The 55,625-nt window shown below is 74.1% G+C and carries 50 protein-coding genes and 1 pseudogene (1 of these 51 running past the window's edge); 26 read left to right on the forward strand and 25 right to left on the reverse strand.

Annotated features, from left to right (window positions below):
- Window positions 1–122: 122 nt before the first annotated feature.
- Window positions 123–278 (reverse strand): hydrophobic protein, encoded by a 156-nt coding sequence (locus ACZ7G1_RS01395; RefSeq protein ID WP_470877547.1) that lies wholly within the window; start codon window positions 276–278, stop codon window positions 123–125.
- A 183-nt stretch (window positions 279–461) separates the two neighbouring features.
- Here ACZ7G1_RS01395 and ACZ7G1_RS01400 point away from each other — a divergent pair, with 183 nt between their 5' ends.
- Complete coding sequence (locus ACZ7G1_RS01400; RefSeq protein WP_470877548.1) at window positions 462–1,088, forward strand: DJ-1/PfpI/YhbO family deglycase/protease; 627 nt, start codon at window positions 462–464, stop codon at window positions 1,086–1,088.
- A gap of 18 nt (window positions 1,089–1,106) precedes the next feature.
- Window positions 1,107–1,283: a CsbD family protein gene (locus ACZ7G1_RS01405; protein WP_470877549.1), complete on the forward strand. Its 177-nt coding sequence runs from the start codon at window positions 1,107–1,109 to the stop codon at window positions 1,281–1,283.
- 106 nt (window positions 1,284–1,389) lie between these two features.
- Here the strand turns inward: ACZ7G1_RS01405 and ACZ7G1_RS01410 are convergent, their stop codons facing one another.
- The 5 genes from ACZ7G1_RS01410 to ACZ7G1_RS01430 form a co-directional block, all read right to left on the reverse strand.
- On the reverse strand, window positions 1,390–2,097 hold the full coding sequence (locus ACZ7G1_RS01410; RefSeq protein ID WP_470877550.1) for a nucleotidyltransferase family protein: 708 nt from the start codon (window positions 2,095–2,097) through the stop codon (window positions 1,390–1,392).
- Window positions 2,098–2,518: 421 nt separating this feature from the next.
- A complete protein-coding gene (locus ACZ7G1_RS01415) occupies window positions 2,519–3,556 on the reverse strand; it encodes an iron-containing redox enzyme family protein (protein WP_470877551.1) in 1,038 nt (345 codons plus the stop codon).
- Window positions 3,553–3,927, reverse strand: coding sequence for a CDGSH iron-sulfur domain-containing protein (locus ACZ7G1_RS01420; RefSeq protein ID WP_470877552.1), 375 nt, complete (start codon window positions 3,925–3,927; stop codon window positions 3,553–3,555). The genes ACZ7G1_RS01415 and ACZ7G1_RS01420 overlap by 4 nt, the downstream gene beginning before the upstream one ends.
- A gap of 67 nt (window positions 3,928–3,994) precedes the next feature.
- Window positions 3,995–4,732: a HemK2/MTQ2 family protein methyltransferase gene (locus ACZ7G1_RS01425; protein ID WP_470877553.1), complete on the reverse strand. Its 738-nt coding sequence runs from the start codon at window positions 4,730–4,732 to the stop codon at window positions 3,995–3,997.
- A gap of 4 nt (window positions 4,733–4,736) precedes the next feature.
- The gene (locus tag ACZ7G1_RS01430) at window positions 4,737–5,855 is read right to left on the reverse strand and encodes a carboxylate-amine ligase (protein ID WP_470877554.1); all 1,119 of its coding nucleotides are present in this window, start codon (window positions 5,853–5,855) and stop codon (window positions 4,737–4,739) included.
- 141 nt (window positions 5,856–5,996) lie between these two features.
- Here ACZ7G1_RS01430 and ACZ7G1_RS01435 point away from each other — a divergent pair, with 141 nt between their 5' ends.
- From ACZ7G1_RS01435 to ACZ7G1_RS01450, 4 genes and pseudogenes are all read left to right on the forward strand, one after another.
- Window positions 5,997–6,182, forward strand: a complete 186-nt coding sequence (locus tag ACZ7G1_RS01435) for a hypothetical protein (protein ID WP_470877555.1) — start codon at window positions 5,997–5,999, stop codon at window positions 6,180–6,182.
- Window positions 6,183–6,323: 141 nt separating this feature from the next.
- A pseudogene (locus tag ACZ7G1_RS01440) lies at window positions 6,324–6,782 on the forward strand (SRPBCC family protein); the annotation flags it as partial.
- A 280-nt stretch (window positions 6,783–7,062) separates the two neighbouring features.
- Window positions 7,063–8,028 carry an LLM class F420-dependent oxidoreductase gene (locus ACZ7G1_RS01445; protein ID WP_470877556.1) on the forward strand — a complete coding sequence of 322 codons (966 nt, stop codon included), beginning with the start codon at window positions 7,063–7,065 and terminating at the stop codon, window positions 8,026–8,028.
- Between the two features lie 11 nt (window positions 8,029–8,039).
- Entirely contained in the window at window positions 8,040–8,726 is a 687-nt protein-coding gene (locus tag ACZ7G1_RS01450; protein ID WP_470877557.1) for an HAD family hydrolase, read from the forward strand.
- Window positions 8,727–8,742: 16 nt separating this feature from the next.
- Here ACZ7G1_RS01450 and ACZ7G1_RS01455 read toward each other — a convergent pair whose 3' ends face one another.
- Window positions 8,743–9,753 (reverse strand): DNA topoisomerase IB, encoded by a 1,011-nt coding sequence (locus tag ACZ7G1_RS01455; RefSeq protein WP_470877558.1) that lies wholly within the window; start codon window positions 9,751–9,753, stop codon window positions 8,743–8,745.
- A gap of 101 nt (window positions 9,754–9,854) precedes the next feature.
- Between ACZ7G1_RS01455 and ACZ7G1_RS01460 the strand changes: the two genes are divergently transcribed.
- The 3 genes from ACZ7G1_RS01460 to ACZ7G1_RS01470 are packed head-to-tail and all read left to right on the forward strand — an operon-like array spanning window position 9,855 to window position 12,354.
- Complete coding sequence (locus ACZ7G1_RS01460) at window positions 9,855–11,309, forward strand: FAD-dependent oxidoreductase (protein ID WP_470877559.1); 1,455 nt, start codon at window positions 9,855–9,857, stop codon at window positions 11,307–11,309.
- Window positions 11,306–11,557: a BON domain-containing protein gene (locus tag ACZ7G1_RS01465; protein WP_470877560.1), complete on the forward strand. Its 252-nt coding sequence runs from the start codon at window positions 11,306–11,308 to the stop codon at window positions 11,555–11,557. The genes ACZ7G1_RS01460 and ACZ7G1_RS01465 overlap by 4 nt, the downstream gene beginning before the upstream one ends.
- Window positions 11,554–12,354: a metallophosphoesterase family protein gene (locus ACZ7G1_RS01470; protein ID WP_470877561.1), complete on the forward strand. Its 801-nt coding sequence runs from the start codon at window positions 11,554–11,556 to the stop codon at window positions 12,352–12,354. The genes ACZ7G1_RS01465 and ACZ7G1_RS01470 overlap by 4 nt, the downstream gene beginning before the upstream one ends.
- A gap of 22 nt (window positions 12,355–12,376) precedes the next feature.
- On the opposite strand, the gene ACZ7G1_RS01475 is transcribed toward ACZ7G1_RS01470, so the two are convergent.
- The 3 genes from ACZ7G1_RS01475 to ACZ7G1_RS01485 form a co-directional block, all read right to left on the reverse strand.
- A complete protein-coding gene (locus tag ACZ7G1_RS01475) occupies window positions 12,377–12,829 on the reverse strand; it encodes an iron chaperone (protein WP_470877562.1) in 453 nt (150 codons plus the stop codon).
- A 156-nt stretch (window positions 12,830–12,985) separates the two neighbouring features.
- Complete coding sequence (locus ACZ7G1_RS01480) at window positions 12,986–13,918, reverse strand: adenosine kinase (RefSeq protein ID WP_470877563.1); 933 nt, start codon at window positions 13,916–13,918, stop codon at window positions 12,986–12,988.
- 103 nt (window positions 13,919–14,021) lie between these two features.
- A complete protein-coding gene (locus ACZ7G1_RS01485; RefSeq protein WP_470877564.1) occupies window positions 14,022–14,981 on the reverse strand; it encodes a GlxA family transcriptional regulator in 960 nt (319 codons plus the stop codon).
- An 89-nt stretch (window positions 14,982–15,070) separates the two neighbouring features.
- Here ACZ7G1_RS01485 and ACZ7G1_RS01490 point away from each other — a divergent pair, with 89 nt between their 5' ends.
- The 4 genes from ACZ7G1_RS01490 to ACZ7G1_RS01505 all read left to right on the forward strand — a co-directional run bounded on the left by ACZ7G1_RS01490 (window position 15,071) and on the right by ACZ7G1_RS01505 (window position 19,212).
- A complete protein-coding gene (locus ACZ7G1_RS01490; RefSeq protein WP_470877709.1) occupies window positions 15,071–16,021 on the forward strand; it encodes an NADP-dependent oxidoreductase in 951 nt (316 codons plus the stop codon).
- Between the two features lie 89 nt (window positions 16,022–16,110).
- Complete coding sequence (locus ACZ7G1_RS01495; RefSeq protein WP_470877565.1) at window positions 16,111–17,652, forward strand: FAD-dependent oxidoreductase; 1,542 nt, start codon at window positions 16,111–16,113, stop codon at window positions 17,650–17,652.
- 82 nt (window positions 17,653–17,734) lie between these two features.
- Complete coding sequence (locus ACZ7G1_RS01500; protein WP_470877566.1) at window positions 17,735–18,478, forward strand: TetR/AcrR family transcriptional regulator; 744 nt, start codon at window positions 17,735–17,737, stop codon at window positions 18,476–18,478.
- A 53-nt stretch (window positions 18,479–18,531) separates the two neighbouring features.
- Window positions 18,532–19,212, forward strand: coding sequence for a hypothetical protein (locus ACZ7G1_RS01505; RefSeq protein WP_470877567.1), 681 nt, complete (start codon window positions 18,532–18,534; stop codon window positions 19,210–19,212).
- A gap of 23 nt (window positions 19,213–19,235) precedes the next feature.
- On the opposite strand, the gene ACZ7G1_RS01510 is transcribed toward ACZ7G1_RS01505, so the two are convergent.
- The 4 genes from ACZ7G1_RS01510 to ACZ7G1_RS01525 form a co-directional block, all read right to left on the reverse strand.
- Window positions 19,236–20,672: a DEAD/DEAH box helicase gene (locus ACZ7G1_RS01510; RefSeq protein ID WP_470877568.1), complete on the reverse strand. Its 1,437-nt coding sequence runs from the start codon at window positions 20,670–20,672 to the stop codon at window positions 19,236–19,238.
- A 218-nt stretch (window positions 20,673–20,890) separates the two neighbouring features.
- Entirely contained in the window at window positions 20,891–21,094 is a 204-nt protein-coding gene (locus ACZ7G1_RS01515) for a cold-shock protein (RefSeq protein WP_015031667.1), read from the reverse strand.
- A gap of 227 nt (window positions 21,095–21,321) precedes the next feature.
- A complete protein-coding gene (locus ACZ7G1_RS01520) occupies window positions 21,322–22,107 on the reverse strand; it encodes a DUF817 domain-containing protein (protein ID WP_470877569.1) in 786 nt (261 codons plus the stop codon).
- Window positions 22,108–22,222: 115 nt separating this feature from the next.
- The gene (locus ACZ7G1_RS01525; protein ID WP_470877570.1) at window positions 22,223–23,668 is read right to left on the reverse strand and encodes a glyceraldehyde-3-phosphate dehydrogenase; all 1,446 of its coding nucleotides are present in this window, start codon (window positions 23,666–23,668) and stop codon (window positions 22,223–22,225) included.
- A gap of 135 nt (window positions 23,669–23,803) precedes the next feature.
- On the opposite strand from ACZ7G1_RS01525, the gene ACZ7G1_RS01530 reads away from it, so the two are divergent.
- Together ACZ7G1_RS01530 and ACZ7G1_RS01535 are read left to right on the forward strand one after the other, a co-directional pair.
- A complete protein-coding gene (locus tag ACZ7G1_RS01530; protein ID WP_470877571.1) occupies window positions 23,804–26,734 on the forward strand; it encodes an AfsR/SARP family transcriptional regulator in 2,931 nt (976 codons plus the stop codon).
- A 98-nt stretch (window positions 26,735–26,832) separates the two neighbouring features.
- On the forward strand, window positions 26,833–27,603 hold the full coding sequence (locus ACZ7G1_RS01535) for a hypothetical protein (RefSeq protein ID WP_470877572.1): 771 nt from the start codon (window positions 26,833–26,835) through the stop codon (window positions 27,601–27,603).
- A 21-nt stretch (window positions 27,604–27,624) separates the two neighbouring features.
- Here the strand turns inward: ACZ7G1_RS01535 and ACZ7G1_RS01540 are convergent, their stop codons facing one another.
- The 4 genes from ACZ7G1_RS01540 to ACZ7G1_RS01555 all read right to left on the reverse strand — a co-directional run bounded on the left by ACZ7G1_RS01540 (window position 27,625) and on the right by ACZ7G1_RS01555 (window position 31,925).
- Window positions 27,625–28,095, reverse strand: a complete 471-nt coding sequence (locus tag ACZ7G1_RS01540) for a helix-turn-helix domain-containing protein (protein ID WP_470877573.1) — start codon at window positions 28,093–28,095, stop codon at window positions 27,625–27,627.
- A gap of 118 nt (window positions 28,096–28,213) precedes the next feature.
- Window positions 28,214–28,867, reverse strand: a complete 654-nt coding sequence (locus tag ACZ7G1_RS01545; protein ID WP_470877574.1) for a GNAT family N-acetyltransferase — start codon at window positions 28,865–28,867, stop codon at window positions 28,214–28,216.
- Between the two features lie 102 nt (window positions 28,868–28,969).
- A complete protein-coding gene (locus tag ACZ7G1_RS01550) occupies window positions 28,970–30,001 on the reverse strand; it encodes a serine hydrolase domain-containing protein (RefSeq protein WP_470877575.1) in 1,032 nt (343 codons plus the stop codon).
- 172 nt (window positions 30,002–30,173) lie between these two features.
- A complete protein-coding gene (locus ACZ7G1_RS01555) occupies window positions 30,174–31,925 on the reverse strand; it encodes a VanW family protein (RefSeq protein ID WP_470877576.1) in 1,752 nt (583 codons plus the stop codon).
- Window positions 31,926–32,104: 179 nt separating this feature from the next.
- On the opposite strand from ACZ7G1_RS01555, the gene ACZ7G1_RS01560 reads away from it, so the two are divergent.
- The 5 genes from ACZ7G1_RS01560 (at window position 32,105) to ACZ7G1_RS01580 (ending at window position 39,924) form a co-directional block, all read left to right on the forward strand.
- Complete coding sequence (locus tag ACZ7G1_RS01560; protein ID WP_470877577.1) at window positions 32,105–32,896, forward strand: IclR family transcriptional regulator; 792 nt, start codon at window positions 32,105–32,107, stop codon at window positions 32,894–32,896.
- Window positions 32,897–33,054: 158 nt separating this feature from the next.
- Window positions 33,055–33,384, forward strand: coding sequence for a putative quinol monooxygenase (locus ACZ7G1_RS01565; protein ID WP_470877578.1), 330 nt, complete (start codon window positions 33,055–33,057; stop codon window positions 33,382–33,384).
- 95 nt (window positions 33,385–33,479) lie between these two features.
- A complete protein-coding gene (locus ACZ7G1_RS01570) occupies window positions 33,480–34,514 on the forward strand; it encodes a LacI family DNA-binding transcriptional regulator (protein ID WP_470877579.1) in 1,035 nt (344 codons plus the stop codon).
- A gap of 149 nt (window positions 34,515–34,663) precedes the next feature.
- Window positions 34,664–39,160 (forward strand): aminotransferase class I/II-fold pyridoxal phosphate-dependent enzyme, encoded by a 4,497-nt coding sequence (locus tag ACZ7G1_RS01575; RefSeq protein WP_470877580.1) that lies wholly within the window; start codon window positions 34,664–34,666, stop codon window positions 39,158–39,160.
- Window positions 39,160–39,924 (forward strand): methyltransferase domain-containing protein, encoded by a 765-nt coding sequence (locus tag ACZ7G1_RS01580; RefSeq protein WP_470877581.1) that lies wholly within the window; start codon window positions 39,160–39,162, stop codon window positions 39,922–39,924. Before ACZ7G1_RS01575 ends, ACZ7G1_RS01580 begins: the two co-directional genes overlap by 1 nt.
- 18 nt (window positions 39,925–39,942) lie before the next feature.
- Here the strand turns inward: ACZ7G1_RS01580 and ACZ7G1_RS01585 are convergent, their stop codons facing one another.
- From ACZ7G1_RS01585 to ACZ7G1_RS01600, 4 genes are all read right to left on the reverse strand, one after another.
- Window positions 39,943–41,037, reverse strand: coding sequence for a glycosyltransferase family 4 protein (locus ACZ7G1_RS01585; RefSeq protein WP_470877582.1), 1,095 nt, complete (start codon window positions 41,035–41,037; stop codon window positions 39,943–39,945).
- A 63-nt stretch (window positions 41,038–41,100) separates the two neighbouring features.
- Window positions 41,101–42,054: a PIG-L deacetylase family protein gene (locus ACZ7G1_RS01590; RefSeq protein WP_470877583.1), complete on the reverse strand. Its 954-nt coding sequence runs from the start codon at window positions 42,052–42,054 to the stop codon at window positions 41,101–41,103.
- Window positions 42,036–43,910 (reverse strand): glycosyltransferase family 4 protein, encoded by a 1,875-nt coding sequence (locus ACZ7G1_RS01595; RefSeq protein WP_470877584.1) that lies wholly within the window; start codon window positions 43,908–43,910, stop codon window positions 42,036–42,038. Before ACZ7G1_RS01595 ends, ACZ7G1_RS01590 begins: the two co-directional genes overlap by 19 nt.
- A gap of 517 nt (window positions 43,911–44,427) precedes the next feature.
- Window positions 44,428–45,207 carry a glycosyltransferase family 2 protein gene (locus ACZ7G1_RS01600; protein WP_470877585.1) on the reverse strand — a complete coding sequence of 260 codons (780 nt, stop codon included), beginning with the start codon at window positions 45,205–45,207 and terminating at the stop codon, window positions 44,428–44,430.
- Between the two features lie 195 nt (window positions 45,208–45,402).
- Between ACZ7G1_RS01600 and ACZ7G1_RS01605 the strand changes: the two genes are divergently transcribed.
- The 6 genes from ACZ7G1_RS01605 (at window position 45,403) to ACZ7G1_RS01630 (ending at window position 53,048) form a co-directional block, all read left to right on the forward strand.
- Window positions 45,403–47,244 carry a glycoside hydrolase family 15 protein gene (locus tag ACZ7G1_RS01605; protein ID WP_470877586.1) on the forward strand — a complete coding sequence of 614 codons (1,842 nt, stop codon included), beginning with the start codon at window positions 45,403–45,405 and terminating at the stop codon, window positions 47,242–47,244.
- A 42-nt stretch (window positions 47,245–47,286) separates the two neighbouring features.
- Complete coding sequence (locus ACZ7G1_RS01610) at window positions 47,287–47,577, forward strand: hypothetical protein (protein WP_470877587.1); 291 nt, start codon at window positions 47,287–47,289, stop codon at window positions 47,575–47,577.
- Between the two features lie 83 nt (window positions 47,578–47,660).
- Window positions 47,661–48,734, forward strand: a complete 1,074-nt coding sequence (locus ACZ7G1_RS01615; RefSeq protein ID WP_470877588.1) for a phosphatase PAP2 family protein — start codon at window positions 47,661–47,663, stop codon at window positions 48,732–48,734.
- Window positions 48,735–48,777: 43 nt separating this feature from the next.
- The gene (locus ACZ7G1_RS01620) at window positions 48,778–51,003 is read left to right on the forward strand and encodes an NADP-dependent isocitrate dehydrogenase (RefSeq protein ID WP_470877589.1); all 2,226 of its coding nucleotides are present in this window, start codon (window positions 48,778–48,780) and stop codon (window positions 51,001–51,003) included.
- A 142-nt stretch (window positions 51,004–51,145) separates the two neighbouring features.
- A complete protein-coding gene (locus ACZ7G1_RS01625) occupies window positions 51,146–51,439 on the forward strand; it encodes a hypothetical protein (RefSeq protein ID WP_470877590.1) in 294 nt (97 codons plus the stop codon).
- A gap of 97 nt (window positions 51,440–51,536) precedes the next feature.
- The gene (locus tag ACZ7G1_RS01630) at window positions 51,537–53,048 is read left to right on the forward strand and encodes a sigma-70 family RNA polymerase sigma factor (RefSeq protein WP_470877591.1); all 1,512 of its coding nucleotides are present in this window, start codon (window positions 51,537–51,539) and stop codon (window positions 53,046–53,048) included.
- A gap of 28 nt (window positions 53,049–53,076) precedes the next feature.
- On the opposite strand, the gene ACZ7G1_RS01635 is transcribed toward ACZ7G1_RS01630, so the two are convergent.
- The 3 genes from ACZ7G1_RS01635 to ACZ7G1_RS01645 all read right to left on the reverse strand — a co-directional run.
- The gene (locus ACZ7G1_RS01635; protein ID WP_470877592.1) at window positions 53,077–53,742 is read right to left on the reverse strand and encodes a CAP domain-containing protein; all 666 of its coding nucleotides are present in this window, start codon (window positions 53,740–53,742) and stop codon (window positions 53,077–53,079) included.
- Window positions 53,743–53,880: 138 nt separating this feature from the next.
- Entirely contained in the window at window positions 53,881–54,753 is an 873-nt protein-coding gene (locus tag ACZ7G1_RS01640) for a universal stress protein (protein WP_470877593.1), read from the reverse strand.
- 156 nt (window positions 54,754–54,909) lie between these two features.
- Window positions 54,910–55,625, reverse strand: partial view of an acyl-CoA dehydrogenase family protein gene (locus ACZ7G1_RS01645; protein WP_470877594.1) — the 3' portion only. Its footprint extends 607 nt past the window's final position; the window shows 716 of its 1,323 coding nt (coding positions 608–1,323); the start codon falls outside the window, past its right edge — the gene reads right to left on this strand; its stop codon occupies window positions 54,910–54,912.

Raw genomic sequence — 55,625 nt, forward strand, 5'->3', positions numbered from 1 at the left:
CAGAGACACCCCCCCCCCCCCCCCCCCCTCCTCTCCCCCCCCCCCCCCCCCCCCCCCCCCCCCCCCCCCCACCCCCCCCCCCCCCCCACGGCCCCGCTGTTCGGAGCTACGGCTCCCGATGCTCACCAGCGGTACCAGCGCCCGTTGCCACTGCGCATGAAGAAGCCGAGCAGCCACAGCACGAGCACCGCGAGTGCGACGTACCAGAGCACCTCGACGGCGAATCCCGCGCCGAACAGCACCAGGATCAGAAGGAGTACGAGAAGAAGGGCAACCATGGCGGCACCTCCGATACGGTCCGAGGCCTGCCGGTCGTCCTCGGCACGAGGGCACTCGGTACGTCCGCACGTGCCCCCTCTTCCCGGGATCATGCGCGCCCGCCGCCCGGGACGTTTGAGCCACGCGCACGGGGTGAGGCGCAGAAGTGGCGGGGGCCCCGACCCCGGAGAGAGGAAGACCTCGTGACGCCCGAAGGAAAGCCCCACGGCACGCCGCACGGCAAGCCCCAGGCCACGGCCGACGGCAGGCTCGCCGGACAGCACGTCCTGGTCCTCACGACGAACTACGGAACCGAGCAGGACGAGCTGCTCAAACCCGTCGCCGCCCTGCGCGGCGCGGGCGCCCGGGTCACGATCGCCGCGCGCGAGGACGAGGACGTCCAGACCGTCGTATCGGACCGCCGCCAGGGTGACATCGTCCGGCCGGACACCACCCTGGCGAGCGCGGACGCCGACGACTTCGACGCCGTCGTCGTGCCCGGCGGCACCGTGAACGCCGACAGGCTGCGCACCGACGCGAACGCCCGTCGGCTCCTCACGGCCTTCGCCGCGGCAGGCAAACCGGTCGCCGCCATCTGTCACGGCCCCTGGATCCTGGTGGACACCGGCCTCGCCCGCGACCGCGACCTCACCTCGTACCCCTCCCTCAGCCCCGACCTCGAGAACGCCGGCGGCACCTGGACGGACCGCGAGGTCGTCGTCGACACCACCGGAGGCCACCCCCTGATCACCTCCCGCAAGCCGGCCGACCTCGACGCCTTCGCGTCCGCGATCGTCCGCACCCTCGACGGGGGCGGGAACCACACCTGACGAGAAAGGAACCCACCGATGCGCAAGAGCGGCATGGACAAGGGCAAGGGCAAGATCAAGGAAACCGCGGGCAAGGCCACGGGCGACAAGAGCCTGGAGGCCGAAGGCAAGGCCGACCAGATGAAGGGAAAGGTCCGCGAGGTCGCCGAGAAGGCGCGCGAACGCGCCGAGAAGGCCCGCGACGACAGGAAGTGACCGGCTTCCGAGACGAAGCCGCATCCCGGGCCCCCGGCGGAACACCGCCGGGGGCCCGCGCGGATGCTCGACGTGATGGTCCCCGGGGCGGGCGGCGCCGGCGCGGTCACACCGCGTCGGCGCCGGCCCGCGGGAGTACGTCCATCAGTTCGAGCAGATAGAGGAAGGCGGCGGCCATCGGGGCGCCGTCGGCCTCCTCGCGGACCCGTGTCCAGTCGACGCGCTCGCGCAGGCCGCGCGCCACCGGCAGCAGCGCGCCGAAGTCGCAGTGGTGCTCGGAGAGCGCGAGGAGACGGCTCACCATGAGGTCGGTCGGGGCGAGCACCGGCATGTGGACGGAGTCGACCGGCAGGGTCGTGGCGCGCGCGAGGAGTTCGGCCGTCACGGGCCTTCCCGCGAGCGCGAAGATCAGGTCGATCTCCTCGCCGCCCGCCCGGGCCTTGACGAGCCAGTCCTCCGGCGGTTCGACGATGCGTATCCCGCGATCCCGCAGCGACCGCGTGACGACCTCGGCGTCCTCCCGGCGCACGGCGAAGTCCGTGTCGTGCTGCAGCCTGACCGGGATGCCGTGCGCGTACGCGGCGACGCTGCCGACCAGGGCGAACGGGCAGCCGGACGCCTTGAGCACGGCGCCGACCTCCTTCGTCGTCTCCAGGATCGCCTGTGTGTGGTCGGGAGGCAGCGCGCGCCCGTCGCCGGCAGCCTTCCGAGGCTCCGCCGCATCCCGGCGGCCGCCGGACGCCTGGGCCGGCCGCGGGGAGCTCGTCGCTCCGTCCGCCGCATGGCGCGGGGCCGGTCCCTCCGCGAGGTTCATGGCCTGCTCCTGTCGTCGTCGCCGGTCACGACGCCCCTTCCGGAAGGGGCGGACTTGCGTCTACCCCGCACGCCCCGCCCCATTCCGCGCCCGCCCCGACCCGCGCCGCCGGGGTTGCCGAGCAGCCGACGGGGCAGTCGCCGCGCACCCCCCTCGGCACCGGAGAAGGCACCGGGGACGGCACCGGCGGAAAGGGAACCGATGACAGACCACACCGGCGCGGGCACCGGCCTGGACCTCGGTGCCTTCGTGGAAGGCCTCTTCGTGATCCACACCCGCGCCCGTGCCAACGCCAGGGAGCGACGGAACCTGTCCGGCCGCTCCGTCGTCGTCACCGGCAGGGGCGCCGGAGTCGCCCGGGCCGTGGCCCTCCTCCTGTACCCGCTCGCGGCGCGGGCGCGAGCGGGGCTGAGGGCGGGGCTCAGCGGCCGGGCGGTGGCAGGGCGGGGCGGCCGTCGGAGGGGGTGCGCAGGGCGGTTTCGCCTCGGGACCATGCGTCCGTGACGTGGGCGCCCAGGCGGTCCTCGACCAGGGCGGTCGCGGCGATGCCGAAGGCGACGTCGGGGGCGAGTTCGGGCTCGTCGTCCAGGAGACCGCCCACCACCTCGTGGCGCACGAGCTGTTCGTGGACGGCGTCGGCCTCCACGTGTTCGTCGTAGTAACGGGCGGCGGCCGGGCCCGCGCCGCTTCTGCGCACCGCCTCGGAGAGGCGGGAGGCGGCGGGGGGCGAGGTGGTCTCCAGGAGGGCGAAGTGGCCGACGAGGGCGCCGCGCAGGCGGCGGTGGAGGCCGAGGAGGGACATCAGGTTCGAGGCCGCCAACGTCTCGGCTCCAGCCGCGTCGACGTACCGTCCGTAGGCCGGGTCGAGTCCGAGGTCGGTCATGAGGTCGGCGTAGAGCCGGGAGTGCATCCGTTCCGCCCGCCCGCACCCGTACTCGTCGTACTCGATCGCGACCATGGCCGCCTTCGCGCGGCCCCGCAGCCTGGGCACCACCCACAGCTGCGGGTCGGCCTCCCTGAGCTGGTGGACGGAGCGCAGCGCCACGTACTCGCGCAGCGGCCACGACTCGCCCGAGGCGAGGAGGTAGCGGGAGGCGCCGGTGCCGTCGGCCGGCTCCACGAGGAGCGCGGACAGGGCTTCGTCCACTCCGGGGGCGTCACGGCAGTCGTGCCGCAGCGCGCTCTCGAAGCGATGCTCCAGGAGGGCCCGGACCCGCAGCAGGCCCGGGTCCCACTCCAGGGTGTCGGGGACCCCCGAGAAGCCCCGGTAGTGGAGCTCGTAGCAGAGGTACAGGGCGAGTTGCAGATCCTCGCCGTACGGGGAGCAGCGCACGATCTCCGCTTCGTCGGGCAGCCGGCCGGGGCCGGCGAGCAGCCTGCCGCGCACCGCGTGGGACACGGTGCCGCGCGCCTCGGGCATCTCGGGCGCGGTCGTCACGCGCGCGTGGAGGAGGGTCATGACGGATCGGTCTCCGCGTCCTGGTCCTCGTTTTGGGCCTCGTCCTGGTCGTCTTCCTGGTTGTCTTCCGCCGAGGGCGGTGGCCGCCGGCCGGTGGCGCGGTCGGGGCGGGCGCGGCGTCTCAGGCGCGGGCGGTGGCTCGTGTCGCAGAACGGTGCTCGCAGGGTCCGCCGGCACGTGCAGAGGGCGATCACCGGCCGCTCGCAGAGAACCAGCGACCCGTCCGGCATGACGATCTCCACGGGGCCCTCGACGAGCAACGGCCCTTCGGGGAGCGGCCGGACCCGGACCGGCGCCGGGTGGAGCCCGGCGGGCCCGGGGCCCGTCGATCGGAGCGTGCCGGGGGAGTTCACGCCAGGGGAAGCGGACATCACACACCACCCATCGAATCCGGATGTCGCCGACACCGCGCGAGTGCCCGGCCGCGGCCGACCGCAATCACGGGCGGAACGCCCGGATGACCACGAGCTCCTCCGTACGCGTGCCCGGAGGGACCAGCCCCTGGGCCGCGAACCAGTCGGCACGGGCCGACATCACCGGCCCGAACGGCTGCGTGGCCCGGGCGACGACCCCGGCCCGCAGCCCGTCGCGGGCGAGCGCCTCCAGGGTGCCCGCGATGCCCGACAGCGAGGACTGGACGAGGAGCAGGACCCCGGAGGGCGTGAGGAGGCGGGGGACCCGGGCGCAGACGCGGTCGAGCAGCAGCCGTCCGTCCCTGCCCGCGTCCCAGCTCCGGCGCGCGCCGCGGGCCGGGACCTCGGGGTCCTCGCTCGGCACGTACGGTGGATTGACCGTGATCAGGTCGAAGCGCTCGTGCCGGACCGGGGCGTCCAGGTCGCCCCGGAGCGCCCGGACCCGGCAGCCGTGCAGCAGCGCGTTGAGCCGGGCGCTCGCGACGGCGGCGAGGGACACGTCGACGGCGGTCGCCCGCGCGCCGAGCAGCGCGGCCGTGACGGCGAGGACACCGGTGCCCGTGCACAGGTCGAGCGAGCAGGCGCCCGGCCGCAGGTCCTCGCGCCGCAGCTGCCCGAGCAGCAGCCCGGTGTCGCCCTGGGGCGCGTACACCCCGGGGAATCTGCACACCCGGGGCGCGTACGGCCCGCCGGGGCGTGCGGTGGCGGGGCGGGCGCCTCGGTCGCGGACCGGCGGCGGTCGGTCGAAGAGGGCGGGACGCATCGGATCAGCTCCCCATCGTCGCGGCGGCCAGCGCGTCCACGACCGCGCTCAGTCTGCCCTGCCGGCGGAAGACGGCTCGCTGGCGGGTCGCACCGCCGCCGTCCGTACGGATCCGCTCCCACCGCTCGCGTACCCACGCGAGGTCGCCGGCGGCGTCGAGGCCCGGCCGGGCCACGTCGATCAGCGTGTCCAGGAGCGCCGTGGCGGGCCGCTCGCGGCCGTCGACCGGATCGATGCCCACGCCGGTGAGGCCCTGGACGGCGGCCAGGCGGTGCGCCCGCAGGAGGCTCGCCAGGGGAACCGGGGGCGGCGGCACCGAGGCGTCGACGCGGTCGAGGAGGGTCGCCGCGAGGCCCCGGACGAGGACGGCGAGCAGCACCACCGTGTCGAGGTCCGCGTTGGCGTCGGCCAGCCGCACCTCAAGGGTCGGGACGTGCTCGGAGGGCCGGGCGTGCCAGTACACCATGCGGTTGTCGAGCAGGGTCCCCTCCTCGACGAGCCGTGCGACGTGGGCGAGGTACCGGGCCTCGTCGAGTACGGGCGTGGGGCCCACGGTGGGCCACCGCGCGTGTTCGACGGCGCGCCAGCTCTCGTACCCGGTGTCGCGGCGCCCGGCGAACGGCGAGTTCCCCGCCAGCGCCTGCACGAGCGGCAGCCAGGGCCGCATGTGCTGGGCCAGGGCGAGGGCCCGCTCCCTGTCCAGCGTCCCGATGTGCACGTGACAGCCGCACACGAGACCGTCGTCGCGGGGCGTCCCGTCCGCCCGGGTCACCAGCGGCGCGAAGCGCCGGGCCATCAGCCGGTACCGCTCGGTGTCCGTCACCGTCAGCGGAACCTCCGGCGGCAGTACGGGAGTGCCGCACGCGACGGGCATGCACCGCTCGTCCCGCGCCGCCGCCGCGACCACCCCGCGCAGCCAGGAGAGTTCCTCCCGCAGTTCCGCCCGGCCTGCGGTGGGCTCGGTGCAGATCTCGACCTGCGCGTTGAAGAACTCCGTCTGCACCTGCTCGCCGAGCTCGCGCGCGGCCCGTCGGATCACCTCGGGCGCCCGGTTCACGGGCGCCCGCGTCACCCTGTCCACCAGGACGAACTCTTCCTCGACGCCCATCGTCAGGATTTTCATCGCGGGCTCCTCGCCTCGGCACGCGCCTACCCTGCGTGCCTCGCCCCATGCCGCCGTTCCGGACGGCGCGCGGCGCGCGGCTGTTCGGCCGCCGAGCGGGTAGTGGCCCGCCGGAAGGTCCGACCGGGAGGAGGCCCGGAGATGCGTGGGAACGGCGAGGCCGGGGCGGTACGCGAGGGGCCCGGGCTCAGCGACGAGGAGTTCCGGACGCTGATGCGTGAGGCACGCGCCGAGGCCCGGCGCCGGTTCCTCGGCGAACCACCCCGGGGGAAGGCGGACTTCGCGCTGCGGACGCAGCACGCCGAGTTCGGGGGAGCCGCCCACTGACCGGGCGACCGGCCGATCCGCGAGGCGCCCCCACCCGGGGCGCCTCGCGGCGGGTGCGGGCCGGACGTGAATGAGCCGGGTCTCGCCGGGTACGCGCGGGTCGATCCCGCAGAGTGCGTGACGGCACGAGGAGGCAGACTCATGAGCAGGGTCGAGCAGATGATCGACGTGGACGTTCCGGTGCGGAGCGCCTACGACCAGTGGACGCAGTTCGAGGAGTTCCCGAACTTCATGGAGGGCGTCGAGGACGTCCGGCAGCTCGACGACCGGCACTGCCACTGGCAGACCAAGATCGCCGGCGTCCGGCGCGAGTTCGACACCGAGATCGTCGACCAGCTCCCCGACGAGCGGATCGCCTGGCGCAGCATGGGCGACGGCATCCGGCAGAAGGGCGTCGTCAGCTTCCAGCGCCTCGACGAGGACCACACCCGCGTGCGGCTCGCGATGGACGTGGAGCCCGACGGCATGGCGGAGAAGGCCGCCGACGCCCTCGGCATGCTCGACCGCCGCGTCAAGGGAGACCTCAAGCGCTTCAAGGGCTTCATCGAGGACCACACCCACGCCACCGGCGGCTGGCGCGGCCGCATCCGCCCGGAGGACGCCGACACGGCCGGTACGTCGACCGGGGTGCCGATGGGCGAGGAACAGGACGCGATGGGCGCCGACCCCATGGGCGAAGGGTCCCGAGGCATGGACGGGGGACCCGGCCCGATGAGGGAGGAGCCCGGAACGACCGGCGACCGCGACCGGAGCCGCAGGTGGTCGGGGACCGAGTCCTGGCCGCTGCCGCCCGGGCCCGGCGACCCCGGCATGCGCTGACCGCCCGAAACCGCGCACGCGTGGCCCGTTTCGGACACGGCGTTCCGGCAAGTCGCCGGTCATGATGCACATCGGGTACACCATGATGACCGAGCAGGCAGGCCCGCGTGAGCTGGTGGAGCACGTGGTGGAGGCCGAGCGGGTGGGCTTCGACTTCTCCGTGATCTCGGACCACTCCTTCCCGTGGCTCGAGGCGCAGGGGCACGCCCCGTACGCCTGGAGCGTCCTCGGCGCGGCGGCCCAGGCCACCTCCGAGATACCGCTCATGAGCTTCGTGACCTGCCCGACCTTCCGCTACCACCCCGCCGTGATCGCGCAGAAGGCCGCCACCGTCCAGCTGCTGTCCGAAGGCCGCTTCCGGCTGGGCCTCGGGTCGGGCGAGAACCTCAACGAACACGTCGTCGGCGGCGGCTGGCCCGCGGCACGGGTCAGGCTCGCCATGCTGGACGAGGCGGTAGAGATCATCCGCGCGCTGTTCGGCGGCGGCTACGTCACCCGCCAGGGCCGGTACTTCCCGGTGACCGGAGCCCGGCTCTGGGACCTCCCCGACACCCCGCCGCCCATCGGCATCGCGGTGTCGGGCCCCCGCTCCTGCGCGCTCGCCGGGCGCCACGGCGACCTGCTGATCGCCACGGAACCCGACCGTGAACTCCTGGACGCCTTCGACGCCCAGGGCGGGGCGGGCAAGCCCAGGGTCGGACAGCTTCCCGTCTGCTACGACCCCGACCGGGACGCGGCCGTCGCCCGCGCGCACGAGCAGTTCCGCTGGGCCCTCGGCGGGTGGCCGCTCAACGCCGAACTCCCGCTGCCGGCGGCCTTCGCGCAGGCCACCCGTCACATCCGCCCCGAGGACGTGGCGAAGAGCGTCCCCTGCGGCGACGACGTCGGGGCCGTCGTGGACGCGGTCCGGCCCTTCGCCGAGGCCGGATTCACCGACCTCGCCCTCCTCCAGATCGGCGGCGAGCACCAACTCCCCTTCCTCCACTGGGCGGAGACGACCCTCCTGCCCGCACTCCGCGACCTGTAGGGAGCCCCGCCATGGACCGCGCCGCGCTCTTCGACGTCGACGGAACCCTCGTCGACTCCAACCACCTGCACGTCGTGGCCTGGTGGGAAGCCCTCCGCCAGGGCGGCCACCGGGTGCCGGCCCACGCCGTGCACCGGGCGATCGGGCTACCGGGGGAGCAGCTCCTCGACCGGCTCCTCGACAGTGACCGCGACAGGTCGGACGACGACCGGATCAGCGCCGCCCACGACACCCTCTACGGCGCCTTCTTCGAACGCCTCCAGGCCTTCGACCGCGCCGCCGACCTCCTGCGCGCCCTCGCGGGCGACGGCTGGCGCGTCGTCCTCGTGACCTCCGCCAAGGACCGGGAACTCACCGCCCTGACCCGGGCCCTCGACGCCGACGACGCCATCACCGCCACCGCCACCTCGGACGACGTGGAACGGGGCAAGCCCGCCCCCGACCCGGTCCACCACGCCCTCTCGCTCGTCGACGTCCGCCCCGACCGCGCCGTGTTCGTCGGCGACAGCGTCTGGGACATGAAGGCCGCCCGCCACGCCCAGGTGGCCCGCGCCGCCCTGCTCTGCGGCGGCATCCCCCACGCCGACCTGACCGCCGCGGGCGCCCAGGCCGTCTACGCCGACCCCGACGACCTCCTCTCCCACCTGGCCGACAGCCCCTTCACCTCTGTCCCGGCCGAGGCCGCGACCCACTCCTAGCGGGGGCCCCGTGGAATCACGGCAGCAGCCGCAGCACCGCCCGCTCCACCGCGCCCTGGGTGGCCGGCTGCCCGAACGTGGCGTCCTCGCCGAGCCGGCCGAGCGCGGCGGCGACCGTGACGCCGTCCTCGAAGCGCTCGACGACGGCCGGGTCGATGTACGAGGCGCGGCAGACCGCGGGGGTGTTGCCGAGGTAGTCGCTGACCTCGCGGACGGCCCGCCGCACCGCCTTGGCCCGGGCCGTGCGGGACTCGTCGCTCACCGGGTCGGAGACCGCGAGGGCGACGGCGGCCAGCACGGTGGCGTGCCAGGTGCGGAAGTCCTTCGCGGTGACGTCGGTGCCCGCGCGCTCCCGCAGGTACGCGTTCAGCTCCTCGCCGCGCAGCTCGTGCCACGCCCGGCCCTCCCAGTACGCGAACAGCCGGTCCCCGCCGCCGCGCCGCCGCAGCAGCGCCCGTACGACCCGGTACGCCGGCTCGTCCACGAGCGTCCGGGTCTGCCGCCGTCCCGACTTGCCCGGGTAGTCCAGGCTGACCGCGCCGGCCGAGCAGCGGGCGTGCTCGCGCAGCAGGGTGGTGAGCCCGTAGGAGGCGTTGTCGCGCTGGTACCGCGGATCGCCGATGCGGAAGAAGCCCAGGTCGAGGAGGCGGGCCGCGCAGGCGAGCACGCGGTCCCGGCACAGCCCGCGCAGGGCCAGGTCCCGCTCGACGGCCGCCCGCAGCCGGGGCAGCCTGCGCGCGACCCGTCGTACGTGCGCGTGCTTCGCCTCCTCCTGGCGGCGCCGGAACTCCGAGTGGTACAGGTACTGCCGGCGCCCGGCCTCGTCCGTGCCGACCGCCTGGATGTGGCCGTTGGGCCACGGGCACACCCACACGTCCCGCCACGCGGGCGGGATGACGAGCGCGACGGCCCTGGCCCGGTCCTCGTCGGCCAGCGGATCACCGCCCGCGTCCAGGTAGCGGAAGCCGCGGCCGTGGCGCACGCGCCGCCAGCCCGGCCGGTCCGGGTCGCTCGTCCTGAGCCGCACCCCTCCACTGTGCCGTCGCACGGCGCCGGCCGCCTCCCGCGTGACTGGACGGCGGGCCCGCGGGTAGACGCCCGGCGGGTCGACCGCCGAGAGGAGCGATCATGCGCGTGTCCGGCAGCTCGTACTGGAGGGAGTCGGCACCGGCCGGCGACGCCCGGCCGGCGTTGCGGGGGGACCTCGGCGCCGATGTGGTCGTGGTGGGAGCCGGCATCGTCGGACTCTGCACGGCGCGGGAGCTGCTCCGTGCCGGGCGCGAGGTGGTGGTCGTCGAGGCCGGCCGGGTGGCGTCGGGGGTGACGGGCCACACCACCGGCAAGCTGACCTCGCTGCACGGCCTCTGCTACGAACGGCTGCGCGCCCGGCAGGGCGACGAGGCGGCGGGGCTGTACGCCGAGGCGCAGCGGGAGGCGCTGCGGTGGATGCCGGTGATCTGCGCGGACGCCGGCATCGACGCGGAGATCGAACGGCGGCCCGCGTACACGTACACCACCGACCCGACGCGCGTCCCCGAGATCAGGGCGGAGGCGGCGGCCGCCGCGTCGGCGGGGCTCGCGGCCACGGTCGTCACCGACACCGGGCTGCCTTATCCCGTCGAGGCGGCCGTGCGCGTCGAGGACCAGATCCAGTTCCACCCGGGGCGGTTCCTGCGCGGGCTCGCGGACGACGTGGTCGCCCACGGCGGGCGGTTGTACGAGGGGACCAGGGTCACCGACCTCAAGGAGCGCGCCGACTGCCGGCTGGCCATCGAGGGAGGCGGCACCGTCCACGCCCGTGACGTCGTGCTCGCCACCCACTTCCCGCTCCGCTGCCACACCAGCCTCCTCCTGCGGTTCTCGCTGCGGCGCGAGCTCGTCGTGGCGGCCGCCGTGGCGGAACGGCACGCCCCGTACGGCATGTACCTCACGCCCGAACACGACACGCGTTCGGTGCGCACGGCGCCGCTGGGCGAGGGGCGGCGGCTGGTGATCGTCGCGGGTGAGGCCTTCGAGCCGGGGAGCGACGGGGTGGGCGAGCGGTTCACCCGCCTGGAGGCCTGGGCCCGCGAACGGCTGCCGGGGTTCGGCGAGGCGACCACGGTCCACCGGTGGGCCGCGCAGGACGTCCACACGGCCGACTGCCTGCCCTGTGTCGGACACGAACACCCCGACACCGAGCACGTCTACCTGGCGACCGGCTTCGGCGGCTGGGGGCTGAGCAACGGCATCGCGGCCGCCCGGCTCCTGACCGCCCACCTGACCGGAGCCCCCCGCCCGGCCTGGACGGAGCTCTTCGACCCGCGCCGCCACCTCCCGGCCCGTGACGTGCCGGGCGTCGTCCGGCACCAGACCGCCGTCGCCCGCCACTACGTCACCGGGCTGCGTACCCGTCCCCGCTGTACGCACATGGGCTGCGAGCTCGGATTCAACGACGCCGAACAGACCTGGGAGTGCCCCTGCCACGGCTCCCGCTTCGCGCAGGACGGCGCGGTCCTCCAGGGCCCGGCCACCGAGCCCCTGACCCTGCCCGGCCGAGCAGTGCGACCCGAGTCCCTCGGGGCGGACGGAGGAACACGATGACAGCCGACGAGAGCGAATACCGCATCGCCCGCTTCAGGGACCGGCTCGCCCGCGAGGAGGCCGCCGAGCTCGGCGTACGCGTGGAAGTGCGCGGCGCGGCCGTCCTCCTGACGGGCACGGTCCCGACCGCGGACCGCCGCGACGAGATCCTCCGCATCGCCGACGCCGAGCTGGCGGGGCTCGCGATCCGGCAGGACCTCCTGGTGGCCTGCGTGGATCCGCCCGACCGGCCCGAGGAGCTCTCATGACGGCGAAGGGAGCTCCCGACGGGGCCGTGGTCCGGGTCGCCGCCGTGGGGGACATCCATCTGAGCGCGGACTGCCGGGGCCTGCTGCGCCCCTCGTTCGAGACGCTGCCGCGCTGCGCCGACGTCCTGCTCCTGGCCGGCGACCTCACCCGGCACGGCACCGTGCCCGAGGCCGAGGTGGTCGCGGAGGAGGTCCGCGACCTCGGGGTGCCGGTGGTGGCGGTGCTGGGGAACCACGACTACCACGCGGAACGGGAGGAGGACGTCACGCGCGTCCTCACCGCGGCGGGCGTCGCGGTCCTCGAAGGGGACGGCGTGATCCTGCCGGTGGAGGGCCGGAAGGTGGGCGTCGCCGGAGTGAAGGGTTTCTGCGGCGGCTTCGCGGGCCGCAGTGCCGGCGAGTTCGGGGAGCGCGAGATGAAGGAGTTCGTGCGCGCCGCGCGGCGCGGCGCCGAAGGCCTGCGGGTGGCCCTGGCCGGCCTGTCGGCCGACGGCTGCGGGGCGCGGATCGCCCTCACCCACTTCGCGCCGGTGCCCGACACCCTGGCGGGGGAACCGCCGGAGATCTACCCCTTCCTGGGGAGCTACCTCCTCGCCGAGGCCATCGACGAGGCGGGTGCCGATCTCGCCGTGCACGGCCACGCGCACCTCGGTACCGAGCACGGCATGACGGCGGGCGGCGTCCGGGTCCGCAACGTCGCCCAGCCCGTCATCGGCAGGGCGTTCGCGCTCTACCACCTGCCGATGGTCCGCCCGGGGGAGAGCCGCGAGCGGACCATCGGACGGGTCGGGGTCTGACCCGGGACCTACCGGAGGGCGGTCAGCTGACGGCCTGCTTCACGAGGGCGCCGATGCGCTTCTCGACCTCGGGCGTGACCTCGGTGAGGGCGAAGCCGGCGGCCCACATGGTGCCGTCGTCGAGTTTGGCCTGGTCGCTGAAGCCGAGGGTGGCGTAGCGGGCCTTGAACTTCTCGGCGCTCTGGAAGAAGCAGACGACCTTGCCGTCGAGGGCGTAGGAGGGCATGCCGTACCAGAGTTTGGGGGCGAGGACGGGGGCGTTGGCGGTGACGACGGCGTGGACGCGCTCGGCGAGCACGCGGTCCGACTCCTCCATCTCGGCGATCTTCGCGAGGACGTCGCGTTCCGCTTCCGCCGCCTTGTCCGCGCGGGAGCTGCGCTTGGCGGCCGCCTTCTGTTCCTTGGCGTGGTCCTTCATCGCGGCCCGCTCCTCGGCCGAGAATCCCTCGTACGTGCCGCTGTCGTTCTTGCCCATGGCGGAGTTCCCCCTTGAGGGTTGTGGCGAACGGGATCGTGACTCGAGCGGGACTGTAACCCGGCGAATCACCCATTCACCGTCATAACGCGCTGGTTTCACCACAGTTGTCTCAGCGAGCGTAGGGGGTGGAGCGGGCCGTCGGCTGAATCTCCGTCAGATTCCGTTCTCCTCAGGGATGTCGCCGGTCAGGGCCGCGACCTCGCGGAGGAGGGTCGCGCGGTCGACGGCGTCGGCCGCCGTCGCCGGGACGGTGCAGGCGTACGCTCCGGCCACCGCGCCGTAGAGGGCGCAGCGTTCGAGGTCCTCGCCGGTGAGGCGGCCGAAGAGGAAACCGGCGGCGAAGGCGTCGCCGGCGCCGTTGGAGTCGACGACCGGCCGGCGGGGGGTGACGGCCGGGATGTGCACGAGGCCGGAGGCGCTGAGCAGGTAGGCGCCTTCGGCGCCGGCGGTGGCGACGACGGCCTCGGCCCGGCCCCGCTCCAGGATGCGGCGCATGGTCTTCTCGTGGTCCGGGAGGGCGGTGGTGGAGACGAAGACGAGGTCGCAGCCGTAGGCGAAGGGCTCGTGGTACGGGTTCTCGCCGTCCCAGTCGTGCAGGTCCGTGGAGAGGGTGAGTCCCGCCGCGCGCAGCTGGGGGAGGGCGGAGGCGCAGGGGTGGGTGATCGACACGTGGGCGTGGCGGCTCGCCGCGGCGAGCGGGCCGACGAGGGCCTCGGGAAGGCGGTCGGACGCGCCGGCGCGGGTGTCGTCGTAGAGGGAGAGGCGGCGGCCGTCGGGGTCGACGAGGTTGACGGCCCGCTTCGTGCCGAGGGGCTGCGGGACTTCGGTGAAGTCGATGCCGTGTTCGCGGTGGAACGCCCGGACGAGCTCGCCCGACGGATCGTCACCGACCATGTCCAGGTGGTGTGTTCGCAGTCCGAGGGTGCTCAGGCCCAGTGCGACGAAGTCGCCGGTCTGCCCGGCGCGGGTCTCGATGCCCGGCCGGATCTTGTGGCTGTCGGCGTAGGGCAGGGGGAGTTCGGGGACGTACACGATCGTGTCGACGCCGGCGCCACCGAGGACGAGGACGTCGTATTCGCTGTTCATCGCTGTGCCTTCCGTGGGCCGACTGCCGCTGTTCGTAGGGGAGTCAAGCAGCCGGGCCCCCGGTCGGCAAGATCTTGCCGCAAGTTTCAGAAAGGAGTTGATGCTAGGAGATCGCGGGTGTACCGCCCCGGAAGGTGCGGCGGTACGCCAGCGGGGAGACGCCGATGGCGGCGTGCAGGTGCTGGCGCAGTGAGGTGCCGGTGCCGAAGCCGACTTGGCCGGCGATGTCGTCCACGGGGAGATCGGTGGATTCCAGGAGGTGCCGGGCCCGTGCCACCCGCTGCTGGATCAGCCAGCGGCCCGGGCTCATGCCGACCTCCTCGTCGAACCGACGGGCGAAGGTGCGCAGGCTCATCCGGGCGTGCGCGGCGAGTTCGTTGAGGGTGAGCGGGCCGTGCAGGTTCTCCAGGGCCCACTGCCGGGTCGCGGAGGTGTCGTTCGTGCCGGCCTCCGGCACGGGCTGTTCGATGTACTGCGCCTGCCCGCCGTCACGCCACGGCGGGACGACGCACATCCGCGCCACCCGGTTGGCGACGGCGGCGCCGTGGTCCTTCCGTACGAGGTGCAGGCAGGCGTCCACTCCGGAGGCGGCGCCCGCCGAGGTCAGCACGGAGCCGTCGTCGACGAAGAGGACGTCCGGGTCGAGCGCGATGTCGGGGAACCAGGAGCGGAACACCTCCGCGAGCGCCCAGTGCGTCGTGGCCGGCCGGCCGTCGAGCAGGCCCGCACTGGCGAGCACGAAGGCGCCCGTGCAGATGGACACCACCCGGGCCTCCGGCGGCAGCGTGCCGAGCGCGTGGGTGATCCCGGCGGGCAGCTCGCGGGAGAGGAAGTCGATGTCGAAGGGGGGCAGGACGACGGTGTCGGCGGTGGCGAGCACCTCGGGGCCGTGCTCGACGGTCACCGAGAAGTCGGAGTTCGTACGGACCGGCCCGCCGTCCACCGAGCAGGTCACGACCTCGTAGAACTCGCCGACGACGCCGAAGACGCGGCTGGGGATGCCCAGCTCGAAGGGGTACACCCCGTCCAGGGCGAGGACGACGACCCGGTGGCGCCGGCTCATGGCAGAATCCCTTCGAAAGATGGCATTCATGCCATGGTACGCCGCGGGGGCCTGCGGCGAGGCTGGTGACCATGACGAATCACCCCACCATGCGTGCCATCAGCCAGGACGTCCACGGAACCCCCGAGGTGCTCAAGGAGACCGTGCTGCCGCGGCCCGAGCCGGGCCCCAGCGAGATCCTCGTCGCCGTCCGCGCGGCCGGCGTCAACCCGACCGACTGGAAGCACCGCGCCGCCGGCTTCTTCCTCGGCGACCGCCTCCCGTTCGTCCTCGGCTGGGACGTCTCCGGTGTCGTCGAGGCCGTCGGCTTCGGCGTGACCCTCTTCAAGCCGGGCGACGAGGTCTTCGGGATGCTGCCCTACCCGTACGGTGTCGGCTCCCACGCCGAGTACGTGACCGGCCCCGCCCGCGCCTTCGCCCACAAGCCCGCAGCCATCGACCACGTCCAGGCCGGCGCCCTCCCGCTCGCCGCCCTCACCGCCTACCAGGCGATCGTCGACACCGCCCGGGTCGCCCCCGGTCAGCGCGTCCTCGTCCACGCCGCCGCCGGCGGGGTCGGCCACCTCGCCGTCCAGATCGCCAAGGAGCGCGGCGCGTACGTCATCGGCACCGCCAGCGCCCCCAAGCACGACTTCGTCCGCTCCCTCGGGGCCGACGAGGTCATCGACTACCGCACCACCGACTTCGCCGAGGCCGTCCAGGACGTCGACGTGGTCCTCGACACCGTCTCGGGCGACACCCGCGTCCGCTCGCTCGACGTCCTGCGCCCCGGCGGCACCCTCGTCTCCCTGCTGCCGAGCCCCGACCCCGACGAGCCCGCGAAGGCCGCCGCCCGCGGCGTCCGCGTCGAGACCCTCCTCGTGGAGGCCGACCACGCCGGTATGAACGCCATCGCCGCGCTCGCCGAGTCCGGCGCCCTCCGCGCCCACGTCGAAGCCGTCTTCCCCCTCGCCGAAGCCGCCAAGGCCCACGCCCTCGGCGAGACCGACCGCACCACCGGCAAGATCGTTCTCACCGTCTCGGACGCCGGTCGCGCCTGAGGGGGGCACCTCGCCCCTATTTCGGATACGCTGTATCCGTTAATAGGGAGGCCCCCTCACCCGGGCCCGAAGAGGGGAGCCCGAGCGGCATGAACGACACGGCCACTACCGGGGCCGACGCCGACGTGATCGTCGTCGGCGCCGGACCCGTCGGGCTCGCCCTCACCCTCGACCTGGCCCGCCGCGGCCTCGCCGTACGCCTCCTGGAACGCGACACCAGAGGATTCGAAGGCTCCCGCGCCAAGGGCGTCCAGCCGCGCACCCTCGAAGTCCTCGACGACTTCGGCCTCGCGGAAGCCGCGCTCGCGGCCGGGAGCCCGTACCCCCCGATGGGGCTGCACCTCGGCCCGTACACGAAGACATGGCGGATGCACGCCACCGCCCCGGACAGCGCAGGCACCCCGTACCCGGACATCCTCCTGCTCCCGCAGTACGCCACCGCCGACCTCCTCCGCCACGCCGTCGAACAGCTCGGCGTACGCGTCGACTTCGGCGCGCGGGCCCTCCGGATCACCCAGGACGACGAGACCTGCGCGGTGCGCTTCGCCGACGGGCGACGGCTCACCGCCCGGTACGTCGTCGGCGCCGACGGCGGAGCCAGTACCGTACGGAAAGCGGCGGGCATCGCGTTCGAGGGCAGCACCGACGAGGCCGACCGCATGATCCTCGTCGACGCCGCCGTCGACGGCCTCTCCCGCGACCGCTGGCACATCTGGCCCCGCGCCCGGGGCCGCTCCGTCGCCGCCTGCCCACTGCCCGGCGGCGACCGCTTCCAGATCATGATCAGGACCCGGCCCGGCGAGGCCACCGAGGCCCGCGACCTCACCCACACCGCCCTCGCCGACCTCTTCCGCCGCCGGGCCGGCCGCTCCCTCACCCTCCACGACATCGGCTGGACCTCGGTCTTCCGCCCCAACATCCGCCTCGCCGAGCGCTACCGCGACCGCCGCCTCCTGCTCTGCGGCGACGCCGCCCACGTCCACACGCCCGCCGGCGCACAGGGCCTCAACACCGGCGTCCAGGACGCCCACAACCTCGGCTGGAAACTCCAGCAGGTCCTCGCCGGCGCCGACGACACCCTCCTCGACAGTTACGAGGGCGAGCGCCGCCCCGTCGCCGCCCAGGTCCTCGGCCGCTCCACCGCCCTCTACGAAGGACTCCGCCGCACCCGGCCGGGCGGACTCACCCGCGGCCAGGACGAACACCAGCTCCACATCTCCTACTTCGGCGGCCCCCTCGCCCCCGCCGACGCGCCCCGCACCGCCACCCTCCGCCCCGGCGACCGCGCCCCCGACGCCCCCCTGCCCCACCCCACCCCCACCGCCCGCCGCCTCTTCGACCTCTACCGCGGCCCCCACTTCACCGCCCTCGCCTTCGGCTCCCGCGCCGTGTCCGCCCTGGCCCACCTCCCCTGGCCCACCACCGGCGCGCCCCTGCACCGCCACCCCGTGCTCCCCCGCACCACCCCCGGCACCCCGGCCGAAGCGGCGCTGCTCACCACCTACGGCATCCGCGAGGACACCGTGCTGCTCGTCCGCCCGGACGGCTACGTCGGCGCCGTCGCCCCGGTGGACGGGAACGGACCCGTCCGGCTCCCGGGCGCCCTCGGGCCACGGGCGGCAGCCGGGTAGCGTGGCCCTCCACCACCGACGGCCGCCGCCGGCCGCGTACGGCTCACGGCGCCACCCGCGCAGCGAGAGAGAGCCCCGCCCCATGGCCGCCACCCCGCCCCTTCCCGGCAGCCCCGCCTGGTGGGCCGCCCGGTCCACGCCCGAATCCGCGCCCGATTCCGTGCCCGGTGCCGCCGCCGCTCGGAAGCGCCGGCGAGGGCGGCCCGCGCTCGGCGGCGCGCACATCGTCCGCACGGCACTCCGGCTCGTCGACGAGCACGGCACCGAGGCGTTCTCGCTGCGGATGCTCGCCGAGGCGCTCGACTCCGGTACCGCGACGCTCTACCGGCACTTCGACGGCAAGGACGAGATCCTCGCGTACGTCGTCGACCGCGTCCTCGGTGAAACCAGGCTCGACGACCTCGCCGAGCGCGCGGACTGGCGGGACGTCCTCACCGCCACGGCCCACCGCCTCCACGACACCCTGCGCCGCCACCCGCGCACCCTGCCGCTGCTCATCGCCCAGGTGCCCGTCGGCCCCCACGGGCTCGCCCAGCGCGAACGCGTCCTCGCCGCGCTCCTCGCGCACGGCCTCCCGGCGGACCTCGCCGCACGCGCCTTCACGGCCGTCACCCACTACGTCATCGGCTTCACCGCCCAACAGCACGGCCCCGCCGCCGCCCCCGACGACGGCCCCGGACTCGCCGCCTTCTACCAGCGGCTCGACCCGGCCGCGTACCCCGCGACCGTCCGGACGGCCCGCACGCTGACCTCGGTCCCCGTGGACGAGGAGTTCGCCTTCGGGCTGGATCTCCTCGTGCACGGGCTGGCTCGACTCGACCCCTGACCCGTCAGGTCCCGCCCCCGCAACGGTCGCCACCCCGGCTCGTTGACCACGCCATGAACCATGTCATCGCGCGGCGGCGCTTCCGCCTCCTCGGCACCACCGTGGCCGCCCTGATGCTGTCCGTCGCGGGCGCGCAGAGCACGTACGCCACCGGCGAGGCGCAGGACTGCCCGGCGGCGGAGATCTTCGCCACGAACAACACCGCGATCATCACGGAGCCGGACGACCCCCGCCTCGACACCCGGCTGAAGCGCTTCGGCCGCGAGGTGCGCGAGATCATCCGGGCCAACGGGGCCCGCCCCGGCCCGTCGGAGCTCCTGGACGGCGTCTTCTGGTCCGGCGACCTCCAGCAGGCCACGTACGAGCGTTCGCGCGAGTTCGACGTCGAACGGGTGGGCCGCGACGGACTCCACCACATCGCCGGGGTCATCGCCAAGCGGTACGAGCAGGAGGCCGTCCTCACCTTCCGCTGCCTGCCCCGGACGTCCCCCGACACCGACGCCGTCGAGATCGACGCCCCCGGAGTCTCCGCCGGCGCCCTGCGCGACGCCCTGATCGCCGACCCCGAAGCCCGCGAACGCCTCGGCGGCGGATCCGTCACCCTCGACGGCCACCTCGTCCTCGTCGCCCCCAGCACGGACCTGCCACTCGCCCGCACCTTCGTGAACGGCCTCGGTGCCGACTGGTCGAAGGCCGAAGTGCGTTACGGCGACCGGGAGTTCGTGACCGGCTGAGGCCTCCTCCGGCGCCCGTGGGGTCAGTGGCCGCGGCGGATGCGGGCGGCCTGCCGGGCTTCGGCGGTCTTGCGGGCTTCGGCGCTGCGGCGGGACTCGTTCTTGGCGCGGCCGGGGCGGCCGGGGGTGGTGCCGATGCCGCGGAAGGCGGCGCCGCCGCGCTTGGTGCCTTCCTGGGAGGGGGCACTGCCGTCGACCGGGATGCCGGAGGGCTTGCGGGCGCCGGTGATGCGGGTGAGCTCGGCCTCGCCGGAGCGGACCCTGGTGATCTCGGGGCGGATGCCGGCGTCGGCCATGAGGCGGGCGACGTCGCGGCGCTCCTCGGAGGTGACGAGGGTGACGACGAGGCCGGACTCGCCGGCGCGGGCGGTGCGGCCGCCGCGGTGCAGGTAGTCCTTGTGGTCGGCGGGCGGGTCGACGTTGACGACGAGGTCGAGCTCGTCGACGTGGATGCCGCGGGCGGCGACGTTGGTCGCCACGAGGACCGGTACCTCGCCGCTGCGGAAGCGGGCGAGGGTACGGGTCCGCAGCGGCTGCGACTTGTCGCCGTGCAGGGCCGCCGCGTGGACGCCGCTGCCGAGCAGGTGGCGGGTGAAGCGGTCGACGGCCTGCTTGGTGCGCAGGAACATGATCACGCGCCCCTCGCGGGCCGCGATCTCGGTGGCGGTGGCGAACTTGTCGGCGCCGTGCACGTGCAGGACGTGGTGCTCCATGGTGGAGACGGTGGCGGCCGAGGGGTCGACGGAGTGGACGACCGGGTCGACGAGGTAGCGCTCGACGAGGGCGTCGACGTTGCGGTCGAGGGTGGCCGAGAACAGCATCCGCTGGCCGTCGGCGTTCACCCGGTCGAGGACCTCGGTGACCTGCGGCATGAAGCCCAGGTCGGCCATCTGGTCGGCCTCGTCGAGGACCGTGACGGTCACCCGCTCCAGGCGGCAGTCCTTGCGTTCCACCAGGTCCATCAGCCGGCCGGGCGTCGCGACGACGACCTCGGCCCCGTCCCGCAGCGCGGTGGCCTGGCGGCCTATCGACATGCCGCCGACGACGGTGGCCATGCGGAGCTTGAGCGCGCGGGCGTACGGGTCGAGCGCGTCGGCGACCTGCTGGGCCAGCTCGCGGGTGGGGACCAGGATCAGGGCCAGCGGCTTGCGGGCCTCGGCGCGGCGTCCGGCGGTGCGGGTGAGCAGCGGGAGGCCGAAGGCGAGGGTCTTGCCGGAGCCGGTGCGTCCGCGGCCGAGGACGTCGCGGCCGGCGAGGGCGTCGGGCAGCGTCGCGGCCTGGATCGGGAACGGCGTCGTGACGCCTTCGGCGGCCAGCACGTCCTGGATCGCGGCCGGCAGGTCGAGCTCGGCGAAGCCGGTGGCGGCGGGGAGCGCGGGGGTCACGGTGGCCGGCGCCGTGAATTCGTCCTTCGGCGCGGGGCCGCGGCGCGTCCTGTCGGTACGGGGGGTGTCGTTCATGGGGGACCTTCCTCGAAACGGTGCGTTTCGAGGGAATTCACGAAGGGCCGTGTCATGGGCCCTGAATTACCGGAACGTACCGAACACCAATTGCGTACGGATCCGGCCGCGCCGTCGCGAGGGGAGCGGCGCCCGGTCCGTGAAACGCCGGGAAAAGACAACGGGCCGAGGCCCTCACCGCGATGGTGAGGGCCCCGGCCGCGTCGGACGAGTCAACGTCAGGCGGGGAGGATGTTCTCCGCCTGCGGGCCCTTCTGGCCCTGCGTGACGTCGAAGGTCACCTTCTGGCCTTCCTGGAGCTCACGGAAGCCGGAGGTGGCGATGTTGGAGTAGTGGGCGAACACGTCCGGGCCGCCACCCTCCTGCTCGATGAAGCCGAAGCCCTTTTCCGAGTTGAACCACTTCACGGTGCCATTGGCCATGTCTAAATCTCCTTCGGGGCGTAACCCGGGACGCCGCACTGTGCGGATCCCGGCGTCGCCGTGATGATTGCCCCGTCCGGAAAACTGCACCGAAAACACATAAAGTGCCTGACGAAGTTTCCTTCGTCGAAGGCACTCATAAGTTCTTTGGGAACCACAACTGCAACTGCTCTCGACTGTAGCACGTCGTCCGCCCCGGTGCACGGAGCCCCGGTGTCGGGAATTGGCTATTCGGGTACCCGGCGGGTCGGCTGGAGATTTCCCGACCGATGTGCGGTCAGGACGAAGGTGACGCTGATGAGGAGGGCCCACGCGCCGAACTTGGCGAGGGAGACCGGCCGCCAGCCGTCGAGCTGGTCGGGATAGCTCCAGGCGCCGACGTAGGTGGCCGCGTTCTCCGCGACCCACAGGAAGAAGCCGATCAGGACGAACGACAGGGCGAGCGGCATCCGGTGGTCGCGCGCCCCCACCCGGAACCGCACCCAGGTGCCCGCGGTCGCGGCCAGCATCAGGGCGGCGAGCACCCAGCGGGCGTCGGGCAGCCAGTGGTGGCTGAGGAAGTTCACGTACACCGCGCCGGCGAGGACCGCCGTCAGCCGCGGCCGGTAGCCGGTGAGGCGCAGGTCGAAGAGGTGCCAGGCCCGGCAGACGTAGCTGCCGACCGCCGCGTACAGGAACCCGCCGTACAGCGGGACGCCGCCGAACTTGGTGAGCGCGTCCTCCGGGTAGGTCCACGAGCCCATCCGCACCTTGATCAGCTCGAAGAGCAGGCCGATGGCGTGGCAGCCGGCGATCACCGCGACGTCCCGGCCGGTGTCCCAGCCGGCCTTCCAGGACAGCAGCGTGAGCCCGACCCCGTACAGGAGGAGCAGGTCGTAGCGGGCGACGGGCAGCTCGGGGAGCAGGGTGGAGGCGGCGATGCCGCCGACGAGCGCGAAGGCGAAGGCGCAGCAGCGCACCTCGAGGACCGTGAAGCGGAGCAGCTGGCGTATCCCGTACGTGAGCTTCTTCATGGCGGGAGGGACGCGGGGGAGGCCCGGCCGGTTCGCGACCGGGTGGCCGGATACGGCGGCGCGCCGCACCTCCCGTCCGGGACGTGCGGCGCGCCGTGGTGCCGTGGGGCCGGGATCAGACCGCGGGCGCCGGGAAGGTCGGGTACTCGACGCCGGAGACGTGCTGGACGACCCGGATGACCTGGCACGAGTAGCCGAACTCGTTGTCGTACCACAGGTAGAGGATCGCGTTGTCGCCGTCGACCTTGGTCGCGCCGGCGTCGACGATGGACGCGTGGCGGGAGCCGACGAAGTCCATCGAGACGGCGTCGGGGGCCGTGGTGAAGTCGATCTGGCGCTTCAGCGGCGAGTGCAGCGAGACGTCGCGGAGGTACTCGAGGACCTCTTCGCGGGTGGTCTCGCGGCCCAGGCGCAGGCTCAGGATGGCGATCGAGACGTCCGGGACGGGGACGCGGATCGAGGAGCCGGTGATCGGGGCCTTGAGGTCCGGCAGCGCCTTGGCGACGGCCGAGGCGGCACCGGTCTCGGTGATGACCATGTTGAGCGGCGCGGAACGGCCGCGGCGGTCGGCCTTGTGGTAGTTGTCCAGGAGGTTCTGGTCGTTCGTGAACGAGTGGACCGTCTCCACGTGGCCGCGCAGCACGCCGTACTCGTCGTCCATCGCCTTCAGCGGCGGGACGATCGCGTTGGTGGTGCAGGAGGCGCAGGACAGGATCTGCTCGTCCGGCTTGACCGTGTCGTGGTTCACGCCGTGCACGATGTTCGGCACGTCGCCCTTGCCGGGGGCGGTGAGGACGACCTTGTCGATGCCGGGGCGCAGGTGCTTGGAGAGGCCCTCGCGGTCGCGCCACTTGCCGGTGTTGTCGATGAGGATGGCGTTCTCGATGCCGTACGCCGTGTAGTCGACCTCGGAGGGGTCGTTGGCGTAGATCACCTTGATGGTGTTGCCGTTGGCGACGATGGTGCTGTTCGCCTCGTCGACCGTGATGGTGCCCTGGAACTGGCCGTGGATGGAGTCGCGGCGCAGCAGCGAGGCGCGCTTCACGAGGTCCTGGTCGCCGCCGCCACGGACGACGATCGCGCGCAGGCGCAGACCGTTGCCGGAGCCGGCCTTCTCGATGAGGAGGCGGGCGACGAGGCGGCCGATGCGGCCGAAGCCGTAGAGGACGACGTCGCGGCCGTCACGGCGCTCGATCTTGTTCTCGCCGGTGGCGCCGGCGACGGCCTCGGCGGTGAACTCGGCCACGGTCAGACCGCGGTCGTCGGTCTTGTAGTCCGCGGCCAGCACGCCGATGTCGATCTGGCAGGGGCCGAGGTCGAGGGTCGTGAGCGTCTGGAGGAAGGGGAGCGTCTCGGTGACCGAGAGCTCCTCGCCGTCGATCTGCCGGGCGAAGCGGTGGGTCTTCAGGATGCTGACCACCGACTTGTTCACCAGGGAGCGGCTGTGGACCAGGACGGTGACGTCCTGCTCCCGGTGCAGCTTCCCGATGATCGGGATCATCGACTCCGCGATCTCCTCGCGGTTCTTCCAGCTGGTGAACGAGTCGTCATTGACAGTCACAGGATTATCTTTCGAGCTAGGCGGCGCTCATATGGTAACCCCCAATCAATTTGATCACCCAGGGGGTGTCGAACCGTACGATGGGGCCCTCGGGATCCGCCGCAGGCAGGCGGTCCGCCTACCTGATGCGGGGGCATGGTGGTGGTGAAGTTCGGGGTGCTCGGATCGCTCGTCGTCCACGACGGGACGGAGCCGCGGCCGGTGAGCGGTCCGAAGGTCCGCGTCCTGCTCGCCGCGCTCCTCCTCCAGGCCAACCGCACGGTCTCCCGGGACGCGCTCAAGGAAGCGCTCTGGGGCGCGTCCGTGCCCGCCAGCGCCGACGCCGCCCTCGCCAACCACCTCACCCGGCTCCGCAGAGTCCTCGCCGCCGCCGACGGCGGCGCCGAGGACCGCCTGCGGACCGTGGCCCCCGGCTACCGGCTGCTCGTCCACGACGGCGAACTCGACGCCGACGTCTTCGAGGAGCGGGTCCGCGCCGTGCACGACGCCCACCGCCGGGAGGACTGGGAGGAGGTACGGCGGCAGACCGCGCTCGCCATGCCGCTGTGGCGCGGCACGCCCCTGGCGGACCTGGCGCCCTTCTCCGACGCGGAGGCGCCCGCCCTCCGGGTCCACCAGCTCGCCGAGGCGCGCCTCCAGGCCCTGGAATGGAACTTCGACGCCGAGCTCCGCCTCGGCCTCCACCACGAGGCCGTCGGCCCGCTGACCGTCCTCGCGGCCGAGCACCCCCTGCGCGAGGAGTTCCACGGGCTCCTCATCCAGGCCCTGCACCGCTCCGGCCGCCAGGCCGAGGCCTTCTCCGCCTTCCAGCGGCTGCGCCGCAGCCTCGTCGACGAGCTCGGCACGGAACCCGGCGCCGCCGTCCAGCAGGCCCACCAGGAACTGCTGACCGGCGAGCCCGCGCCCCGCCCCGATCCCCGCCAGGCCACCGCCCCCGCTCCGGCCCGCCCGCCGTTCCAGCTGCCCTACGAAGGGGACGTGTTCACCGGCCGGGAGACCGAAGCCGCGCTGGTGCGGTCCCTGCTCGGCGTGGACGACACCGACACCGAGCCCGGATACGTCCGGCCCGTGGTCGTCTCCGGGATGGGCGGCGTCGGCAAGACCGCGCTCGCCGTCCACGTGGCGTACCGCGCCCGAGAGGCCTTCCCCGACGGCGCGCTCTACGCCGACCTGCGGGGGTACTGCAGTCACGGCGCGCGCACGGCCCACGAACTCCTCGCCCGCTTCCTGTCCGACCTGGGGGTACGGCACGAGGCGCTGCCCGACGACACCGACGACCGGGCCCTGCTGTTCCAGGCGGCGCTCGCCGAGCGGCGCGTCCTCCTCGTCCTCGACAACGCGCGGGACGCCGCCCACGTCGCCCCGCTCCTGCCGGCCGGCGGCCCCAGCGCCGTACTCATCACCAGCCGGCAGCTGCTCGCCGACCTCCCCGGCTCCGTGAGCGTGCCGCTGGCCCCGCTCCCGCCGACCGACCAGCACGCCCTGCTCGCCAAGCTCGCCGGCGCCGACCGGGTGCGGAGCGAGCCCGACGCGCTGGCCGACATCATGGCCGCCTGCGGAGGGCTGCCGCTCGCCCTGCACATCGTCGGCGGCCGCCTCGCCTCCCGCCCCCACTGGCCCCTCGCGCTCCTGGCCCGCCGCCTGACCCCGCACCAGGGCCGCCTGGAGACCCTCTCCATGGGCACCTTCGACGTCCAGCGGACCTTCGCCATGAGTTACGTGGCGATGCGCGACAGCCACCGCCCGCTGGAGCGCGAGGCCGCCCGCGCCTTCCGGACCCTGGGCCGGGTGTGGGGCGGGCACCCCGTCACCCCGCAGTCCGCCGCAGCCCTGCTCGACCTCACCGAGGCACGGGCCGCCGCCGTCCTCGACGTACTCGCCGACGCCCACCTCGTCCTCAACCCCGAACCCGACCGTTACGTGCTCCACGACCTGCTCGGCGAGTACGCCTCGCAGCGGGGCGACGAGGAGGACCCGGAGGAGGAGCGCACCGCCGCCGTCCTGCGGCTGATCGCCTGGTACGTCGCGGCCCTCTCGGAGGCGACCCGGATCGCCACCCGCGAGACGCAGTCCCCGCCGCCGCTCGACGGAGAACCCGCGACGCCCCGGTCGCTGCCCGCGTTCGCCGACGACGACGAGGCGATCCGCTGGACCGTCAAGGAACTCCCGGCCATCAGGGACGCCCTCGACCACGCGGCGGAGCTCGGCCGCTCCGACATGGCCTGGCGGCTGGCCGTCGGCCTCTTCGGCTACGGCAGCACGCACTGGTGGACGAAGGAATGGGACGCCTGCCTCGCCCAGGCGATGGAGATCGCCCGCGCCCACGACGACACGCTCGGCCAGGCCTGGCTGCACCGGCGGATGGCCGTCGCCCACGGCATGGCGTTCCGCAACGAGGCCTGCCTCGAACACCTCCGCATCGCCCTGGACTTCTTCACCGCCTTCGACGACAAGGCGGCCCAGGCCTCGATCCTCGGCAACATCGCGGCGCTCTACATCCAGATCGAGGACGCCGACCAGGCACTCGTCCACGCCGAACTCGCCCGCGACCTCCACCACAGCACCGGGAACACCCGCGGCGAGGCACTGCTGCTCAGCCGGATCGCGGACGTCCGCAAACTCCGCGGCGAACTCGACGTGGCGGCCGCGAACTACCGGCGGGTCATCGAGCTCCTGCAGGGCGCCGGCCACGGGGTGTTCCTCGCCACCGCCCTGACCAACCACGGTGACATCCTGCGCGCCCTCGGACGCCGCGACGAGGCCTTCGCCGCGCTCACCGAGGCCCTCGCCATCCGGCACCGCATGAACGACCACGGCGGCACCGCCGACTGCCTCGTCTTCACCGCCCGCGCCCACCACCACTTCGGCGAATGGGCCGCCGCCCGCGAGACCTGGGAGACCTGCCTGGAACTCGCGCGCAAGCACCACCTCCCCAAACGCGTCGAGGAATGCCTGGAGGGCCTCGCCGCCCTCCCCGAACCGGCGCACGCCCTCAAGGGCCCGCGCCCCGCACCCGCCGAGCCCGACACGGCCCGCCCGTGCGGGACGACAGGGGGACGCCGCTAGAACACGTCCGGAGCGCCGCGCCCCGCGCCGCTCTCCGGACGGCCCTCCGCCGGTGCTCCCCAACCGCCGCTCTCCACCACCGAGGTCCGAGGAGATCCATGGCCGACACCGTCCACTCACTGATCGACCGCCTGCACGAACTGCTCGTGGACCTCCTGACGCAGGGGCCCACCGGCGCCGCCAGCGTGGGCCTCCACGACGTCCTCGCGCGCGCCGCGCGGCTCGGTCCCGAAGGCAGCTGGCTCGCCGGCTCCGCCCACGCGAACCTCGGCGTCCTGGCGCTCGTCCAGGGACAGCGGGACCAGACCATCGCGCACCTGGACGCCGCGGTGACTGCCGGATTCAACGACTGCGTCGTCTTCCACGCGGCCCCGCTGCGCCCGCTGCACGACGACCCCCGCTTCCGCGCCCTGTACGCGCGGATGCGCATCACCCAGGGCGACCTCGACGAACTCTTCTGGCTGCACCGGGAGATGAAGCTCATGGCGGAGGACGCCCAGACCGCGTCCGTCGACAACATAGGCCGCCTCGACAACGGGGTGTCGCTGCTCCCGCAGGCCCCCATGCCCACCCGCGAACCGCACACCCACGGCGTCCTCATCACCCGCATCGACCTCGCCGCCACCCAGACCGCGCTCCGGCGGACCGCCGTCCGGATGGACCTCCAGCGCAGCTCCGGCAACACCAGCCTCAGCCTCATCGACGGGACCTGGGACTACCCCCGCGCCATGGAGGACGCCCGGCACGCCGACGAGCTGGACCTGATGCGGCAGCGGGCCGTGGACGCCCGCGCCTTCGTCGAACGCCCCGGCGTCGGAAACACGCTCCTGCCCTGTCCGCCGCTCGGCTCGATCACCTTCCCGGGCTGAGCGGTCGCCGAGCCCCTGCGCTCAGCCGGCTCTCCGCAGCCACCCGCCCGACACGGCGGCGCGCGTCAGCGCCGCCGTGAGGACACCGCCGACCACCATTCCGGCCGCCGACGCCAGGGCGACGGTGCAGAAGTCGGCCGGGGCGAGACGGGCGGGCGACGCCGTCCGCGGCGCCGGCCCGTGCTCCGGTCCCGCGGACGCCGGGGCCGGATGCCGGCCGGTCCGCTCGTCACGCAGGCACCGGTCGAGCTGTTCGAGGAGCGGCCGCGGGTCCTGCCCCGCCGCCGTGGCGAACTGCTCGATCACCAGCCGCGTCGGCAACTGCTTCCGGTTCAGGAACCGTTCCCACGAGGAGCGGCTGTAGTGCGTGCGCTGCGCGAGACCCGCGTAACTGAGCTCCGAGGTCTCCTTGATCTGCCGCATCTCCTCGGCCAGCCGATCCCACGAGCCCCGCTCGCCGACCGCGCACCGCATACCGCCGTCCGTCTTCATTACCCGCCCTCCGGTCACGAGTCCTCCTCGTCACCCACGATTCTGGAACCGCCCGCCAACGGATCGTCAACGAGCGCCCAACATCGTCCCGGGGCCCCGTTGCCCGGCCCCTTTCCGGTCAGCCCCGCTCGCGGGCGGCGGCCGCCCGGCGTTCCCGGACACGGGCGAGCTTCTCCTCCAGGGCCGCACGTCGCTCGGGCCATTCCTCGATGACGACCGAGAAGACGGCGGAGTCCCGGAGGCGGCCCTCCTCGCCCGGGACCCAGGAGCGGGACGAGTTCCGCAGGACGCCCTCGAAGGTCGCGCCGACGCCGGCGATGGCGGCGCGCGAGCGGGCGTTGCGGGCGTCGGTCTTGAGGTCCACCCGGGCCACGCCCCACGTCTCGAAGGCGTGCCGGAACAGCAGGTACTTGGCCTCGGCGTTGACGCCGGTGCCTTGCGCGGAGGCCGCGAGCCAGGTGAATCCGATCTCGACGGCGCACAGGCCGTCCCCGGACGGCCACGGGCGCGGCTCCCAGAAGGAGGTGGCGCCGACCACCCGGCCGGTCGTCGCGTCCACCTGGACGTAGGGAGCGAGCCGGCCGTCGGCGGCGCGGCCCAGCTGGGTGTCGATGTACGCCGTGACCTCCTCCCGGCGGGGCACCCAGGTGAAGGCGTACGAGTCCCGGTCCTCCTCCGCCGCTGCGGCGAGCCCGGCGGCGTGCTGGTGCCCCAGCGGCTCCAGGCGCACGAACGCGCCCTCCAGGAGAGGTCCTTCCGGCATGAAACCCATCGATCCGCACTCCTCGCGCGTCGCACCGTCGGAAGATCGCTTCCGCCGGTGTGCAGGGTGCCAGACACCCGTAGGTGCGGGCACCCCGTTTCCCGGGGACGGTCACGGGAAGGCGAGGGCGCGGAAGACGTCCCGGACGCGGGACAGAGGGGTGGGATCGCGGGTGAGGTAGAGGCGGTTGGTGAGGAGGACGGCCCAGCGGCCGCGGGTGGGGGAGACCCAGAGGCCGGTGCCGGTGAAGCCGAAGTGGGACCAGATGTCGTCGGGGGGTTCGGTGCCGGGTGCAGGGTGCCAGAAGAGGCCGCGGGGCGGGACGAGCGGGCCGGTGCGGACGCGGAGGGAGGCGGAGGTCCAGTCGGCGGAGAAGACGCCGGGCACGGGGGCGAGGACGTGGCGCAGGAAGCGGCCGATGTCGGCGGTGGTGGTGAAGACGCCGGCGATCCCGCAGGCGCCCCCGAGCAGCCGGGCCGAGAAGTCGTGGACGGTGCCCTTGAGGTGGGTGCCGCTCTCCTCGTCGTACTCGGTGGGCGCGCACCGCTCCCGTAACGCGGCGGGCAGCGGGCCGTACCGCGTCTCCGTCATGGCGAGGGGGTCCCAGATCCGCTCCTCGGCGAGGCGGGGGAGCGGCCGGCGGGTGAGGTGCTCGGCGAGGTAGCCGAGGATCAGGGCGGCCCGGTCGGTGTACGCGACGGCTTCGCCCGGCCGGTGCCTGAGGGGTTCGGCGAGGACGCCGTCGCGGACGTCCTGCGGGTCGGAGCCGTACAGATGGCGGAGGTTGGCGCGCAGCGGCAGTCCCGCGGTGTGGGTGAGGAGGTCCCGCGCCGTGGCCCCGGCCAGCGGCCTGCCGGCGGCCTCGGGCCAGTACGAGCCGAGCGGGGCGGCCAGGTCCAGTTTCCCGGCGTCGACGAGGGTGCCGACGACCGCCCAGACCGCGAGGATCTTGGTGAGGCTGGCGACGTCGAAGAGCGTGTCGTCACGGGTCGGGGCGTCGGGGCGCGCCGGGTCGAGCAGTCCGGCGGCCCCGTACGACAGGGTGGTCCGGGCGTCGCCGACGGCCCACGCCGCGCCGGGGACGACGCCCGCGCGCACGGCGTCGTCGAGGAGCCGCTCGAAGGGGTCGCTGCGCTGTGCCAAGGCCTGCCTCCGACGGGTCGGACGGGGCGGGTCCGTCGGAAGGGGCTGACGGGCCGCTCCGAAGTGATGCCCCGGCCGTACGGGAAGACACCCTTCCGGCGGCGCGGGTCGCGTGCCGCCGGGGTCCGTCGCGGAGGCGTCATCCGGGTGTCCCGGCGGCGCCTCCGGCAGGTCAGTCCGCGGCCACCTTGCAGGTGACCTCGTCGCGCGGGGTGTAGTGGGTCTTGAAGGCCTCCCGCTTCACCTCGGCGCCGCCGTTCTTGAAGACCCGGTCGACCGAGATGTCGAAGCCCTCCGCCGGGGGCTGCGGCACGCACGCCTTGTCGGTGCTCTCGGCCTTCTTGGGCTTCGTGACGTTGGTGCGCGGCCCCGCGACCGCCTCGACGCTGTCGTACTTCTTCGTCCCGAGGAAGCTCACGGTGACCGAGGAGTCCGTCGCGCTCGCCTTGATGTAGATCGGCTTGTCGGTGTCGTTGCGCCACTTCAGGTCCAGGCTGCCCCAGGCGACGGTGGCCTCGCGGCCGGCCGGGTAGCGCTCGATGTAGAAGGAGTGGGCGCCGTACTCGACGGGCTTGACGCCGGCGAAGAACATCGCGTTGAAGACGGTGGTGGCCATGGCGGACACGCCGCCGCCGGGGGCCGAGCGGTACTGGCCGTCGAGGATCATCGTGCCGTCGACGAAGCCGTTGTCCGGGGTGCGCTCGCCGACGGTCTTGTTGAAGCTCCACACCTCGCCGGGCCGCACGATCGACCCGTTGATGAGCTCGGCCGCCCGGCCGATGTTCGTCGTCCGGTACGGGGCGGTGGGGAAGTTCACGGTGAACGTCGACATCTGGTCGGTGATGCCGAGCCGGGCCAGCGAGCCGGCGGTCAGCTCGGGCTGGGTGACCGTGGTGGCCACCGGAGCCGTACGGGCCGTGGCGCCGGTCTTGGCGAGCAGCGGGCGCACGGCGTCGCCGAGGGCCTTCGCGGTCACCTCCTTGCCGGGCCTGCCCTCCGACTCCACGACGACCTTGCCGCCCCGCACCCCGAGGGAGGCCTCCACCGGGGCGCCGGTCATCGCGGCGAGCGGCCGGGCCACGTCGGGGTCGCGCAGCAGCGCGTCCTGGTCGAGGTCGGCGGTGAGCCGGCCGCCCTCGTTCTTCACGGTCAGGTGGTCGCCGAGGGTGGCGGGGGAGATACGGAGCCGCTCGTCGCCCGCGGTGAGGGTCACCGGGCCGGAGACGGCGGGCTTCGCGTACGTGTCGAGGAAGCGCGACACCTCGCCGGCGGGCAGCTTCGGGGCCGTCACCGAGACGGGCAGGTTCACCGCGGCGGCGCCGGTCGCGGCCGGGTAGGCCGCGCGCAGCGTCTCCACGGCGCGGCCGGTGTCCAGCTTCTGGCCGGTCACCGGCTGGGTCGCGACCGCCTTGCCGTCCCGGAAGGCGACCGAGCCCTCCCGGACCGCGCGGTCGTTCTGCTTCGCCAGCCCGGCCACGGCGGCCTTCGCCTTGGCGTCGTCGTAGGCGAGCACGGGGCGGATGTCCCGCTCGCCGGAGGAGAAGAGCCGGCCGATCACGGTGAAGGGGTCGCGGGCCGGGTCGGCGGCCAGGTCGGCGGTCTTCGCCACGTCCACGGTCAGGCCCGCGCCGGCGGGGGAGACGGTGGTCGTGCGGTCGCCGACCTTCACGGGTATCGGCTGGGTCCACGAGGCGGGCGCCTGGGCCGCGAGCTTCGCCTGCGCCTCGGCCCGGCTCATGCCGCCTATGTCGACGCCGCCCACCGTGGTGCCGGCCGATATGTCGTCCCCGGCGGTCAGCAGACCCGCCACGTACAGGCCACCCGCGGCGACGGCGACCACACCCGTCGCGATCGCCGCCGTACGGAGGCGAGGGCTGCGCCCCTGGCGGGGCGTCGGGACATGGTCGGTCCTGGAGCGGGGCACACGCTCTCCCGTGGCGTCGAGGATGGGGGATCCACACGACGGTACGCCGAAAGAGTGTCTTATGCACATAAAGACCCTTTGACCTGCGGCGATACGGAGCGCGTGGGCGCGTGTACGGAGTGTCCGAAACCGGCACCCGACGGCCCCGGGCCGCCCCGCGCAGCACCTAAGCTGGAACGATGCCCGCCACCCCCGGCCACACCCCCGGCCACCCCTCCGGGCCCCAGTCCGTCGACCGGGCCCTCGCCGTCCTCGACGCCGTCGCCGACGCGGACCGGCCCGTGGCGGCCAAGGCGCTGGCGCGCCGGCTCGGCTGCGCCCTGTCGACCGTCTACCACCTCACCGGGCCGCTGCTCGCCCGCGGCTACCTCGTCCGCACCGCCGAGGGGTACGCCCCCGGGCCCCGCGTCCCCGCCCTCCACCGCTCTCACCAGCGCCACCACGGGCTCGGTGCGGGGACCGGCGAGCTCCTCGGCCGGCTGCGGCGCGCGACGGGCGCGGAGGCGTACCACACGGCCTACCGCGACGGCCGGATCACCGTCGTCGACACCACCGCGCCCGTGACCGACGCGGCCCACCCCTTCGTGCCCGGCCCCGAGGACCGGGCACACGCCACCGCGCACGGCAAGGCGCTGCTCGCCGCGCTGCCGCGCCCGCTGCGCCGCCGCTACCTGGCCGAGCACGGCATGGCCCGCCTCACCGAGCGGACGATCACCAGCGCGGAACGCTTCGAGGCCGAGGCCGCCCGGGTACGCGCCCAGGGCTTCGCCGTGTCGGTGGGCGAGGCCGACCCCGCGTACACCTGTCTCGCCGTGGCCCTGCCCGAGCGCGGCGACGGGATCGTGCACGCCCTGTCGGTCTCCCTGCCCACCGCCGACTTCGCCCGCCGCCAGGGCGACCTCCGGGCCGCCCTCGTACGGGCCGCCCCCGACTTCCCGGCCCTGGACCTTCCGGCCCCGCCGACGGCCTGACGGGCGCTGGACGTACGGCCCCACCGGTGGCCCCGCCGGTCGCCCGACCGGCTCGGGACGTCCCGGCCCGGTGACCGGCCCCGGGGTTTTTCCGGCTCTGCCGGAAACGCGGGCGGTTCGCGCCGCGGAGGGGCGGAAGGTCGGCGCACAGTGGCGGCATGATCTTCATCGCCGTGCGATTCACCGCCCGCCCCGACCACGCCGACCGCTGGCTCGACCTGGTCGCCGACTTCACGCGCGCGACCCGCGAGGAGCCGGGCAACCTGTTCTTCGACTGGTCGCGGAGCGTCGACGATCCGCACGTCTTCGTGCTGCTCGAGGCGTTCGCCGACGCCGAGGCGGGGGCCGCGCACGTGGCCTCCGCGCACTTCGCCGCAGGCCTCGAAACGATGGCCGGGGCCATCGCGACCACGCCCGAGATCATCAACGTCGAGGTGCCGCAGCAGGGCTGGGGAGCCATGGCCGAGCTCGCGCCCACCGGCGCCTGAGGGCGCGCCGCACGGCCCCGGAGGCCCGCCGCCGCGCCTGATAGGTTCGCGTGCACAACGCAGGCGGGGCGGCGGCCCGAGGGGAGAAGCTGCACATGGCGGCGAGCGGACGGCAGACCGGCAGGCCCACCCTGGAGGAGGTCGCGGCCAGGGCCGGAGTCGGCCGCGGCACGGTCTCCCGGGTCATCAACGGCTCGCCCAAGGTGAGCGAGCAGGCCAAGGCCGCCGTGGAACAGGCCGTCGCCGAACTCGGCTACGTCCCCAACCGGGCCGCCCGCGCCCTCGCCGGCAGCCGCACCGACGCCGTCGCCCTGGTGATCCCCGAGACCGAGGCCCGGCTGTTCGCGGAGCCGTACTTCCTCGACATCATCCGCGGGGTCAGCAGCGAACTCGCCGACGCCGACAAGCAGTTGCTGCTCACCCTGATCCGCAGCGAGCAGGAGCGGCAGCGCTTCGAGCAGTACCTCGCCGCCCAGCGCGTCGACGGCGTCCTCCTCGTCTCCGTACACGCCGACGACCCGCTGCCCGACCAGGTCAGGGCCCTCGGCCTGCCGGCGGTCCTCAACGGACGCCGGACCGAGGACGAACGCGTCGCCTTCGTCGACTCCGACAACACCGGCGCGGGCCGCGCCGCCGTCGCCCACCTCGCCGCCCGCGGCCGCCGCTCCATCGCCACCATCACCGGCCCGCTCGACATGTACGTGGCCCGTTGCCGCCTCGACGGCTACCGCGAGGGCCTGACCGAGTCCGGCCTCGCCCCCGATCCGGACCTCGTCGCCACCGGGGACTTCACCGAGGAGGGCGGCCGCCGCGCCATGCGGCAACTCCTCGACCGCAGGCCCGGACTCGACGCCGTCTTCGCCGCCTCCGACGTGATGGCCGCCGGCGCCCGGAGCGTCCTGCGCGAGGCGGGCCGCCGCGTCCCCGAGGACGTCGCCCTCGTCGGCGTCGACGACTCCGCCGTCGCCCGGCACATGGACCCGCCCCTGACCAGCGTCCGGCAGCCCATCGAGGAGATGGGCCGCGCCATGGCCCGCGTACTCCTCCAGGAGATCGCCGACCCCAGCGGCCCCGACGAGCAGCCCCGCCGGATGCTGCCCACCGAACTCGTCGTCCGCGCCTCCACCTGACGGCACCACCGGGCACGGCACCCCCGACGGGTACGGGGGCGCCGAGATGCAGCCGCCCCTGGGGCCCCGGAGAATGGACACCGTACGGGGTCCGTACCCGCGACCTGGGCGCTGCCGAAGCGCCCGACCCGACAAGGGGGCGGTCGACGATGGCGCAGGGTCAGCGAGACCGGCCGCCCGGAATGAACGGGGCACTGCGCCGATGGACCCTGCTGTACCTCCTCGTCGTGACGCTCCTCACGATCGCCTACCTGAAGTACCCCGCCCGGCACACCACCCTGTGGGCGCTCATCGGGCTCAGCGGCGTCGCCGCCATCCTCGTCGGGGTCCACCTGCACCGGCCCTCACGCCGCTGGCCCTGGCTGGTGCTCGCCGCCGCCAACCTGGCGTTCGTCGGCGGCGACACCACCTACAACGCCCTGGAGTCCTTCTTCGGCCAGACCAGACCCTTCCCGTCCGCCGCCGACGCGCTGTACCTGGTCACCTACCCGCTGTTCGCCCTCGGCCTGTTCGGCTTCATCCGCTACCGGGCGGTCGGACGGGACCTCGGCGTGCTCCTCGACGCGCTGATCGTCACCTCGGGCGTCGCCCTGCTCTCCTGGGTCAACCTCATCACCCCGCTGGCCAGGAGCGAGGAGATGAGCTGGACCGAGAAGGCGATCTCCATCGCCTATCCGCTCGGCGACGTCCTGATGCTCGCGATGCTCGCCCGGCTCCTCGTCCCCGGCGGTCTGCGCTCCCGGTCCGTCCAGCTCCTCACCCTCGGCACCTGCGGCATCCTCGCCTCCGACGTCATCTACGGCACCCTCCAGCTCCAGGGCACCTGGATGGTCGGCACCCCCTGGGACCTCGGCTGGGTCGTCTTCTTCACCGCCTGGGGCCTCGCCGCCCTCCACCCCTCGATGACGGGCCTCACCGAACGCGCCCCCGAACCGGCGCCGCGGATGGCCGAGCGACGGCTCGCGCTGCTCGCCGGAGCCTCCCTCGTCGCCCCCGCCCTGCTGCTCCTCCAGTGGCTGCGGCACGACCGCGACCGGGACATCGCCGTCATCGCGATCTTCTCGGCCCTCATGTTCCTGCTGGTCCTCGTCCGGCTCTGGGGCATGATGAACGACCACGACCGGGCCGAGGCCCGCGAGCGCAGCCTCAGGAACGCCGCCGCCTCCCTCGTCGCCGCCCTCAGCCCCCGCGAGGTCGCCGGCGCCGTGGAGACGGCGTCCGCGACCCTCTTCGGCCAGGGCGCCGACCACCGCGTCCTGCTGTTCACCCGGGACCGCGGCGGCGGCCTCAGCGCCGTCGCGACGGCCGCCCGGCCGTGGAGCTGCCGCACCGACGAGCTGACCAGGCAGCCCGGCGCGGCCTGGCCCGACCTGGTCGCCGACGGCGCGCGCCTGCTGCCCCTCAGCCGCCTCGATCCCGCCGTCGCCGCCGAGGTCGCGCCCGAACCCTTCGTCCTGCTCTGCCCCCTGGAGCTGCAGACCCCGGCCGGCCGCGAACCGCTGCTCGGCGTCCTGCTGCTCGCCGGGCCCGAGAAGAAACTCGCCGAGATAGCGGCCCCCGCCCAGTCCCTCGCCTCCCAGGCCGCCCTGGCCCTCGAACGCTTCGGACTCAGCGAGGAGGTCAACCGCCGCACCAGCGAGGCCTACTTCCGCACCCTCGTGCACAACACATCGGACGTCATCCTCATCGTCGACGACGACGACACCGTCCGGTACGCGAGCCCCTCCGCCGAGACCATGTTCGGCCACTCCCTGCTCCCGGGGACCCCGCTCACCGACCTGCTCGCCCCCTCCGACGCCGCGGCCGCCCTGCGCGTCCTCGCCGACGCCCGCACCCGCGACACCGTCGACGCCCGCGACGACTGGAAGCTCCTGCACGGCGACTCCTCCGACCTGGAGGTCGAGGTCCGGTGCAGCAACCTGCGCGACGAACGCACCGTGCACGGACTCGTCCTCACCCTCAGGGACGTCACCGAGCAGCGGAAACTGGAGCGGGAGCTGACCCACCGGGCCTTCCACGACTCCCTCACCGGACTCCCCAACCGGGTCCTGCTCCTCGAACGGATCGAACGCGCCCTGCTCCGCGGCCGCCGCGAGTCCACCCTCACCTGCATGCTCTTCGTCGACCTCGACGACTTCAAGGTCGTCAACGACACCATGGGGCACTCGGTCGGCGACGAACTCCTCGTCGCCGTCGCCCGCCGCCTCACCGCCGTCCTGCGGCTGACCGACACGGCCGCCCGGCTCGGCGGCGACGAGTTCGCCGTCCTCATCGAAGGCGCCCGCGAACCCCGCGACGCCGAGGCCCTCGCCGCCGAGATCGTGCACACCCTCAGCCAGCCCTTCCACCTCACCGACGGCGCCGTCTCCGTCTCCACCAGCGTCGGCATCGCGACCGTCCTCGACAGCGCCCACGCCGAGGAACTCCTCGGCCACGCCGACCTCGCGCTGTACGCGGCGAAGGCGGCCGGCAAGAAGCGCTGGCGGCTCTTCCACCCCGAACTGCACTCCCGGCTCGTCGCCCGCCACGAACTCCAGGCCGGCATGGACACGGCCATCGCCGACCACGCCTTCGCACTGCGCTACCAGCCGATCGTCGAGGTCGACAGCGGCGCCCCGGCCGGCCTCGAAGCGCTCATCCGCTGGCCGCACGCCCGACGCGGCATGGTGCCGCCCGACCAGTTCATCACCCTGGCCGAGGAGAGCGGCCACATCATGCCGCTCGGCGCCTGGGTCCTCGAACACGCGGCGCTCGACATCGCCCGCTGGCAGCGCGCCCACCCCCGCCCGGCCCCGCTGTACGCCAACGTCAACGTCTCCGCCCGGCAGTTCCGCGACCCCGGGTTCCTCGACGAGGTGCGCGGCACCCTCCGCTCCTCCGGGCTCGCCCCCGACTCGCTCGTCCTGGAACTCACCGAGACCGTCCTCATGCGGCAGGACGCCCAGATCCGGACGACGATGGCCGCCCTCAAGGACCTCGGGGTCTCCATCGCCATCGACGACTTCGGCACCGGATTCTCCTCGCTCAGCTACCTCCGCGAGTTCCCCATCGACGTCCTGAAGGTCGACAAGTCGTTCATCGACGACATCACCACCGACCCGCAGCAGGTCGCCCTCGTCGAAGGCATCGTCCGCATCGCCGACGTCCTCGGGCTCCAGGTCGTCGCCGAGGGCATCGAGCACGAGGAACAGCGGGCGCTGCTCGCCCAGATGGGCTGCCGCTTCGGCCAGGGCTTCCTCTTCGCCCGCCCGATGACCGCGCACCAGGCGGAGTCGTATCTGCACCGCGCCCCGCACTCCGGCGAACGCCCGGCCGTCCGCCTCGCCCCCCGCCCGGCCGCCCGGATCACCGGACGCACCGCGCTCTCCGGCGTGCGGGCGAGCACCGGCCGGCCCCCGCGCCCGTCCCTCTGGCGGGACCTGGAGCACCTCCAGCGGACCAGCCGCATGTGCGACGCCGTCATCGACGAGGTCGCCGGCCGGCGCATCCGGGTCGGCGACGAGTGGCTCGTCGACTTCGCCTCCTGCAACTACCTCGGCCTCGACCTCGACCCCACCGTCATCGAGGCGATCGAACCGCAGGTCAGACAGTGGGGCACCCACCCCAGCTGGTCCCGGCTCATCGGCAGCCCCCGGCTCTACCCCCGGATCGAGGAACGCCTCACCGAACTCCTCGGCGCCTCCGACACCCTCCTGCTGCCGACCATCACCCTCATCCACCAGTCGGTCATCCCGCTGCTCGCCGGCTCGGGTCAGGTCTTCGTCGAGGCACAGGCCCACCGCACGGTGTACGACGGCTGCGTCGCCGCCCGCGGCCAGGGCGCCGAGATCCACCGCTTCCGCGCCGAACGGCCCGACGACCTGGACGCCCTGCTGCGCGGCGCGCCCGCCGACGCGGGCCGGCTCGTCTGCATGGACGGCGTCAACAGCATGACCGGCAACTTCCCCGACCTGCCCGCCCTGGCCCGGATCTGCCGCGAGAACGGCGCCCTCCTGTACATCGACGACGCCCACGGCTTCGGCGTCATCGGCGAGCGGACCGCCGACGAGACCAGCCCGTACGGCTCGCGCGGCAACAGCATCGTCCGCCACCTCGGCGAGAGCTACGACGACCTCGTCCTGGTCGGCGGCTTCTCCAAGGCCTTCTCCTCGCTGCTCGCCTTCCTCGCCGTACCGAAATGGCTGAAGGACCACCTCAAGGTGGCGGCCGCCCCGTACCTCTACTCGGGCCCCTCGCCGACCGCCTCCCTCGCCACCGCGCTCGCCGGGCTCGACGTCAACGAGGAACGCGGCGACGAGATCCGGGCCGACCTCTACCGCAAGACCGCCCGCGTCCTCGCCCACGTCCGCGGCCTCGGGATCGCCACCCCCAACACCGACGGGCTCCCTATCATCGAGATCCCCCTCGCCGACGCCGCCGACCTCGACGCCGTCGCCGCCTTCCTGTGGGAACACGGCATCTACGTCACCCTCGCCTCTTACCCGCTCGTCCCGCGCGACCGCGTGGGCTTCCGCGTCCAGATCACCGCCGCCAACACCGACGAGGAGATCGACGAACTCTGCGCGGCCCTCACACGCCTCGCCGGCCGCTTCCCCCTCCAGCCCGCCGCCCCCGCCGTCACGGCCGGCCGGCCGCCGGAGACGTGATGGACCGGACCGGCCCCCGCGCGCGATCGGGGACGCGGGCACGGCGCAACCGGGACGCCGACTGGAACGCCTGGCCCGTCGACGACTACCTCGCCGAGAACTACCGGCTGCTCCACCCCTGCGACATCGGCGTCATCCGGCACCACTCCGCCGTCTACCGGCGTCTCGCCCCCGCCGGCCTGGCCCGCACCCTCGAACTGGGCGCGGGCCCCAACCTCTACCCGCTGATGCTGGCGGGCGCCGCCAGCCGCCACGTCGACGCCCTGGAGCCCAGCGCCGCCAACGTCCGCTATCTGCGCCGGCAGCTCACCGAGGGGGCCGACGCCAGCTGGCTGCCCTTCTACGACCTGTGCCGCACGCTGGACCCCGCCCTCCCGCCGAGCCTCGCCGAGGCGCTCTCCCGGGTCCGGGTCGTGCCCGGCACCGCCGACGACCTCGGCACGGGCCGCTACGACCTCGCGTCGATGAACTTCGTCGCCGAGAGCGTCACCGAGGACTTCGACGAGTTCACCGCCCTGTGCACCGCCTTCGTGCGCTCGGTCCGCCCGGGCGGCCGGCTCCTCGCCTCCTTCATGGAGCGCATGCCCAGCTACCGCATCGGCACCGGACCCGTCTGGCCCGCCTGCCCCGTCGACGAGGCCGCCCTGCGGGGCGTGTTCGCCCCGCGCACCACCGGCCTGCGGATCGTCCGCCTCGCCAAGGACCGCACACTGCCCGAGTACGGGGACACGGGCGTCCTGCTCCTCACGGCACGGCGGCCGTGACCCGGCCCCGGCGCGCCGTCAGTCCAGCAACTCCCGGTAGAGCGCCGCGTACCGGGCGGCGAACCGCTCCGGGCCGAAGTGGTCCTCGACCAGCGCCCGCCCCCGTTCGGCGAGCATGTCCCAGGAGCGCGGCTGGCCGAGCAGCCACGCCAGCTGCTGGCCCGTCCGGCGGGCGTCACCGGCGGGCGCGCGGAGCACGGCATGACCGAAGTCGGCGAACTGGGGAAGGTCGCTGAGGATGGCCGGCCGGCCCGTCGCCAGCGCTTCGAGCACCGTGAACGGGATGTCCGTCCGATGACCGAGGGCGACCGGGGGGAAGAGCAGCACCTGGACGGAGGCGAGCAGCGCGTGCATGTCCTCGACATAGCCGCGCACCTCGACGTCGACGAGCCCCGCCGCCCCCGCCCGCTCCCGCAGCGCCTCGTTCAGCGCCTCGGGATCCTGACCGGGACGGCCGCGCATCGCGAGCACGAGCCGGAACTCGCTGCCCGCCCGCCGGGCCTCCGCCGCCGCGTCGATCGACGCCTCCGCACCGCCGTGCGGATCGTGATGGCCGGTGAAGAGCACGGTGGGGAAGCCTTCGGGACGCGGCAGATACGGCCACTCCTCCAGCGCGATCATCGGCGGGACGACCCGGACGTCCCCGAACTCGGCGGCCCGCAGCCGCCTCCCCATCGACTCCGACTGGGCGACCGTCGTCCCCAGCGGCCGGACCCGCGCCAGGAGCCCGGAGTCCACCACCCCGGGCACGGTGTGGACGACCGGCCGCCCGCCGAGCAGCAGCGGGCGCAGCCACGAGAACAGCGGGAAGCCGCGCCCGATGGCCAGGAACGCGTGCACCAGATCGACCCGCCGCGCGAACACCGCCCCCGTCAGCGCCGCCTGGACGCGTTCGGGCACGTGCGGAAGCCCGGAGCGGGAGAGCATCCGCACCGGACGCCCCTGCCGAGGCGTCTCCCGCCGCGGGGCGGGCCACTGGGTGAACCAGAAGAAGTCCACCTGGGGCAGCGCCGCGAGAACCGACCTGGCCAGCCGGATGTCGGAGCCGCCTGCCCCGTCCAGCGGACTTCCGGTCAGCAGGAGCACCCGGGGACGCCGCTCACCACCGGGCATCACGCACCCCCGCCGGTGCGCCCGCCACGACGGCGCCGGTGCGGGAAGCCGGATCCGGGACGCTCATGGCGCACGTCCGGCGGTACGGGACCCGGGGCGGCCGGGCACCCGGGCGGGCACGCGCTCAGGCCGGCGGTCGGGCAGCCGGTCGGCCACGCGGCCGGGCAGCCGGCGGGTGGCCGCCGTACGGGCCCCGCCCTCGCCCCACGCCCCGATCCCGGCCTCCGGCAGCAGGTACACCTCGGGGACGCGCGGGACGCCGCCGTCCGGGAACAGGGCCTCGGCCTGCGTCCGGTAGCCCCGGATCAGCTCGGTCTTGCGGTCGAGGCCGGACTCCCAGGCGCGGGCCACCAGACGGTGCCGGCCGGTGAACCCGGCGTCGGCGGACGCCCGCTGGTCGTACGGGAAGTCGCTGTAGTACACGATCCGGCGTCCGCTCCGCTCGGCGGCCGTGCGGACCAGCACGTGGTCGGGGTGACCGCCCACCCCGAGCGGGGCGAGCACGAGTCCGGCCGACGAGCGGGGCAGCAGCGCGTCCACGGTCTCCGCGACCGTCCGCAGGGTCTCCGTGTCGTGCGCGGAGACCCGGCCACGCGCCAGGTGCAGCCGCTCCGTGGGGTACACGTGGTCCACCTCGGGCAGCAGCCGGGCGAGCCGCGCCGTGCCCGGCCGGGTGCTCGGCAGACGCCGGAACAGGCCGTCGACCAGGCCGACATGGAGCAGGCCGACACCGAGCGCGCCGAGCACCCGCCGGTCCTCGGCGCGCCGCTCGGCGAAGAGTTCCGCCGCGTCACCGGCGTGGGTCAGCCGCAGGTACCGCCGGGCGGCCAGGGTGTACGGGGGCGGCCCGGCCTCCGTGAACAGCGTGGCCACCGTCACCGGGGCCCGCCTGCCCGGCCAGCCGAGCAGCGCTCCGCAGGACAGCACGGCGTCGTCCAGGTGCGGCGACAGCACGAGTACGGGGGCGCCGGAGCCGATGAGGGTCCGGACGAAGCCCGTCAGCGGGTCGTCTGCCATGACGCACCCCTCTTCCTCGGCCGCCGCGGGAAGGCGGGCGTGTCCAGGAGCCGGTGGGCCAGGGCCAGGTAACGGCCCGTCATCTCGTCCCACGTGTAGTGCCGGGCGGCCACCCCCGCGCGCCGTCCGAGGCCGCGGCGGAGCGCCGGGTCGCCGGCAAGCTCGGCCATCCGCTCCCCGAACGCGGCGACGTCGAACGGCGGCACCGCCACGTCCCCGCCGTCGCGCATCCAGCGCAGCGCGGGCAGGTCGAAGTGGAGCACGGGCTTGCCGTACGCCATGCCTTCGAGCGCCACGAGCCCGAAGGTCTCGTGGCGCGAAGGCAGCACCAGGAACGCGCAGTCGCGCAGGAGCCCGCTCCTGCGCTCCTCGTCGGCCGGGCCCACCCAGTGGATCCGGGGCCGCGCGCCGGGGGAGCGGGCGGCGAGGAGCGCGGCCAGGCACTCCTCCTCGTCGGGACTGCCGCTGCCCGCGAGCACCAGGTCGAGCGGAGGCCGGGCCCGGTCGTACGCGTCGAGCAGCAGGTCGAGCCCCGCGGCCCAGCTGTCGATCCGCCCCAGGAACAGGATGAACCGCCCGGCCCCGAGCCGTGTCTCGCCGGCGCCCTCGCGCTCGACCCCGTTCGCGATGACCTGCACGTCGGCCCGGGGGCTGAGCCGCCGGGCCAGCGCGCCGTCCGCCGTGCTCGTCACCACGATGTGCCGGTAGCAGCGCAGGCCGATCCGCTCCACCAGGAGGAACGGGACACGGGGGCGCCGCCGCGCTCCCGCCGGGCCGCGGCCGTGGTCGATCCCGATCACGGGGGCGGCCGTGGTCAGCGGCAGGAAGCCCGTCGAGAACGGGGGAGTGAAGCTCTCCAGCCACAGGTCGTGCCGGATGCGGCGGGCCACGAACGGCAGCATCGCCAGGAACAGCAGCCGCCCGGCACGCGGCCCCGCCCGGCACACCGGCAGCCGCACGTACCGGATGCCGTCCCGCTCCTCCGCGCCGCCGCGCAGCCCCGCCGTCACCACCGTCACCCGGAAGTCCTCGGCGAGCCGCCGGGCCACGGCCCCGGCCATCAGGGCTCCGCCGCCCCGGTGGCCGGGAGTGTCGTCCCCCTCGTACACCGACACCACCACGTGCCGCCGCCGCGCGCCGTCGCGCGGCGCCCGGACGTGCCCCCGCAGCGCGGAGGCACGCGCCTCCTCGGCGGCCCGCTCGCTCTCCCGTACGGCTTCGAGGATCCGCTCCGAGGCCGCCGCCGCGAGCAGGGACGGGGGCCGCTCGCCGTCGAGCCGGGCGATCCGCGGCAGCCGCCGTGCCCAGAGGCGGTAGCGGGGCCAGGAGGCGGCCGGGCGAGCGCCGGCCCGCGCGCGGTCGTGGCCGCGCCGTGTGTCGGGGCCGGTGTCCACCAGGAGCGTCAGGGCGTAGCGGGCGGCGAGGCGGCGGAAGAGTCGCGCGGGGCCCGAGGCGGCCGGCGGGTCGAAGGTCACGAGGCCGTCCAGCGGCCCCCGGTCGGTCAGCACGACCGCAGGCCCGCCGACCGCGCGCTCGCGTGCGAGAGTCCGGGCCACCGCGATCCTGGCCGCGAGTTCACCGGCCTCAAGGAACGCGTGGGCACGGCGCGGAGCGGATCCCCGGCGCTCGGGATCCGTCGCACGTCGTGCCCACCCGTCCCCGCCCGGTTCCCCCGCGTCCCTCACGCGGCGCGGAACCGGGAGCCCGCGGCACAAGAAACAGCCGTGTCCGTCCGTGGTGGCGACGGTGAGGCCGCGCTCACGCAGGAGCGCGGCGACCCTGCCGAGCAGCGCCGGCCCGTCCACGCCGGCGGGCCCGGAGAGGGCGACCAGAAGGGGACCTCGTACGGCGCTCATGGCAGCCGCCTCCGAGGTGACCCCGGCGTGCACGGGGCCGGGACGGGGCGGACCGGTACGAGGGCGGCGTCAGCGCCGTGCCGGGCGTCCGGGCCGGCTGGGCCGTCCGGACCCGCTGAACCGCGGCGCCGCGTCGCGTGGGTGCGGACCGTACGGGCGCGCCGGCGCCGGGCGGCGCCGCGCGGCCTGCACGCCCGGCTCGACGGGGGAGGGGCGGCGGTACGGATCCGGTCGGAGACCCGGCGTGTCGGGTGGGCGGTCGGCCGGTGCGGGGTGGGGCACAGCGAACGGCGGCGCGCCTCGGACAGGGGCCAGTCGGTCACCCGCCGCAGGGGGTGCGGCGCGGGTGCCGCCGGCGTTCGGCTGATGGGGAGGAAGGTCATGACGAGCCTCTTCCGGCAACCGACCCTACCGAGGGCCTGACGAGTCCTGAGCGGCGCGTCCCGAGACGGACGCCTCCGCCACGCTTGTCATGAAATAGCGCTGTATCCAGCCTTAGCTTCCCCGGGGTGATTCGTCAACCGGGAGAGGTGCGGGAGCGGCCGTGGGCGAGCCGGGACAGCGCGTTGTGCGGCCGTTCGTCGAGGAGCGTGCCGAGGATGCGGGCGCCGTCACGGACCGTGCGGAGGCGCGACGCCCCGTGGCGGCAGGGCAGTTCGCGGCTGGGCACCTCGGCCACGCGCAGCCCGTAGTGCAGCGCGTGCGCGACGAGTTCCGCGCCGAGTTCGACCCCGTCCTCGCGGAGTTCGAGGAGATCGACGAAGGAATGCCGGAAAGCGCAGAATCCGTACCAGAGATCGGTGAGCCGCTGGCCGTACAGCCTGCGCGCGACGCGCAGGAGCGCGCGGTGCCCCACGCGCCGCACCAGCGAAGAGGCGGCGACATCGCCGCCGGCGATGAAGCGCGATCCTTTGACGAAGTCGTAGCCGTTTTCCAGATAGTGCAGGAAATGCGGGATCTCGTGCGGCGACATACTGCCGTCGGCATTCATCAGGACGATCAGATCGCCGGTCGCCGCGAGCAGTCCCGCGTGCGGGGTGTCGCCCTTCTCGACGTCCCACGCCCCCAGGCTCCGCACGATCGGCCCGGGTCGCTTCCCGCCGTCGCCGAAACCGGCCGGGGCCCCGACGAGCACCACCTCCCGCACGCTCGACGGCACCTGATCGAGCAGGGCGTCGAGGTCGCGGCCCGCATCCCCGTGGCCGGGGCGGATCGTGAGGACGAGACTGACCGTCCGCCCGCCGGACCCGGGAGCGCGGTCGGTCGACCGGCGCAGGGGGTGCGATTCGCTACTCATGGGTACGGCCTTCCGCGCGGCGGACCCGCGTCTTCCAGAATCCTGCGCGGAGGGTGAAAGCGTCAAGAAGAGCGGAAGGATATGCGGTTCACCGCGAAGGAATTCCCGCGCTGAACAGCCTGGTCACCGCCGGTCATTCCCCGTGAATGCGCGGAAGTTTATGCATGCCGTCTCCGCCGGGCATACAATCCCGTCATGGCAGGGCGAATTGAGGACTACGCCCTCGTCGGTGACCTGGAGACCGCGGCGCTCGTGGGGACCGACGGGTCCGTCGACTGGTGGTGCGCCCCCCGCTTCGACTCGCCGGCCTGTCTCGCCGCCCTCCTCGGAACCCCCGGGCACGGCCGGTGGCTGCTCGCCCCCGCCGACGGATCCCGGTGCACGCGGCGGGGCTACCGGGGAGACACGCTCGTCCTCGACACCGTCTGGGAATCCGTCTCAGGATCGGTCCGCGTCACCGACTTCATGCCGCCGCGTTCCCTCGGCGAAGGCGCCCCGACGATCTTCCGGGTGGTCGAGGGCATCGCCGGACGGGTCCCGATGCGGGGGGAGTTGAGGGTCCGCTTCCATCACGGCAGCATCGTGCCCTGGACCCGTTCCGTGGACCGCCGTACCGTGGCCTCGATCGCCGGACCCGACGCCGCCTACCTGTCCTGCGGCCCCGGCGTCGACCCGGTCGTCACCCCGGACCGCACCACCTTCGACTTCACCGTCACACCCGGGCGCCGCGTCGCGTTCACCCTCGGCTGGCGGCCCTCGCACGCCGCCCCGCCCGCTCCCGTGGCGCCGGCGGGGATCGAGGCCGCGCTCACCCGAACCCTCGCGTTCTGGAACGACTGGGCCGCCGCGCTGCGTTACGACGGCCCGGCCAGGGAAGCCGTCATCCGCTCGCTGCTCACCCTGAAGGCGCTGACCTACGCGCCGACCGGCGGGGTCGTCGCCGCGGCCACCGCCTCGCTGCCCGAGTCCATCGGCGGGCAGCGCAACTGGGACTACCGCTTCTGCTGGCTGCGCGACTCCACCTTCACCTTGTCCTGTCTGCTGCGCGGCGGGTTCCGCAGGGAGGCGCTGGCGTGGACGGCGTGGCTGCTGCGGGCCGTCGCCGGCGACCCCGCCGACCTCCAGCCGCTGTACGGGGTCGAGGGTCAGCGCCGGCTGCCCGAGACCCACGCCGACTGGCTGCCGGGCTACGAGGATTCACGGCCCGTCAGATTCGGCAACGCGGCCGTCGACCAGTTCCAGCTCGACATCTACGGCGAGGTGCTCAACACCGTCTACTCGGCCGTCCGCGCCGGCGTCGTCCTCGACCCCGCCACCTGGGCCCTGGTCGCCGCGCTCCTCGAATACCTCGGCGAACGCTGGCGGGAACCCGACGAGGGCATCTGGGAAGTCCGGGGCCCGCGCCGCCACTTCGTCCACTCCAAGGTGATGGCCTGGGTGGCCGCCGACCGCGCCGTCCGCCTCGCCCGCGTCGCCGGACTGCGCGGTTCCGTCCACCGCTGGCAGGCGCTGCGCCGGGAACTGCACGAGGAGATCTGCACCCGGGGCTGGAGCGACGAACAGGACTCCTTCACCCAGTCCTACGGAAGCCACCAGGTCGACGCCACCGCCCTGCTGATCCCCCGCCTCGGCTTCCTGCCCGCCGGCGACCCGCGCGTCCTCGGCACCGTGCGCGCGATGGAACGCCTCGACGAGCACGGATTCCTGCGCCGGTACGGAGACGCGAGCGACGGCGGCACCCACGCCCTCGACGACCTCGGCGGCACCGAAGGGGCCTTCGTCGCCTGCACGTTCTGGTACGCCGACGCGCTCGCCATGACCGGCCGCCCCCACGAGGCCCGCACCGTCTTCGAGCGGGTCCTCGACGTCCGCAACGACGTCGGCCTCCTCGCCGAGGAATGGGACCCGGTCGCCGGCCGCCAGCTCGGCAACATGCCGCAGGCCCTCAGCCACGTGGCCCTGGTGAACACCGCGTTCACGCTCTACGGGACGCGCCGGCACGACCGCGACCGCTCCCGTCACCTCGCTGTGGCATGATCACGCGCACCCGGCAGGGGGCCGGGCTCCAGGGGGTGGCTCATGCACTGGTACGCCGTCGTCCCGGGCGCGCTCGCGCTCGTCCTCGCCATCGGCGGCGTCGCCGCCATCCGCAGCGGCTGGGTCTGGCCCTGGCTCCGGCACCGCGTCTTCCGCACGGGCCTCTACGGCCGAGGCCAGCTGCTCCTGGCCGCCGCCTTCGCCGTCCAGGCGGTCACACCCTTCTCCGACGACCCGGCCGTCCGCTCCGGCCTCGGCGTGTCCACCGTCCTCGGCCTGCTCATGGGCCTCATCCTCCTCGTCCTCGGTCAGCGCCCGCCCCGCGAGCGCTGACCAGGACACCCCTGGCGGCCCCCGGCGTGTCGTTCGGGTGAGTCCAGCGGGCGGGGCAGCCGCGCGTGGGTTCGAATCGGGGCATGGCTTCCTATGACAGGCTCCGCGCCGGCGGCACCCAGAGGCCGCTGGAGACCGGTGACACCTGGTGGTACGCCGCCGTGGCCGGCGAGGCCGCCGGCTCCTTCAGCACCCGGGTCCGCACCCGGACCCGGCGTGCCTGCCTCGGGGCGGTCCTCCTCCTCACGGTCGTCTACGCCGGCCTCGTGCTCACCGCGACCGGCCGCCGCTGGGGCGACGCCGCCGTCACCGGCCGGCGCGCCGACGGCACGGCCGTCACCCTGCTGCGCGAGCACCCCTCGCTCGCCGGCCTCACCACCTTCTCGCTCGCCGCCGGCTGCTTCCTCCTCCTCGCCGCGGGCCTGATACGCAAGCGCTACGCGCTCACCGGGGCCGCGGCGGGCGCTCTCGTCACGGCCCTCGCCGTCACCGGCCTGCTCCAGCGGTACGCCCCCCGCCCCCGCCTCCACGACACGGCGGGCGCCCTCCTCCCCAGCGGCTTCCCCAGCGCCCAGACCACGCTCGCCCTCGGCATCGCCTTCGGCCTGGTCCTCGTCGTCCCCTACCGGCTCCGGGGCATCGCCGTCGGCGCCGGCACCCTCTGGGCCGTCGCCGTCGGCGCCTACACCATCGCCTCGGGGCGGCACCGGCCCGGCGACGTCATCGCCGCCGCCCTCGTCGTCCTCGCCGTGGAATGCGGCCTCCTTGCCTTCCTCGCCCGCAAGGGCAAGGTCCGCCCCGGCCCCCGGCGCGGACCCCTCGTGCCCGGCCTGCCCCTGACCGTGCCGCTCGCGCTGCTCGCCGCGGCGGGCCTCGGCGCCGGCTTCTGGCTGCTCGGCGACACCCTCGCGCTGCCCGCCACCGCGCCCTACGACCCCGCCGAGCTCCGGCTCGCCCACCGCTGCGGCCAGGCCCTCGCCGCCGGTGTGACGGCCGCCACGGGCCTGATCCTGCTGGGGCTGCTGCGCCGCGTCGACGTCGACGGCGCCCCCGCCCCGTACCGCCTCGGCGGCCCCTTCGTGGAGGCCGCGGGGGTCCAGCGGGAGAGCGAGCCCGTGGGGCCCTTTACGGACGACCTCGATCACGAGATATCTTGATGTCGAGCAATCTCGCATACGCAGACGTGGAGCGGAGCACCCGGTGACTGACTCGACCATCATCTACACCCACACTGACGAGGCGCCCGCCCTGGCGACGTACTCGTTCCTGCCCGTGATCCAGGCGTACGCCTCGCAGGCCGGAGTCACGGTCGAGACGCGGGACATCTCCCTCGCGGGCCGCATCATCGCCCTCTTCCCCGAGTTCCTGGAGGAGGGCCAGCGCATCGCCGACGCCCTCACCGAGCTCGGCGAGCTGGCCAAGACGCCCGAAGCCAACATCATCAAGCTGCCGAACATCTCGGCGTCCATCCCGCAGCTGAAGGCCGCGATCGCCGAGCTCCAGGCGCAGGGCTACGCCCTCCCGGACTACCCGGACGACCCGCAGACGGACCAGGACAAGGACGTCCGCGCCCGCTACGACAAGGTCAAGGGCTCGGCCGTCAACCCGGTCCTGCGCGAGGGCAACTCCGACCGCCGCGCCCCCGGCTCGGTCAAGAACTACGCCAAGAACCACCCGCACCGCATGGGTGCCTGGACCCCCGAGTCCAAGACCAACGTCGCCACCATGAGCGAGAACGACTTCGCCTCCACGGAGAAGTCCGTCGTCATCGCCGCCGACGACACCCTTCGCTTCGAGTTCACCGCCGCCGACGGCACCGTCAGCGAGCTCCGCGCCCCGCTGAAGGTCATCGCCGGCGAGGTCGTCGACGCCGCCGTCATGCGCGCCGCCGCCCTCCGCACCTTCCTGAGCGAGCAGGTCGCCCGCGCCAAGGCCGAGGACGTCCTCTTCTCCGTGCACCTCAAGGCCACGATGATGAAGGTCTCCGACCCGATCGTCTTCGGCCACGTCGTCCGCGCCTTCTTCCCGAACACCTTCGCGAAGTACGGCGAGGTCCTCGCCGCCGCCGGCCTCTCCCCGAACGACGGCCTCGGCACCGTCCTCGGTGGCCTCGACGCCATCCCGCACGGCCTCGGCGCCGAGATCAAGGCCGCCTTCGAGGCCGAGCTCGCCGAGGGCCCGGCCCTCGCGATGGTCGACTCCGACAAGGGCATCACCAACCTGCACGTGCCGTCCGACGTCATCGTCGACGCCTCGATGCCGGCCATGATCCGCACCTCCGGCCACATGTGGGGCCCGGACGGCCAGGAGGCCGACACCCTCGCGGTCCTCCCGGACCACAGCTACTCGGGCGTTTACCAGGCCGTCATCGAGGACTGCCGCGCCCACGGCGCCTTCGACCCGTCCACCATGGGCTCCGTCCCGAACGTCGGCCTCATGGCGCAGAAGGCCGAGGAGTACGGCTCCCACGACAAGACCTTCGAGATCGCCGAGGCCGGCACCGTCCGCCTCGTCGACGCCGCGGGCAACGTCCTCCTGGAGCAGGAGGTCGCCGAGGGCGACATCTTCCGCGCCTGCCAGACCAAGGACCTGCCCATCCAGGACTGGGTCAAGCTCGCCGTCACCCGCGCCCGCGCCACCGGCGCCCCGGCCGTCTTCTGGCTGGACGAGAACCGCGCCCACGACGCGCAGCTGATCGCCAAGGTCAACGAGTACCTCGCGCAGCACGACACCGAGGGCCTGGACATCAAGATCCTGTCCCCGGTCGAGGCGACGAAGTTCTCCCTGGAGCGCATCCGCCGCGGCGAGGACACCATCTCCGTCACCGGCAACGTCCTGCGCGACTACCTGACCGACCTCTTCCCGATCCTGGAGCTGGGCACCAGCGCCAAGATGCTGTCTGTCGTCCCGCTGATGGCGGGCGGCGGCCTCTTCGAGACCGGCGCCGGCGGCTCCGCCCCGAAGCACGTCCAGCAGCTCGTCAAGGAGAACTACCTCCGCTGGGACAGCCTCGGCGAGTTCTTCGCCCTGGCCGCCTCCTTCGAGCACCTCGCGACCACCACGGGCAACGCCCGCGCCCAGGTCCTCGCCGACACCCTCGACCGCGCCACCGGCACCTTCCTCAACGAGGACAAGTCGCCGACCCGTCGCATCGGCGGCATCGACAACCGCGGCAGCCACTTCTACCTCGGCCTGTACTGGGCCCAGGAGCTGGCCGCCCAGACCGAGGACGCCGACCTGGCCAAGGCCTTCGCGCCGCTCGCCGAGACCCTCTCCGCCAACGAGCAGAAGATCGTCGACGAGCTGAACGCCGTCCAGGGCTCCCCGGCCGACATCGGCGGCTACTACCAGCCCGACCCGGCCAAGGCCGCGGCCGTGATGCGCCCGTCCGCCACGCTGAACGAGGCCATCGCGTCCCTCGCCTGAACGCCGTGACGCGGGAGTGACACCAGACCGCCCCGGCCGGAATCCCTCCGGCCGGGGCGGTTTCCGTAGACGGATCGGGGCGGTTTCGTGGGGTCTCCGCCCGTCGGTGGCGCATCCGCCGTCCGGGTGTGAACCTGGATGGATGAGCTGGGCATCTTGGACGACCGCCGGTGTCTACACCGGGCGAGGTGGGGTGCTGACCGACGAGGCGGGCGTCGTCACGGGCGATCTGACCGTGCACACGACGTTCGCCGAGCGGGAGGCACGCGTGGCCGTGCAGTACAGCGGCGCATCCGACTGGTTCACCATGTCGGGCAGTCCCGTTCCGTGCGCGACGGAGGAGGAGAGCCGCGACCTGCACGATGCCGTCGTGGCCGCCGTACGGGAAGGGAACGGGGCCACCGTCCCCACCCTGCCCGCGGCACCACCGGTGTAAGGTCACCGGGCACCACAGGAAGAAAAGTGTTATCCCTCCCGCTCCCACGGGTCTCCGAACGACGGGGGACTCGGACCAGGGAAGAGGGAGCAGACCCATGCACAGCGACGAGCGCCGCACCACCGCGCTGGTGGAAGCGGCCAGGGCCGGTGACGCGGACGCCAGGGACGCACTGGTCCGCGCTTACCTGCCCCTCGTCCACAACATCGTCGGCCGCGCCCTCGACGGCCACGCCGACACCGACGACATCGTCCAGGAGACGATGGTCCGCGCCCTTGACGGCCTCACCGGCCTCCGCGACCCCGAACGCTTCCGCTCCTGGCTCGTCGCCATCGCCATGAACGGCATACGGCGCCGCTGGCGCGAACGCCAGCAGGCACCCGAACCCGGCCTCGACCGGGCCGCCGACCTCGCCGACCCGGCCGGCGACTTCACAGAACTCACCATCCTCCGCCTCGGCCTCTCCGGGCAGCGCCGCGACGTGGCCCGCGCCACCCGCTGGCTCGACGAGGACGACCGCGAACTCCTCTCCCTGTGGTGGCTCGAAGCCGCCGGGGAACTCGACCGCGCCGAGGTCGCCGAAGGCCTCGGCGGCATCTCCCCGCAGCACGCCGCCGTCCGGATCCAGCGCATGAAGGAACGACTGGAGACCGGCCGCGCCGTGGTCCGCGCCCTGGACGCCGTCCCGCGCTGCCCCGAACTCGCCGACACCCTCACCCCCTGGGACGGCCGCCCCTCCCCGCTCTGGCGCAAACGCATAGCCCGGCACCTGCGCGGCTGCGCCGCCTGCACCGGCCGCGTCACCGGCCGCCGCGGACTCGCCCCCGTCGAGGGCCTGCTCGTCGGCATCGGCCTCGTACCCCCGCTCGCCGCCGGCGCCCTGCACGGCGCGGAACCCCTCGCCACCCAGCCCGTCGCCTTCGAGACCGCCTCCCAGCCGGTGACCTTCGATACCGGCACCCAGCCCGACTCCTTCGAGACCGCCTCCCGGTGGACGCCGGTCCGCCGCGCCTGCGTCGCCGGGGCCGCGGCCGTCGCCGTCCTCGGAGCCGCCGCCCTCCTCGTACCCCGGCAGCCCGAGACCCCGGTGACCCCCGCCCGGCCCGTCGCCGCGCCCCCGCCCTCCGCGACCCCGACCACCGCCCCCGCGGCGACCGTCGCCGCCCCGGCACCGACGACCCGGGCGCCGAAACCCCGCAGGACCACGCCGCCGCCCCCGCGGCCCACCGCCGAGGAGCGGCTCACGGCCCGGGTCAACCGGCTCCGGGCGGCGGCCGGTTGCGCCCCGCTGCACACCGATCCGCGACTCGTCGCGGCGGCCCGCTCGTACGCCCGGGACATGGCCGCGCGCGGCTACTACAGCCACAGCAGCCCGGAGGGCGACTTCGCGGACGTGCGCATCACCGCCGCCGGGTACGACTGGAGCGCCTGGGCCGAGAACCTGGCCCGCGGTCCGTCCGACCCGGCGGAGGTCGTCGACGACTGGACCGACGGCGCCATGCACGAGGAGAACATGCTGAACTGCCGGTACCGGGACACCGGCGTGGCGTCGGCGCCCGGTCCCGGCGGCACGATCTGGGTGCAGAAACTGGCCGCACCCGCCTCCTGACGCGCCGGTGTCCCGACGCGCCCGCGGGTCAGCGTCTGGCGCCGAAGTCCTGGACCCACCAGGGGCCGTTGGCGGTCAGCGTCACGCCGACGCCGATGTCCTTGAAGGCGCAGTTGAGGATGTTCGTCCGATGGCCCGGACTGTCCATCCAGTCCTCCATGGCGCGGGCCGGCGTCTTGGGCCCCCGGTGGATGTTCTCCCCCCACGTCGACCACGCGTACCCGGCGCCGGTGATCCGGTCGCCCGCGTCACGCCCCTCCGGGGTGTCGTGCTCGTAGTAGTCACGCGCCGCCATGTCGTCGGCATGCCCCTGCGCCGCCGCCCGCAGATGGCTCTCGGACCGCACCGGCCCGCAACCGGCCTTGTCCCGCTCGGCGTTCGCGAGCCTCACCACCTCCTGCACGAACTGCCCCGCCTTCCCGGCCGCCGCCCGGGCGCCGGCCGGCGACGCGGCCGGCGAGACCGCCGGGGCCGGGGACGCCACGTACATGCCGGTCACCACCGCGATCAGGGCGGCGGCCCCGCCGAGCACGACGGAGGTGCGGAAGGAGGGGCGGGCGGTGTCACGGCGCCGCACCCCGCCGCTCCTGCGGTGCCGGCCGCTCACGCGCGCCGGAGCCAACTCGTCGGTGACGTCGGTGACGTCAGTGACGTCGGGATGGTCGTGGTGGCCGGGACGGTCGTGGTGCCGCATGGAGCTCCGCTCTCTCGCCGAGGTCGCCGGAGGGTCCGGTGCCGTACGGGCCACCGGGGCGACGGCGGTAACACTTTCCGGCCCCGGCCGCCCCGACACTCTCCGTCAACACGACGAGTCAACCCACGTCCGAGCTTTTCAGCCCTGCGGGATCACCGCCACCGGGCAGGGCGCGAGGTGGAGCGCCGCGTGCGCCACGGAACCGATCCGCGGGCCGATCGCGCCACGCCGGGCCCTGCGGCCCACCACCAGGAGCTGGGCGGCCCCGGAGGCGGCGAGCAGCACCTGTCCCGCGCTGCCCAGTTCGACGTGCTCCGTCACCGGCACGTCAGGGAACCGCTCGCGCCACGGCGCCAGGGCCTCGCGCAGCGCCTTCTCCTCGTACGGGACGAGCCCGCCGGCCTCGTCGGCGAGCCGCATCGAGGCCGGGCTGTACGCGTAGAGGGGCGGCAGGCTCCAGGCGCGGACGGCCCGCACCGCCGCCCCGCGCGCGGCGGCGGTCTCGAACGCGAAGCCCAGGGCGGCGGCGCTGTCCTCGGGGTCGCCGAGCTGGCCGACCAGGACGTACCCGGCGGGCGGTTCGGCCTGCTCGCCGTCGCGGGAGCGGACGGCGACCACGGGGCCGGTGGCGCCGGCGATGATCTGCTGGCCGTACGAGCCGAGCAGGAAGCCGGCCACGGCGCCGTGCCCGCGCGAACCGATGACCAGCATCTCGGCGTTCTCCTCGGCGGCGAGCAGCGCGGCGACCGGGGTGTCGGGGACCAGCCGGGTGGTGAGCGCGAGTTCCGGGTGGCGTGCCGCGACCGTGGCCTCGGCCTCGTTCAGGACGCCGTACGCGGCGCGTTGCTGGGTCTCGGGGTCCTGGACGAGCGGGATGTCGAGGGGTTCCCAGCGCCAGGCGTGCGCGAGCCGTAGCGGCAGCCCCCGGCGGAGGGCCTCGCGGGCGGCCCAGTCGGCCGCCGCGAGGCTCTCCGGGGAACCGTCCACTCCTGCGACGATCTCACGACTCATCAGGCTGCCTCCGTCGGTGCGGTGACGGGCCCGCCGGCCGGCCGGCCCTGCTGAGTCCAGCTTGGGCCCATCGGCCGTTCGACGAGAGGGCCGGACGTCCCGACATGCCGGACCGTCCGTCCCTTCGTACGCCGCCGGGCCCCGCGGCGGGCGCGGTCAGGCCCGCAGGGTGAGCCGGGCGTGGGTGCCGTTCAGGTAGTGGTCCCCGATGTCCCGGAGCCGGTGGGCGGCCTGGGTGGGGGCGGTGAGGGCGCGGGCGTTGCGCCAGAAGCGGTCGAAGCCGGGGGCGGCGCCGAGCGTCTCGGCGGCCGCGGGGGCGTCGACGAGTTCGAGGACGCGGGTGGTGATGTGGACGGCCGCCCGGCCGGTGACGGCCTCGGCCGCCGCCACCAGGACCGCGATGTCGGCCCGCTCCTCCGGGCCGAGCGCCCGCCCGGCGAGCAGCCCGTGCGCCAGGGCGTCCGTCGCCCGCTCCACCACGGCCGCCGCCGCGTGCGCGGCCGTCGCCAGCTCCCCGTACGCGAGGAGGAGGTACGGGTCGTCCCCGGCCACGACCGGGGCGGCGCCGTCCGTGGGCGTCGGGACTCCCGCCGGGCCGGCCGGTGGCGGTGCGGCCTGCCCGGCGCGGCTGATGTCCCTGGCCTCGGCGAGCGCGCCCTCGGCGATGCCGAGCCCCACCTGCACGAGCAGCAGCCGCAGGGCCAGCGGCGCGAGGGCGGTGAACGGGGCCACGGCGTGCTCGTCGTGGGGGAGGGTGCCGAGGACCTGCCCGGGCTCCACCGGTACGCGCTCGAAGGTGACGGTCCCGGCACCGGCCAGGCGCTGCCCGACCCGGTCGGGGCCGGTCTCCGTGCGCACGCCCGGATGGTCCG

The sequence above is a fragment of the Streptomyces sp. NPDC037273 genome (assembly GCF_055603625.1).

Bases quoted from the DNA above. Each gene is read 5' to 3' on its own strand.
- ACZ7G1_RS01585 (WP_470877582.1), bottom strand. From the start codon at position 41,037: ATGCCCGGTGGTGAGCGGCGTCCCCGGGTGCTCCTGCTGACCGGAAGT.
- ACZ7G1_RS01410 (WP_470877550.1), bottom strand. From the start codon at position 2,097: ATGAACCTCGCGGAGGGACCGGCCCCGCGCCATGCGGCGGACGGAGCG.
- ACZ7G1_RS01480 (WP_470877563.1), bottom strand. From the start codon at position 13,918: ATGAACAGCGAATACGACGTCCTCGTCCTCGGTGGCGCCGGCGTCGAC.
- ACZ7G1_RS01450 (WP_470877557.1), top strand. From the start codon at position 8,040: ATGGACCGCGCCGCGCTCTTCGACGTCGACGGAACCCTCGTCGACTCC.
- ACZ7G1_RS01475 (WP_470877562.1), bottom strand. From the start codon at position 12,829: ATGGGCAAGAACGACAGCGGCACGTACGAGGGATTCTCGGCCGAGGAG.
- ACZ7G1_RS01470 (WP_470877561.1), top strand. From the start codon at position 11,554: ATGACGGCGAAGGGAGCTCCCGACGGGGCCGTGGTCCGGGTCGCCGCC.
- ACZ7G1_RS01545 (WP_470877574.1), bottom strand. From the start codon at position 28,867: ATGGGTTTCATGCCGGAAGGACCTCTCCTGGAGGGCGCGTTCGTGCGC.
- ACZ7G1_RS01575 (WP_470877580.1), top strand. From the start codon at position 34,664: ATGGCGCAGGGTCAGCGAGACCGGCCGCCCGGAATGAACGGGGCACTG.
- ACZ7G1_RS01570 (WP_470877579.1), top strand. From the start codon at position 33,480: ATGGCGGCGAGCGGACGGCAGACCGGCAGGCCCACCCTGGAGGAGGTC.
- ACZ7G1_RS01540 (WP_470877573.1), bottom strand. From the start codon at position 28,095: ATGAAGACGGACGGCGGTATGCGGTGCGCGGTCGGCGAGCGGGGCTCG.
- ACZ7G1_RS01425 (WP_470877553.1), bottom strand. From the start codon at position 4,732: ATGCGTCCCGCCCTCTTCGACCGACCGCCGCCGGTCCGCGACCGAGGC.
- ACZ7G1_RS01485 (WP_470877564.1), bottom strand. From the start codon at position 14,981: ATGAGCCGGCGCCACCGGGTCGTCGTCCTCGCCCTGGACGGGGTGTAC.
- ACZ7G1_RS01595 (WP_470877584.1), bottom strand. From the start codon at position 43,910: ATGAGCGCCGTACGAGGTCCCCTTCTGGTCGCCCTCTCCGGGCCCGCC.
- ACZ7G1_RS01415 (WP_470877551.1), bottom strand. From the start codon at position 3,556: ATGACCCTCCTCCACGCGCGCGTGACGACCGCGCCCGAGATGCCCGAG.
- ACZ7G1_RS01625 (WP_470877590.1), top strand. From the start codon at position 51,146: ATGAGCTGGGCATCTTGGACGACCGCCGGTGTCTACACCGGGCGAGGT.
- ACZ7G1_RS01535 (WP_470877572.1), top strand. From the start codon at position 26,833: ATGGCCGACACCGTCCACTCACTGATCGACCGCCTGCACGAACTGCTC.
- ACZ7G1_RS01565 (WP_470877578.1), top strand. From the start codon at position 33,055: ATGATCTTCATCGCCGTGCGATTCACCGCCCGCCCCGACCACGCCGAC.
- ACZ7G1_RS01505 (WP_470877567.1), top strand. From the start codon at position 18,532: ATGAACCATGTCATCGCGCGGCGGCGCTTCCGCCTCCTCGGCACCACC.
- ACZ7G1_RS01580 (WP_470877581.1), top strand. From the start codon at position 39,160: ATGGACCGGACCGGCCCCCGCGCGCGATCGGGGACGCGGGCACGGCGC.
- ACZ7G1_RS01510 (WP_470877568.1), bottom strand. From the start codon at position 20,672: ATGAACGACACCCCCCGTACCGACAGGACGCGCCGCGGCCCCGCGCCG.
- ACZ7G1_RS01635 (WP_470877592.1), bottom strand. From the start codon at position 53,742: ATGCGGCACCACGACCGTCCCGGCCACCACGACCATCCCGACGTCACT.
- ACZ7G1_RS01615 (WP_470877588.1), top strand. From the start codon at position 47,661: ATGGCTTCCTATGACAGGCTCCGCGCCGGCGGCACCCAGAGGCCGCTG.
- ACZ7G1_RS01395 (WP_470877547.1), bottom strand. From the start codon at position 278: ATGGTTGCCCTTCTTCTCGTACTCCTTCTGATCCTGGTGCTGTTCGGC.
- ACZ7G1_RS01490 (WP_470877709.1), top strand. From the start codon at position 15,071: ATGCGTGCCATCAGCCAGGACGTCCACGGAACCCCCGAGGTGCTCAAG.
- ACZ7G1_RS01520 (WP_470877569.1), bottom strand. From the start codon at position 22,107: ATGAAGAAGCTCACGTACGGGATACGCCAGCTGCTCCGCTTCACGGTC.
- ACZ7G1_RS01420 (WP_470877552.1), bottom strand. From the start codon at position 3,927: ATGTCCGCTTCCCCTGGCGTGAACTCCCCCGGCACGCTCCGATCGACG.
- ACZ7G1_RS01500 (WP_470877566.1), top strand. From the start codon at position 17,735: ATGGCCGCCACCCCGCCCCTTCCCGGCAGCCCCGCCTGGTGGGCCGCC.
- ACZ7G1_RS01405 (WP_470877549.1), top strand. From the start codon at position 1,107: ATGCGCAAGAGCGGCATGGACAAGGGCAAGGGCAAGATCAAGGAAACC.
- ACZ7G1_RS01460 (WP_470877559.1), top strand. From the start codon at position 9,855: ATGCGCGTGTCCGGCAGCTCGTACTGGAGGGAGTCGGCACCGGCCGGC.
- ACZ7G1_RS01435 (WP_470877555.1), top strand. From the start codon at position 5,997: ATGCGTGGGAACGGCGAGGCCGGGGCGGTACGCGAGGGGCCCGGGCTC.
- ACZ7G1_RS01590 (WP_470877583.1), bottom strand. From the start codon at position 42,054: ATGGCAGACGACCCGCTGACGGGCTTCGTCCGGACCCTCATCGGCTCC.
- ACZ7G1_RS01515 (WP_015031667.1), bottom strand. From the start codon at position 21,094: ATGGCCAATGGCACCGTGAAGTGGTTCAACTCGGAAAAGGGCTTCGGC.
- ACZ7G1_RS01495 (WP_470877565.1), top strand. From the start codon at position 16,111: ATGAACGACACGGCCACTACCGGGGCCGACGCCGACGTGATCGTCGTC.
- ACZ7G1_RS01630 (WP_470877591.1), top strand. From the start codon at position 51,537: ATGCACAGCGACGAGCGCCGCACCACCGCGCTGGTGGAAGCGGCCAGG.
- ACZ7G1_RS01610 (WP_470877587.1), top strand. From the start codon at position 47,287: ATGCACTGGTACGCCGTCGTCCCGGGCGCGCTCGCGCTCGTCCTCGCC.
- ACZ7G1_RS01640 (WP_470877593.1), bottom strand. From the start codon at position 54,753: ATGAGTCGTGAGATCGTCGCAGGAGTGGACGGTTCCCCGGAGAGCCTC.
- ACZ7G1_RS01465 (WP_470877560.1), top strand. From the start codon at position 11,306: ATGACAGCCGACGAGAGCGAATACCGCATCGCCCGCTTCAGGGACCGG.
- ACZ7G1_RS01605 (WP_470877586.1), top strand. From the start codon at position 45,403: ATGGCAGGGCGAATTGAGGACTACGCCCTCGTCGGTGACCTGGAGACC.
- ACZ7G1_RS01445 (WP_470877556.1), top strand. From the start codon at position 7,063: ATGATGCACATCGGGTACACCATGATGACCGAGCAGGCAGGCCCGCGT.
- ACZ7G1_RS01600 (WP_470877585.1), bottom strand. From the start codon at position 45,207: ATGAGTAGCGAATCGCACCCCCTGCGCCGGTCGACCGACCGCGCTCCC.
- ACZ7G1_RS01560 (WP_470877577.1), top strand. From the start codon at position 32,105: ATGCCCGCCACCCCCGGCCACACCCCCGGCCACCCCTCCGGGCCCCAG.
- ACZ7G1_RS01530 (WP_470877571.1), top strand. From the start codon at position 23,804: ATGGTGGTGGTGAAGTTCGGGGTGCTCGGATCGCTCGTCGTCCACGAC.
- ACZ7G1_RS01430 (WP_470877554.1), bottom strand. From the start codon at position 5,855: ATGAAAATCCTGACGATGGGCGTCGAGGAAGAGTTCGTCCTGGTGGAC.